22 protein-coding genes (1 of these 22 running past the window's edge) are annotated in these 57,671 nt (G+C 36.3%); all 22 read left to right on the top strand.

The genetic code is table 11. The features are described from left to right. Window positions 1–3,768 carry the 3' portion of a non-ribosomal peptide synthetase gene (locus tag C245_RS0110905; RefSeq protein WP_017496633.1) on the top strand. It extends 1,767 nt beyond the left edge of the window, so only the last 3,768 of its 5,535 coding nucleotides appear in the window; its start codon lies off the left edge, out of view; it ends in the stop codon at window positions 3,766–3,768. Window positions 3,769–3,775: 7 nt separating this feature from the next. After that, window positions 3,776–4,747: a non-ribosomal peptide synthetase gene (locus tag C245_RS24735; RefSeq protein ID WP_017496632.1), complete on the top strand. Its 972-nt coding sequence runs from the start codon at window positions 3,776–3,778 to the stop codon at window positions 4,745–4,747. Between the two features lie 37 nt (window positions 4,748–4,784). After that, entirely contained in the window at window positions 4,785–6,401 is a 1,617-nt protein-coding gene (locus tag C245_RS0110895) for an MBL fold metallo-hydrolase (RefSeq protein ID WP_017496631.1), read from the top strand. Between the two features lie 63 nt (window positions 6,402–6,464). Further along, window positions 6,465–11,201 carry a non-ribosomal peptide synthetase gene (locus C245_RS0110890; RefSeq protein ID WP_017496630.1) on the top strand — a complete coding sequence of 1,579 codons (4,737 nt, stop codon included), beginning with the start codon at window positions 6,465–6,467 and terminating at the stop codon, window positions 11,199–11,201. Window positions 11,202–11,219: 18 nt separating this feature from the next. Further along, window positions 11,220–17,471, top strand: a complete 6,252-nt coding sequence (locus C245_RS0110885) for a non-ribosomal peptide synthetase (protein WP_017496629.1) — start codon at window positions 11,220–11,222, stop codon at window positions 17,469–17,471. 62 nt (window positions 17,472–17,533) lie between these two features. Next, window positions 17,534–20,710 (top strand): non-ribosomal peptide synthetase, encoded by a 3,177-nt coding sequence (locus C245_RS0110880; protein WP_017496628.1) that lies wholly within the window; start codon window positions 17,534–17,536, stop codon window positions 20,708–20,710. Between the two features lie 25 nt (window positions 20,711–20,735). Next, a complete protein-coding gene (locus C245_RS22930) occupies window positions 20,736–23,447 on the top strand; it encodes a type I polyketide synthase (protein WP_017496627.1) in 2,712 nt (903 codons plus the stop codon). Between the two features lie 75 nt (window positions 23,448–23,522). Continuing rightward, complete coding sequence (locus C245_RS0110870; protein ID WP_017496626.1) at window positions 23,523–28,034, top strand: non-ribosomal peptide synthetase; 4,512 nt, start codon at window positions 23,523–23,525, stop codon at window positions 28,032–28,034. 55 nt (window positions 28,035–28,089) lie between these two features. After that, window positions 28,090–28,656: an aminotransferase class I/II-fold pyridoxal phosphate-dependent enzyme gene (locus C245_RS24730; protein WP_026110005.1), complete on the top strand. Its 567-nt coding sequence runs from the start codon at window positions 28,090–28,092 to the stop codon at window positions 28,654–28,656. A gap of 14 nt (window positions 28,657–28,670) precedes the next feature. Further along, on the top strand, window positions 28,671–29,408 hold the full coding sequence (locus tag C245_RS24725; protein WP_157495835.1) for an aminotransferase class I/II-fold pyridoxal phosphate-dependent enzyme: 738 nt from the start codon (window positions 28,671–28,673) through the stop codon (window positions 29,406–29,408). An 11-nt stretch (window positions 29,409–29,419) separates the two neighbouring features. Continuing rightward, the gene (locus C245_RS0110855; protein ID WP_017496625.1) at window positions 29,420–30,538 is read left to right on the top strand and encodes a VOC family protein; all 1,119 of its coding nucleotides are present in this window, start codon (window positions 29,420–29,422) and stop codon (window positions 30,536–30,538) included. 5 nt (window positions 30,539–30,543) lie between these two features. Further along, window positions 30,544–31,920: an FAD-binding oxidoreductase gene (locus C245_RS0110850; protein ID WP_017496624.1), complete on the top strand. Its 1,377-nt coding sequence runs from the start codon at window positions 30,544–30,546 to the stop codon at window positions 31,918–31,920. Window positions 31,921–31,986: 66 nt separating this feature from the next. Beyond that, on the top strand, window positions 31,987–40,923 hold the full coding sequence (locus C245_RS0110845) for a non-ribosomal peptide synthetase (protein ID WP_017496623.1): 8,937 nt from the start codon (window positions 31,987–31,989) through the stop codon (window positions 40,921–40,923). A 27-nt stretch (window positions 40,924–40,950) separates the two neighbouring features. Then, the gene (locus C245_RS0110840; protein ID WP_017496622.1) at window positions 40,951–42,579 is read left to right on the top strand and encodes an MBL fold metallo-hydrolase; all 1,629 of its coding nucleotides are present in this window, start codon (window positions 40,951–40,953) and stop codon (window positions 42,577–42,579) included. 91 nt (window positions 42,580–42,670) lie between these two features. Beyond that, window positions 42,671–43,387: a thioesterase II family protein gene (locus C245_RS0110835; protein ID WP_026110003.1), complete on the top strand. Its 717-nt coding sequence runs from the start codon at window positions 42,671–42,673 to the stop codon at window positions 43,385–43,387. A gap of 23 nt (window positions 43,388–43,410) precedes the next feature. Further along, complete coding sequence (locus C245_RS0110830; RefSeq protein WP_017496620.1) at window positions 43,411–43,776, top strand: hypothetical protein; 366 nt, start codon at window positions 43,411–43,413, stop codon at window positions 43,774–43,776. A gap of 181 nt (window positions 43,777–43,957) precedes the next feature. Then, window positions 43,958–46,444 (top strand): outer membrane beta-barrel family protein, encoded by a 2,487-nt coding sequence (locus C245_RS0110825; protein ID WP_081603532.1) that lies wholly within the window; start codon window positions 43,958–43,960, stop codon window positions 46,442–46,444. A 145-nt stretch (window positions 46,445–46,589) separates the two neighbouring features. Next, window positions 46,590–48,224 carry a cyclic peptide export ABC transporter gene (locus tag C245_RS0110820; RefSeq protein ID WP_017496618.1) on the top strand — a complete coding sequence of 545 codons (1,635 nt, stop codon included), beginning with the start codon at window positions 46,590–46,592 and terminating at the stop codon, window positions 48,222–48,224. Between the two features lie 517 nt (window positions 48,225–48,741). Next, on the top strand, window positions 48,742–53,172 hold the full coding sequence (locus tag C245_RS0110815) for a non-ribosomal peptide synthetase (RefSeq protein ID WP_017496617.1): 4,431 nt from the start codon (window positions 48,742–48,744) through the stop codon (window positions 53,170–53,172). Between the two features lie 30 nt (window positions 53,173–53,202). Further along, window positions 53,203–53,841, top strand: coding sequence for a 4'-phosphopantetheinyl transferase superfamily protein (locus C245_RS0110810; protein ID WP_017496616.1), 639 nt, complete (start codon window positions 53,203–53,205; stop codon window positions 53,839–53,841). A gap of 24 nt (window positions 53,842–53,865) precedes the next feature. After that, complete coding sequence (locus tag C245_RS0110805) at window positions 53,866–55,803, top strand: alpha/beta fold hydrolase (RefSeq protein WP_017496615.1); 1,938 nt, start codon at window positions 53,866–53,868, stop codon at window positions 55,801–55,803. A 314-nt stretch (window positions 55,804–56,117) separates the two neighbouring features. Continuing rightward, window positions 56,118–57,086, top strand: coding sequence for a YheT family hydrolase (locus tag C245_RS0110800; protein WP_017496614.1), 969 nt, complete (start codon window positions 56,118–56,120; stop codon window positions 57,084–57,086). Window positions 57,087–57,671: the final 585 nt, after the last annotated feature.

Genomic DNA, 57,671 nt, shown 5'->3' with positions numbered 1-57,671 from the left:
CTTCCAAGAAGCGAGCAAATGATTATCGCCCTTATGGCCATCATTAAAGCCGGAGGCGCTTATATTCCGGTAGAACCGCAATATCCCGAAGAAAGAATCAATTTCATTATAGCCGACAGTCAGTGTAAATTTTTAATTGATGAGGAAACTTTAGAAAGTATCTCAGAACAGTTGGCTTCTTTGCCTAAAAGCAATCCTGAAAATCACAATAAAGTTACCGATCTGGCTTATGTACTGTATACCTCCGGATCAACCGGAAATCCGAAAGGCTGTATGATTACCCATGAAGGAGTAACCAACAGAATTGACTGGATGTGGAACGAATACAACTATTCTTCGAAAGACGTTATTCTGCAAAAAACCACTTTTACCTTTGATGTTTCGGTATGGGAAATTTTCATGCCTTTGTGCTGGGGAACCAAAATGGTACTTTGCCAACAGGAAGACATTTCAGAACCGCATCGCATTCTGAATTTAATCCAAAACAATGACGTAACCAGTCTGCATTTTGTGCCAAGTATGCTTAATACTTTTATTGCTTCTGTAACTAACACAGAACAATTAGCGGGCAAATTGTCTAGTTTGCGTGCCGTAATAACCAGTGGCGAAGCTTTAACACCATTGACCGTTAAGGAATGGTACAATAAAGTATCGGCTGCACCCATTTACAATCTTTATGGCCCGACAGAAGCTTCTATAGACGTTACTTTCTTTAATACGAGTGTAGGCAATGAAATAATCCCGATTGGAAAACCAATTTGGAACACACAGCTTTATATTTTAAACGAGTCCGATGCCGTTCAGCCGATTGGTGTAGCGGGAGAAATCTGCATTGCCGGAAAAGGACTGGCCCTTGGTTACCTAAACAATCCGGAGTTGACTCATCAAAAGTTTGTACCGAATCCATTTCAACCCGGAGTGAAAATGTACCGAACCGGAGATCTGGGCATGTGGCTGCCTGATGGAAATGTAGCATATTTAGGTAGAAAAGATTTTCAGGTAAAAATCAGAGGATTCAGGATAGAGCTGGAAGAAATAGAAGCAGTATTAAACCAACATCCACAAATACAAACGGCTGTGGTTTTAGACCATACTAATGAAAACAGCGGAGATAAATATCTGACAGGCTATATTGTAGCAAATGGTGAATTGGTGAAGGAAGAACTCAACTTATGGCTGGGAACTAAACTTCCTGTTTATATGATCCCGTCAAATTTTGTGGTAGTAAATGAAATTCCTTTAACCAATAGCGGTAAAGCTGACCGAAATAAACTACGCCAAAGTAACGGACTAAGCCTAAAAACAACCATTGCCTACGTTCCTGCACAGAACGAGCTGGAGCAAAAACTGGTAGTAATTTGGGAAGGAATATTAAATCAGACCAAGATTGGGATACTCGAAGATTTTTTTACACTGGGCGGTCACAGTTTAAGTGCTACACATTTAGCGAATAGCATCAACAGAGAATTTAATGTGAAAATCAATCTGAGAGATATTTTCGAAAACAGAAACATTCAAAGTCTGGCCAAAAAAATAGCAGGGACAACTACGACTGTTTATCAGGAAATTAAAAAAGTACCGGAAAGCAGCAGTTACCTGCTTTCGTCAGGGCAAAGAAGATTATGGCTGTTGTCGCATCTGGACGATGCGAGTATAGCGCTCAACATGTACAAGACTTTTACGTTTACCGGTGTATTGGACATTTCGGTATTTGCAGCAGCTTTTTTGGCTATTCTGAAAAGACATGAAAGTCTGAGAACGGTTTTCAGACTGGATGAAAATGGTATCGTGAAGCAATATATTAAAGTCTTTAATGAAAATTTACTGAATTTAACGATTGAAGATTTCAGACCAAATCAATATTCTCAGGAGATAATTGATGCTAGAATCAACCAGGAAATCGATAAACCTTTTAATCTGGAAGAAGATTCTTTGCTGCGATTGAAATTGTATCAGATCAAAGACGATCAGTGGATGTTCTCTTTTGTAATGCATCATATCATCAGTGACGGATTGTCTATGAATATTTTGACGAAAGAATTTGTTTCGAATTATCAAAATCTATCCCAGGGAAAAGCAATTGCAGCTTCTGAATTAAAAATTCAGTATAAAGATTATGCGCAATGGCAAACCGAGCAGTTTCAGTCGGAGGAATATAAAAATCAGCTGCAGCATTGGTTAAAAAAGTTTGAGGGAGAAGTTCCGGTATTAGACTTTCCAACCGATAAATCAAGAGCAGCAATCAATGCATATGACGGAGATTCAGTTGATTTTACAATTGAGAAAGAGACTTTTTCAAAATTTAAAAACTTCTGTGAGAGCCACTCGATTACCGTTTTTACCGGACTTTTATCATTGGTTAAAACGTTATTATACAAATATACCCATCAACAGGATATTACCGTTGGTACGCCTATCGGAGGCAGAATACATACCGATTTAGAAGACCAGATCGGGCTTTACATCAACACTGTTCCTTTGCGAACAGTATTCAATGAAGATCACGATTTTATAAGTTTACTGCATCAGGTAGAACAAAGTGTTATCGATGCACAGGAAAATCAAATGGTCGCTTTTGACGAACTCGTTCTTAATTTAGATCTTCAATTGAGCCGTAACCGCCATCCGTTGTTTGACGTTTGGTTTGTACTGAGAGACAATTCGATAGAAGCCGATAAACAAGCACTCGAAATAGATGATTTGCATATCGCAGAATACGATGACGTAACCCTGAAAAAATGCCTGTTCGACTTAGTATTCAACTTCATAGAAAGCGAGGGACAGTTAGAAGGTAAAATTGAATATAAATCAGGATTGTACATTAGAGAAACCATTGTGAGGTTAATCTCTAACCTAAAAGTGCTGTTGCATCAGGTAGTAGCAAACGCGGATCAAAGTTTATCGGGATTATCATTCCTGAATACGGAGGAAGAAAATTTACTACTTCATGTCTTTAATGACACGGCAAGAGATTATAGCGCGCAGCCCGACACCTTAATTGGTCTGTTTCAAAAGCAGGTATTAGAAACACCAGAGCAGACCGCATTGGTTTTTGAAGATAAAAAAATAACATATCAGGAATTGGATGAGGTATCCAACAAACTTGGGAATTATTTAAAGAAAAAATACGGTATAAAGGCAAATGAATTTGTTGGTGTTAAATTAGACCGAAGCGAGTGGAATGTTATTTCATTGCTTGGGATTCTAAAAAGCGGAGGAGTTTATGTACCCATTGATATTGCTTATCCCGAAGAGCGAATCGATTACATCATTGAAAACAGCGATTGCAAGCTGGTTATCGATTCTGATGAAATTTATGATTTCAGATCGATGGAAAAGCTCTACAGCAGTGTTATGGAGCAATCGAATAGCAGTGCCGATGATTTGGCCTATCTGATTTATACTTCCGGTTCAACCGGTCTTCCTAAGGGAGTTTCGATAAAACAGGGTGCTATTTCAAATACAATTTTATCTCAGATGGAAATTTTTGGGAATGAAAACAAAGAAAAAGCCCTTCAGTTGGCCTCGTTTTCTTTTGATGCTTCGATTTCAGAAATCTTTACGGTTTTGGCTTCGGGCGGAGAGTTACACATCATAACCGATGAGGTAAAAAAAGACACCGAAGAGCTGGAAAATTATATCGAAGAACACGCAATTCATTTCGCAACCATTTCTCCGTCCTATTTAAAATTACTGCAGCTGGACAAAATTAAAAGTTTAAAAAAAGCTGGTAACTGCCGGAGAAGCAGCTCCTACCGAAGAAGTTAAAAAATATTTGACTTATGGTGGTACCTGTTTTAATGCTTACGGCCCTACAGAAACCAGTATTTGTGCTACGATTTATAAAGTGAATGAAAATCAGCTACAGAAACTTTCTAATGTTCCTATCGGATTTCCAATCGCCAACACTAAAATTTACATTCTCGGAACCAACGAAAAATTGCTTCCTCTTGGAGCCATTGGGGAAATTTATGTAAGCGGAGCCGGTTTAGCCGAAGGGTATTTGAACAAGCCGGAATTAACCAATCAGAAGTTTATCGATAATCCATTTGCTGAAGGCGAAAAACTATACAAAACCGGTGATTTAGGAAAATGGCTCCCTAACGGTACGATTGAATATGCCGGACGAAATGACGATCAGGTAAAAGTGAGAGGATTTAGAATCGAACTGGGCGAAATAGAAACTGTTATCAAAGAACACGAAGCAATCGAAGATGCTGTAGTAGTGGTGAAAGAAGACAGTTTAGGAATTAAAGAAACCGTTGCCTTTTTTGTGCTAAAAGCCGATTCGGTTTCAGACAGTGATGATATTAAAGAATTTTTAGAAGACAAACTGCCGGAATATATGATTCCGTCTCACTTTATAAGCTTGAAAGAATTTCCGCTGACTCTAAATGGAAAAACAGACAAAAAGAAATTGTTGCAGAACAAGTCTTTAACCGAAAATGTTTCCCGAAACTACCTGGCGCCCCGGGACGAAACAGAAAGTAAACTTGCCGCATTGTGGGAAGAAGTGCTGGAAATCGATAAAGTGGGAGTACTGGACGACTTTTTTAAAATAGGAGGTCACAGTTTAAAAGCCACTTATTTAATCACGAGAATAAAAGCGGAATTTAACGCAAAACTCGATCTGATTTCGATTTTCAATAATGCCACTTTAGGAGAAATGGCAGCTGAAATAAAAAAGGCGCAGCTCGTCAATGCGGAAGTCGTGATTACAGATGATTTTGAAAATATCTCCCTATAACCTAATCCCATTTTTTAAAACTATAAAATAAATTTAAATGGCTACTCCAAAAATATATCTGAAAAATAACGTACAAGTAGAACCGTTAATTTCAAACTGGTATGCATGGCATCACATTATCCCGCCAATTCTAACGGGGTTTAATGTGGTAAACCGATACATTCCGATTATGGAATCGTATATCAACGACCCAAGCATACATGAGACTGCCGTGAAGGATCCTGCTTTTAGAGGAGGTCCTTTTATCGATTTAGACAAAAAGCATGTTGATGAAGTAGCAGCTTTGTTGGAAAACACAAAGAAAATGGCAGCCCCGCTTTTTGAGTTTACAGATGCCGTAAAAGAACTGGACAAATTGCTTAAGAAAAAAGCAACTGGACATTTGATGCAGCCGCTGTACAAAGAAGTTCCATCGGCAATCAGAGGGTATGTCGAATTGTATTATGACAGGCATCACAGACCGGATTTCAGATTTTATGAGCCTCTTATTTATGCCAGTCCGTATTATGTAGAAGATTTTCAGACGGTGAAGCTGTCTTTAATTAATAAGGATGCCGACCGGCCTTTTATCTTCTCCACGCCAAGATTGTCTAATCTGGAAGCAGCATTGGAATTAAAATTACCTTTTAAATCGAAACAAATCGACGAGTTGTTCAAGATGAAACGTGAGCCTCAAACTTTCGAATACATCAAAGAACTTTTGAATATTGATCAAAACGATGAGGCACTGTTTAGAGATTTATTTACTACAGAAGAGCCAAAAAAGTATGAAAAATATACCGGAGACAGTATGCGCATCCGGTACTTCGGACATGCTTGTATTCTGATCGAAACCAAAGAACACTCGATCGTGCTCGATCCGGTTTTAAGCTATACTTACGAATCTGATGTGTCCCGATTTACCTATGATGATTTGCCGGACGAAATAGATTATGTACTGATCACTCACGGACATCACGACCACATATTGATGGAAACGATGCTGCAAATACGACACAAAGTCAAAAATATAGTTGTGGGTAAAAGCATAGGCGGTGCCATTCAGGACCCGTCATTGAATTTACTGTTACGAAATCTGGGATTTGAGAATATTATAGAATTAGAAGAATTGCAAACCATTTCGGCTATCGATGGTATCAAAATTACAGGAATTCCATTTATCGGCGAACATCATGACATTCACATCAACAGTAAACTTTCGTATCACGTTGAATTAGACGGTTATTCTTTATTGGCAGTAGCAGATTCCTGCAATCAGTCGCCGGAATTGTACGAACATGTTCATGAGATTATTGGTGATGTAGACGTGCTGTTCATGGGAATGGAATGCGACGGAGCACCGGCTTCGTGGGTGTATGGTCCCATTTTTACCACCAAACAGGAACGCGAAAAAGACTTCAGCCGAAGAGGAAGAGGCAGCAATTACGACGAAGGAATCAAAATGGTAAACTGTTTTAATGTTAAAGAAGTTTATGTGTATGCCATGGGAGAAGAACCATGGGTGCGACACATTTTGGATGTTGAATATACAGATGAATCCAACCCAATTGTGCAATCGAACATGTTAATCGAAGACTGTAGAAACAGAGGTATCGTAGCAGAAAGACTATTTGCCGAAAAAGAACTGTTTAAACAAGCGGTACTGCTGTACTAATTCCCTTTAATCCTCCCCAAAACAAAGACTACTATCCATTTATTTTCTTAAATAATTCATCTTATGGCATCAGATTTATATTTAAAATTAAAAGAACAAAACATTCACATTGACGTAAAAGACGAGAATCTTGACATTAAGGCTCCTGCAGGTGCATTGACTCCCGATATTATTGACGAGATTAAAAGAAACAAAGCCGATTTAATTCGTTTTATTAATCAATACAAATACGACAAAGCAGTTGCCATTCCGAAAGCCGCTATAAGTCCTGATGCAAAATATGCCCTGTCTTCCTCACAGTTACGACTTTGGATTTTAAGCCAGTCCGAAAAAGGAAATGTGGCGTATAATTCGGTTGGAGGATATATTTTTGAAGGAGTACTGGATCAAAATACGTTAAATGAATCTCTGAAGGAAATCGTATCAAGACATGAGAGTCTGAGAACTGTTTTTGAAGAAGACGGTAACGGAGGAGCAAATCAGATTGTTAAAGGAATAGAATCAATCGATTTTTCAATTGAACATGCGGATTTACAAAACGTTTCAAATGCCGATGAAGTTTTAAAAGAACAGGTTGCCAAAGAAGCTTTAATTCCTTTTCACTTATCAAAAGGACCGCTTTTTAAAACGAAGCTTTACCAGTTAGCACAGAACAAATGGGCTTTTATTTATACCATACATCACATTATTGTGGATGCTTTGTCAATGAATATTTTCATTGCCGAAATACTGGAACTCTACAATTCTAAAAAGCAAAACAGAGCTAATACACTAAATACGTTAAGAATACAGTATAAAGATTACGCCAGTTGGGAAAATGAACAGCTTACCGGTAAAAAATACGAAGAGTTAAAAAATTATTGGCTCGATCAGTTTCAGGGAGAGTTGCCGGTTCTTACGATGCCGGTGGATAAAAAAAGACCAATTCTGCAAACATTCAATGGCGGAACAGTAGAAAAAAGAATCGACGCCAAATTATCAGAAGACCTTGAAAAACTGATAAGAGAAAACGGTGCCACCATGTTTATGGGATTAACCGCTGTAATTAATACGTTATTATACAAATTCTCTACTCAGGAAGATATCATTATCGGAACCCCGGTTTCAGGGAGGGAAGACGAAGATCTGCAAAATCAGATAGGGTATTATGGTAACACGCTGGCCATTCGAATGCAGTTTAAAAAAGAAAATACTTTTTTAGAATTATTAGAATACACCAAGAAACAGGTAGTAGGTGCCTATGAGCATCAAATGTTTCCTTTTGCGACACTTGTGAAAGAGCTAAACTTAAAAAGAGACCCAAGCAGAAATCCGCTTTTTGACGTTCAGGTGATCTACGGAGAAAATGACAATTCTAAAAAAAGCGAAAGTTTGGAAGGCTTGCAGGTTTGGGAATATGAATTTGAAGAAAAACTAAAAACCAGCCGTTTTGATATGGTTTTCAGTTTCTACAAAGACGGAAACCATTTAGTGCAGAACATTCAGTACAATACGGATGTTTTTTCAGAAAAAATAGTACATCAGATTGCCGATCATGTTTCGGTTATCATGAATTCTATTGTAAAGAATCCAAAGGAACAAATTTATAAATTGGAACACATCGGAGAACAGCAAAAAGAAGCACTTCTGCAACTTTCTAAAGGTGATGTGCTGGCGTACGACCAAAGCAAAACAATACTCGATTTATTTAAAGAGCAAGTACAGGAAAAACCCGAAGCTATAGCAGTGGCTTTCAAAAATAAAAAAATCACCTATAAAGCGCTGGACGAAGAATCGAACAGATTAGCCAATTATTTGTTAGCCAATCACACCCTCAAAAAGAACGATTTTATTGGATTAATGATTGATAATTCTGAAAATGTACTGGTTTGCATTCTGGGAATTCTAAAAACAGGAAGTGCTTATGTGCCGATCGATCCGGAATATCCAAAACAAAGAATTCAGCATATTATTGAGGACAGTGGATTAAACGTTCTGCTCACGCAATCCGATTATCTTTTTGACCTTGACTTTTATACAGGAGAATTTTTTGCCACAGACATTCAAATGGATTCGATTACGGCCGAAAGTACTGTATTCGGGGCACAAGTGAATCCTGCTGATGCGGCTTACGTAATTTATACCTCGGGTTCTACAGGTAATGCCAAAGGAGTCGTGATCAATCACGAAAATTTAATGTTTTCTACTATCGCAAGACTGGAGACTTATCCTGATGCAGCGGCATTTTTATTACTGTCTTCGATTTCATTTGACAGTTCTGTTGCCGGAATTTTCGGGACAATTACGGGAGGAGCTAAATTGGTTTTTGCCCCTAAAATCAGAGTTTCGGATGTCGATACGATAATAGATATTCTGGTAGAAGAAGAGGTTTCTCACTTACTTACCGTTCCCTCTTACTATCAGCTATTGCTTAACCAGTTAGGAGAGCATCCAAATAAGTTAAAAACAGTAATCGTAGCAGGGGAAGAATGTACCAAACAGCTGGTTGATCTGCACCAGAAGGTGACTACACTAAAAGACTGTAAACTTTTTAATGAATACGGACCTACAGAATGTACCGTTTGGGCCAGTTATTATGTGTATGAACCGACTGTGGAATTTATCCCTTCTATCGGAAAACCAATAACCAACAGCTCGGTTTATATTCTGAATGATAACAATGAATTATCCATTGACGGTCTGATTGGAGAAATTCATATTGCCGGTAAAGGGCTTTCAGGCGGCTACTGGAATAATCCGGAGCTTTCCAAAGAAAAGTTTGTCGATAATCCGTTTGAAACCGGAACAAAAATGTACAAGACAGGAGATTTGGCCAAGAGATTTTCAGATGGTAATATTGAGTTTTTAGGTAGAAAAGACAATCAAATCAAGATAAGAGGAAATCGTCTGGAATTAGGCGAAATCGAAAATGCGCTTTTGAATTTTAAAGGTATTGACGGAGCAGTTGTTACCTACAGTGAAGGTACTTTGGTAGGGCATATACTAACCGATATTGTAATAAATATTGACAATCTGAAAAAGCACCTGAAAGAACAATTACCAATATACGCAGTACCAACAAGCTATACACAGTCCAATGAATTTCCGTTATTGCCGAATGGTAAAGTAGACAAAAAGGCCTTAGTCGTTTTAGCCAATAAACATACCTTAAAGGGAGACTCGTATGTACCGCCTTCTAATGAAACAGAAGCTGCTTTGGTACATGTATTTCAGCAAATTCTGCAAAAAGAAAGCATAGGTATAGAAGATGATTTTTTTGCATTGGGAGGAGATTCGATAAAAGCCATACAAATTATCTCCAAATTAAAACAGCTTGGTTTTGTAGTAACAGTACAGGATGTTATGCAATTTACTGCCATACAGGAATTAGCACTTCATGTAAAACTGGCAAAGCAGGAGATCGATCAAAATGCAGTAGAAGGAACGATTCCGCTTACGCCAATTCAGAAATATTTCTTTGAGGTGACTTCACAGTATAAAAATCATTTTAACCAATCGATCTTATTAAAATCATCGAAGTCTTTGTCTGAAGAAGGATTGACAAAGATCTTTCAAAAGCTTACCGTACAGCATGATGTTTTAAGAGCGGTATTTAAAGAGGAAGGTAACGAATGGATTCAGGAAATCAAAAATGATGGATTTGAATTCCAACTGCACGTTCACTCCAATGTTACTGCTTCTGAATTTGAGACCATTTGCGATGGGTATCAATCTTCTTTCGATTTAGAAAAAGGCCCTTTGTTTAAAGCAGTGTTGTTCAAAAGAGAAGATACTGATTATTTGTTGCTGCTTTCTCATCACCTGGTGATTGACGGTGTTTCCTGGAGAATTATTTTAGAAGATTTAATGACTTTATACGGGCAGTATGAAGGAGGAGCAGCATTAGAATTACCTCTAAAAACACATTCTTTAAAATACTGGCAGGAAAAACAACTGGAATACGCCAATTCAATGACCATGATGGAAGAAGAAGTGTATTGGTCTTCTATAAACGAAGCAACACAGTTCAGTACTTCCGAACTCCCAAAAGATTTTGATTATGAAGGCAATAATTTTTATAAAGATTTTGAGACAAAAGTATTTCAACTCGATCCAAGCGTTACCGAAAAACTATTGACAGAAGCACACAAAGCTTATAAAACCAATATTAACGATGTTTTAATAGCAGGTTTATCGCTTGCAATTGGTAAAAATTTTGATATCGATAAGGTAGCGATTCAACTCGAGGGTCACGGAAGAGAAGATATTAACTCAGAGATAGATATCACCAGAACGGTGGGGTGGTTTACCACGATATATCCCGTACTCATCACTCTTAAAAAGAAACAGGATAACATTGGTCAATTAATAGAAGTAAAAGAAACGCTGCATCGAATTCCAAACAAAGGCATTGGATTTGGGATTTTGAAATACTTAAAAGATTGCGAATTAAATGTAAAAGCAGATGTTTCCTTTAACTACCTGGGTGATTTTGATTTAGGACAATCAAACCAAGAAGATCAAATCTTTCAGTTTGCAGATATTCCAAAAGGAAGAGAAATCGCAGCGAATACCGAAAGAACGGGAACACTGGATGTATCGGGAATTTTAGTCAATGGCCAGTTGCAGATTATGCTTTCATTTAATACCAACTATTTCAGAAATGAAACCATAGAAAACTTAAAAGAAGCGTATAAATACGAATTGGAATCTTTGATTTCCAGTCTTTCCGAAGAAAAAGAAACCCATTTAACCCCTGTTGATTTTACCTATAAAGGTTTGGACCTGAGCAGTCTGGAAGAATTAAACAAAATGCTGTAACCGTACTACTAAAAAGCTATGAAAATTAAAGATATATACCCGTTAACACCATTGCAGGAAGGAATTTATTTCCATTGGAAACTTTCTAAATCCATGTATTTTGAGCAGTCATCTTATAAAATACAAGCTGAATTGGAGATCAATTATCTTAAAGAAAGTTACGATCAGCTGATTGCAAGACATGATGTGCTCAGAACTTGTTTTCGGGATAATGTAGGGGAAGATCTTTTGCAGATTGTTCAAAACGAAGTGCCATCCAACTTTACTTTTCTGGACATTACCGGAAATACAAGCGAGACCATAGCCTCAGTAAAAGAGCAGGATATTGCAAAAAGCTTTGATCTGACTGTAGGTTCACAGATGCGTCTTACCGTTGTAAAAACGAGTGAAAACCAGTATGAATTAATTTGGAGCCATCATCACATTATCATGGACGGCTGGTGTATCGGTATTTTGATTGGTGAATTTTTTACGCTTTATGAAGGTTTACTTCAAGGGAAAAGAAACATTTTACCTAAAGCAACTTCGTATTCAGACTATGTGAAATGGTTGATGAAAAATGACAAAGAAAAATCATTGCAATACTGGAACCATTATCTGGAAGATTTTCAGGGCTTAAGTACGTTACCTTTTCCAAAGCAGCATACAGAAACCTTTAGTCCGGGAGAAATTTTTTACACGATTAGTGGAAGTTTAAGAGAAAAACTGGCTGTTTTGTGTCAGGAGAATAGTAGTACCGAAAATGTCTTTTTTCAGACGATTTGGGGAATTTTACTAGCCAAATACAACAATACAAATGATGTGGTTTTTGGTGGAGTAGTATCAGGCAGGCCTGCAGAAATTCATGATGTTGCCAATATTATCGGACTTTTTATCAATACCATTCCGGTAAGGATCTCCTTTGACGATAAGACTACCGTAAAGCAAATCTTATTGCAGACACAGGAGCAGGCCATACAAAGTTTGCCTTATCATTATCAGGCCATTAGTGACATACAGCGTAGCGTAAACAACGGTCAGTCGTTGTTTGATCATATCATTGTTTTTGAAAACTATATGGCCACCGAAGGTATAGCCGAAAGTGAAAAAACAAATATAAAATTGTTAGAAGCGGCATCTTATGAGGGAGAAAACTATGATTTTTCACTGGCAATTGTACCAGGAAAAGACATCAGTATCCGTTTCACCTTTAACGCCAAAAAATATGATGAAAGGGATATTACAGCGCTTAAAAATCATTTTGAACAAGTCGTAAATACTATAGCAGAAAACTTTGATATTCCGGTTTCTGAAATAGAACTTTTGCAAGAATCAGAAAAAGAAGCCGTGTTGTCTTTGTCCGGTCATGACATGCTGAAAGAAGCTTCTGCGGAATACAGCTTGGTGGAGTTGTTTGAAAATGTAGTGCAGGAGAATCGGGATCAGATTGCTTTAGTTTATGGAGAAGAGCAATATAGCTTTACCGGGTTAAATGGAATTGCAGATCAGTTTGCAGACTTTCTTATTTCAGAATATAAAGTACAGCCCGGAGATTTTATTGCCATGCAGCTGGATCGAAATGACTGGCTGGTTATTGCGCTGTTGGGAATCTTAAAAGCCGGTGCTGTATACGTTCCGCTTCATATTAATTTACCACAGGACAGAGTAGATTATATATTGGAAGATAGTAACAGTTCGATTATTATTGATGAGGAATTTATCAATCGTTTCAAAGTACATCCTAAAGCAAATACGACGATCTCAAAGGTCAAAATTTCACCATCCGATTTAGCCTATCTTATTTATACTTCAGGGTCGACGGGAAAACCAAAAGGAGTGCTTGTCGAGCATAGAAATATTTGTGCTTTGCTGGTCAATACAAAAAACAGTTTTGTCATTTCTCAAAAGCCCTTACTGCCTTTGCTGGCCTCCAATTCGTTTGATATTTTTCTTTTTGAATTGTTTCATCCCCTGTTGGCAGGAGGAAAAGTAGTGATGGTATCCAATGATGAAATAAAAGACATGGAGGATCTTTCAAAAATTCTCAGACAAACCAATAGTTTTCATGCCGTACCAACGCTGATGCGAGCGGTTATTGATCATATAAAAACGAACAATACCCAGCAATCCTATCCTCATATAGAATCAATTTTTATAGGAGGAGATAAAGTACCTGTCGGGATTCTCGAAGAAATAAGAGAAGTATTTACCAATGCGGTCATAAACGTACTGTACGGTCCAACCGAAGGATCTATTTTTATTACCTCTGAAAGTTATTTGCCTAACGTTAAACAATTTCCAAATGCAGTAATAGGACAAAGTAACGCCTATAATGCAACTTATGTATTGGACGATCATTTAAAATTATGTCCGATTTACAGCATAGGAGAATTGTGTATTTCCGGAAATCAGGTAACAAGAGGTTATCTGAACCAAGAAGAAATAACAGCCGAAAAGTTTGTCGTAAACCCTTTTAAGACCGATGAAAAGCTCTACAGAACAGGCGATATGGTCAAAAGACTTCCAAACGGCAAAATAGAATTTGTCGGACGTAAAGACAATCAGGTTAAAGTAAGAGGATACAGAATTGAATTAGAGGAAATAGAAAATGCTCTATTGTCAAATGAATACGTAGATTTTACCATTGCCAAAACCATTACAGTCTCAGGCGGCGAGAAAGAAATTGTAGTCTATTTAAAGGCTACAAAACAAATTGATGCACAAGAGCTGGTACATTTTCTGAAAGGAATATTGCCTTCTTTTATGATTCCGGATTATTATGTACAACTAGAGGAGATTCCGTTAACGGTAAACGGAAAAGTAGATGCTAAAAAACTACCAAATCCTTTGAATATCAATGCCGTAAGGAAAGTAGATTACGTTAAGCCTGTAACGGAGACTGAAATAAAACTAACCGAAATATGGCAGCGCATTCTGGACCGAAAAGCGGTTGGAATTCAGGACAACTTTTTCCATTTAGGCGGACATAGTTTAAAAATGATCAAGCTGTCCAATCAGATTTTTGTGAATTTCGGCATGCACCTCAACATAAAAGAAATATATATTCATCCTACTATAGAAGAACAGGCTGCCTATATTGATCGTTCTTTAAACAGCTACACCCTAACAATTCCACAGGCAGCAATAGCACCAAGTTATCCTCTGTCCTCTTCTCAGTATCGAATGTATAATATATGTTCTATAGACGCTCAGGTAAATAAAGCTTACAATATTAGAATAATAGATATTAAAAATGAAGCCGTAAACCTGGAATTTTTTACCAGAGCAGTATACGATTTAATAGAGCGACATGAAATCTTAAGAACCGCTTTTGTTACCAATGAAAATGGTGAACCGGGACAAATCATCATTCCGATCGAAAAAACAGAACCTTTAAAAATTCAATATTTGGATTTGCGTAACAGCGAAACCTTAGAAAAGGATTTACAAAAAGCACTTATCGAAACAGCTGATGTCTCTTTTAATTTAGAAACGCCTCCTTTGATGAAAGCTGCATTGATAAGCGTTAAAGAAGATAAATGGATCATCAGTATTCTTTTTCATCATATCATTTTCGACGGATGGTCAACCGATGTTTTTGTAAAAGAACTGTACGCCTTATATGAAAAGTATAGCAAAAACAGAGAAATTACTTTACCGCCTTTAGCCATACAGTTCAAGGATTATGCAGCCTGGGAGCAAAGTACTATTAAAAGTGAAGCAATTGAAGCAGATAAAAAGTACTGGCTGAAACAATTTGAAGGCAATCTGCCAATAGTAAGTGAATTGGGAGATCAAAAAAGACCCAACATCAAAACACATAACGGCGCAGTACGATCAAAAGTTTTGGAAGGCAGTATTTTGAAAGACCTAAACAGCTTATGCGAGAACGAAGAAGTTTCGCGTTTCATGGTCTTTTTAGCGGTAACCAATATTTTAATCTATAAAAATACCGGAGATCAGGATATCATCACAGGAAGTCCAATTGTAAATCGCGACTATCCGGAACTGTTTGATCAGATTGGTTTTTATGCCAATACCATTCCGTTGCGAACCCATTTAAATGAAAGTGCTTCGTTTATAGCAACTTTAAAACAAGTAAAAGAGAATGTAATCAAAGCCAAAGAACATCAAAAATTTCCACTTGATGAGTTAATTAAACTTTTAGACATTAAATACGATGCCGGCAGAAATCCGTTGTTTGACATCATCGTTACCGCCAGAGAAGAAAACAATCAGACATCAGATTTAGAGTCTTATGATGCGATTATTGATGCTGTAGGAAATGGAATCTCTGCCAAATTTGATTTGACATTCGATTTTTTAGTGACCGATTCGACACTAACCCTGACATTAGAATACAACACTGATATATTCTCTTCAGAAAAAATCACGGCATTGCTTAACCATTTAGAGCAGATATTAGTACAGGTTACCCAAAACGGAGACCAAAAAATAAGTGCGATCGATTGTTTGACAGCAGCAGAGAAAAAACATTTACTGGAAGAATTAAACGGTCATCAAACCGAGTATCCGAAAGATTCATCGATTATCGAATTGTTTGAAAAGCAGGTCGCCCTGACACCCGAAAAAACAGCTCTGGTATACAAAAAACAAAAGTATACCTATCACGAACTCAATAATGTTGCCAATCAGCTGGCCAATTATTTAGAAGAAAATTACAAAGTAACAGGAGAATTGGCGGCCATTTATTTGCCAAAAAATGAATGGCAGATCATAAGCATTTTAGCCTTGTTAAAATCGGGTTGTGCATACGTACCCATTTCGGCCGATTATCCGCAGGAACGAATCAGTTACATCATTAAAGATGCGAATGCCGAATGCCTGATTGCGGTGGATCTAATTGAAGATTTTGTACAATCACAGGCCGATTATTCGTCTAAGTTTGAAAGCATTTATGCGAAAGCAAACGATCTGGCTTATGTCATGTACACCTCCGGTTCTACCGGAGAGCCAAAAGGCGTTTTAATAGAACAGCAAAGCGTTGTCAGGCTAGTTAAAAATAACAATTTCATACACCTTAGCGGAGAAGAAGTATTGCTGGCTACAGGAGCTTTTTCGTTTGATGCCAGTACTTTCGAGTATTGGGGAATGCTTTTAAACGGAGGAACTCTGGTCATTTGTGATGAAAATACACTATTGTCTGTAAGAGGGATGAACGAGGTGGTTGCAAACGAAAAAGTCACCATGATGTGGTTTACCGCAGGCTGGTTACATCAGTTAGTAGACGAAAACCTAATCTTATTCAAAAACTTAAAAACAGTACTATGCGGAGGAGATGTTTTATCTCCACACCATATTACGAAACTGAAAAGTACTTATCCTGAATTAGTAGTTGTCAATGGATATGGGCCTACCGAAAACACAACATTTTCGATAACCCATACCATTGACTTACCAATAAAAACATCCGTTTCGATAGGTGTTCCGATAAGTAATAGTACCGTTTATATCATGGATAAAAACCACCAGCTGGTACCTAAAGGAGTCATTGGTGAAATCTGTGTGGGAGGTGATGGTCTGGCAAGAGGTTATCTGAATAATGCTGAACTGACCCATTCAAAGTTTATAACAAACCCTTATAAAACAGAGGAAAGACTCTACAAAACGGGTGATTTAGGCAGGTGGACCCATAACAATACAATTGAGTTCGTAGGAAGAAAAGACAATCAGGTAAAATTACGAGGTTACCGAATCGAACTCGGAGAAATTGAAAACATCTTATGTACCCACAAATTAATATTTTCATCATTGGTGGTCATAACAGACGGTACAGCAGCAGAAAAAAAAATAATTGCCTATTTGGTTACCGATGAAGATCTTGAAAGTAACACTTTAAAAAACTGGCTCAGAACCCAATTGCCAAAATACATGATCCCCAATCATTTTGTCTTTTTGCGAGAGTTTCCGTTAAACATCAACGGAAAAGTGGACAGAGCTAAACTTCCTGAAATTACCGAGCTGGAAACAGAACGTGCAGCCTATACGGAACCCGTGACACCTACTGAAAAAACACTGGCTAAAATATGGGAGGCTGTTTTAGAAATAGAAAAAATAGGACTCGCAGATAACTTCTTTGATCTGGGCGGACACAGTTTAAAAGCTGTAAAAATGTTCCACCTTATCAACAATCAGTTAGAGGTGAAACTTACCATATCTGATTTGTTCAACAATCCAACCATAGAGAGTCTGGCGAACGAAATTGACAATGTCATTTGGGCCAATAACGAAGAACTGGAAGATGTCGAAAGCGAAAACATCACCATCTGATGCAATAAAAAACAAAAACAATAAAACCTAAAGCCCCCTTAAAATCGAACCGTATTTAATCTATGAAAATAAAAGAAATATATGCACTGAATCCTCTACAGGAAGGAATTTTTTTTCGCTGGCAAATATCAGAAAATGAATATTTTGAACAATCCTGTTACCACATCTATGGGAAAGTTGAGGTCGAGTTATTACAGAAAACATTTGATTTTTTGGTGTCAAGACACGATACACTAAGAACCTGTTTTAACAACACTACCGTAAATGATATTTTGCAAGTGGTACTGGACAGTGTTCCTTCCGGTTTTTATTATCGGGACGAGAGCGCCAATGAAAATTTTTCTTTGGAGAATTTTAAAAAATCAGACAGAGATAAAGGATTTAATCTTTATAAAGGCTCACAAATAAGATTAACTGTGCTTAAGCTTCGGGAAAATGTATTTGAGTTTATCTGGAGTTACCATCACATTATTTTAGATGGCTGGAGTATCGAACTCTTAATAAAAGATTTTTTTTACGCCTACAAATGTTTATTGGCAGGTCAGGAGATTAAGCTATCTGCACCGCCAAGTTATTCAGCCTACAGCAAGTGGCTGATGGAACTGGATAAAAAAAGTATAGCGGCTTATTGGGAGGAATATCTTTTAGGATTTGAAACTAATACCGGAATACCATTTTTTAACCCCGACAATCAGAATCGTCAGGAAACGGAAGTTAAAGTACTTTATACGCTATCCGAAAAAAATAAAGGGACTGTTACAGCACTCTGCCGGGAATTAGGAATTACCGAAAATATCTTTTTTCAAACCATTTGGGGAATACTGCTTGCCAAATATAATGATACCGATGATGTTGTTTTTGGGAGTGTAGTGTCAGGCAGACCTTCAGAAGTAGATCGAATAGAGGAAATGTTGGGGCTCTTTATTAATACGATTCCCGTAAGGATAAAATTTAATGCAGAAGAAACGATAAAGAATATCCTGATTGATACCCAAAAAGAAGCCATAAGAAGTATTCCAAATCATTATATTCAATTGGCAGAAATACAATCCAATAGTAATCTCGGACAGCAGTTGTTTGATACTTTGGTGGTTTATGAAAATTATCCTTCACAGGAATATGCAGAAGATGAGTTGATTAATTCGGCTCAGGACACTTTAGAAGTAGTGGCAGTAGAAGCATTTGAAAAAACAAATTATAATTTTTCTCTGGCCATAGTTCCGGGGATTAATACCGTGTTAAGGTTTACCTATAATGCTCAAAAATACAGTTCGGAATTTATAGAAAACTTAAAAAAATGTTTTGAGTACCTCTACCTTCAGGTTCTGGAAAATCCCGACAGTTTATTTTCTGAGATTGATTTAGTTGGGGGAGAAGAAAGAAACAAATTATTTTTTGATTTCAACAGAGAGACTTTTGATATTACAGCAAACCATACGATCATTGGTTGTTTTTCTAAACAAGTCTTAAAAAATCCAAATAAAACGGCTGTAAAGTATAAGGAAGAATCTCTTAGCTATCAGGAATTAGATGAAAAAAGTAATAAACTGGCACATTTTCTCATTCAGAATTATGATATAAAAGAGCACGATTTTGTTGCAGTCGCATTAGAAAGATCAGAAATGTTAATCGTAACGATTTTGGCCATTTTTAAATTGGGTGCCGTTTATGTTCCAATTGACATTCATTTTCCGGAAGAAAGAAAAAAAATCATAACAGAAAGCAGTCAATGTGTAGTAGTAGTCAATGAAGATACGATCAAAGAATTTGAAAACTCTACTCAGAATGACACTGCGATAAACAGAGAAATAGAACTTTCTCAAATTGCTTATGCGATTTATACCTCGGGGTCTACAGGAAAGCCTAAGGGAGTTATGGTAACACATCGCAATTTCAGTGTGCTTTTGACCAATTGCAGAAAAAAATTCGGAACAGACAGTAAGACACATTTTCCGGTTTTAGCTTCAAATTCTTTTGATATTTTTTTCTTCGAAGTTTTTTATCCTTTAACGATAGGGGGAACCATCACGATATTAAATTCTGAGACCATACACGATCTTGCACTTTTGAGCAAAGAAATTGAAAAGATCAATGGCTTCCACGCCGTACCGGTTTTAATGAGACAGTTATTGGATTATAGTATTGATTTTGGCATGGCAGATCGTTTCTCACAGGTCACAAAAATATTTATGGGAGGAGAAGTTTCTTCAAACGAAACTCTGGAAGATTTGTCAAAGATATTCCCTAATGCTTCTCTTCATGTACTGTACGGACCTACTGAGGGAACCATTTTTATAACAGGACAAACTTATGTGCAGAAACAAAAAAGTTACAATCCACAACTCATAGGCGTACCTAACAAAGGTTCGAAAATATACCTGCTGGATACCGCAAATAATCTGGTGCCAATAGGAGTTCCGGGAGAAATTTGTATTGCCGGGGAGCAAGTTGCAAACGGATATGTAAATGATGGAGGCATTGGAAGAGAGGTTTTTATGACTGATTTTTTTTCCAGAAAGAAACTCTATAAAACAGGCGATTTAGCCCGCTGGCATTTTAATGGAGTAATTGAATTCATTGGCCGAAAAGACAGTCAGATTAAATTAAACGGGTATCGCATCGAACTTGGTGAAATTGAAACGGCACTTCAGGAACAGGAAACCATCAAAAAGGCCATAGTTTTAGTGGACAACCAAAAAGTAGATCAGAAAAGAATCGTTGCTTTTTATACCGGAGCTGAAGAACTAGACGAGAAGTCATTAAAAAAACAGCTGCAGCAAAAATTGCCGTCGTATATGATTCCTTCAAAGATCGTTTGGGTGAAAACCTTTCCCGTTTTGATCAATGGAAAAACAAATGTGAAAGCCTTATTGACTTTAGGACAGCAAACCACCAAAAGCGAACAGTATACTTTGCCTAAGACTGAGTTGGAAGCAAAAATACTAAACATCTGGAAAGCGATCCTTTGTAATGAGAATATTGGTATACAGGACAACTTTTTCGAAATAGGAGGTAATTCCATTTCCCTTATGAAAATGGTACGACTCATCAACAAAGAATTGGATATAAATTTAAAAGTACTTAATGCATTTAAGTTTAGCAATATTGAGGCACTTACCCATCATATTACGCAAGATGTAGAGCCAGGTCTTGAGCTAGTAGACGAAAAAAATTCCAAATCGGTTGACATCGCCAATCAGACCCTGTCAATTTTAAAAAAGAAGCAGCAAACAAATTAAGAGTATCTCAATAAAGTAAAATCAAATGGCAGCAAACGATAATACGGGTTTAGAAATTGCGATAATAGGAATGTCCTGTCACGTGCCGGGAGCAAATGACTGGAGAACGTTTTGGAACAATATTTCAAAAGGAGAAGAGTCCGTTTATACCTTATCAGAAGAAGAACTTCTTAAAAGAGGCTTTGTTAAAAATGAAACCAGCAAAAATGTACACATTCCGGTCATAGCAGAAGTAGGGAATAAAGGAGGTTTTGATGCTGCCTTTTTCGGATTTACACCTTATGAGGCAGCACTTATGAGTCCGGTACATCGTATGTTTTTACAATCGGCCTGGGAAGCTCTGGAAGATGCCGGATGCCTGTCAGAATCAGCAATCAGTATTTATGCGGGTAGTGGAGGTGATTTGCCTTGGAAAGCACATGTTGCTCTAAATAGCGACAGCAGTAAATTAGATCCTCTTACACTTGATTTTATAACCAACAAAGATCATTTGCCCACTTTAACGTCGTATAAATTAAATCTGACAGGCCCTTCATTTTCAATCAATACGGCTTGTTCGACTTCACTTTCAGCCGTTCATCTGGCTTGTCGCGGGCTCTTATTTGGAGAAGCGAAAGTAGCTTTGGCCGGAGGTATTTCTTTAATGTTGGAGCCCAGATTCGGTTACGAATACAAAGAAGGATCTATTTATTCAAAAGACGGACATTGCAGAGCATTTGATGAAAAAGCAACAGGAACCATTGGCAGTGAAGGCGCTGGAATTGTAATACTTAAACGACTGGAAGAAGCCCTCAAAGACAAAGATCATATTTATGCCGTAATTAAAGGAAGTGCCGCCAATAATGACGGGAACAGAAAAGTAGGATATACAGCCCCAAGTATTGAAGGAGAAATGGAATGTATAAGATTAGCGCATAAAATGGCCGGAATAGCACCTGATAGCGTGAGCTATGTAGAAGCACACGGAACAGGTACAACCTTAGGAGACCCGATTGAAGTAGAAGCACTTAACATGGCTTTTGAAAATAATAAAGAACACAACTGTTTACTGGGTTCAGTAAAAAACAATATTGGGCATACCGATACGGCAGCAGGAGTTGTAGGCTTAATAAAAACAGCACTTAGTTTAAAATACCGTCAGATACCGGGAACGATTAATTACAGCGATCCAAATCCGAAAATCAATTTTAATGAAGGCCCTTTTTATGTCCAAAAAGAGCTTCACAAATGGGAATCGGTCAATAATAAGCCTCTGAGAGCCGGAGTAAGTTCTTTTGGAATAGGAGGAACAAACGTGCATCTGGTTTTAGAAGAAGCCCCGGGAAAAGATAAAAATGCGACAAAAGAAACATCCAATCTTTTCCTTTTTTCGGCCAAATCAAAGAGTTCACTTCAAAATTACCTTTTAAAATTTAAGGAGTTTCTAAAAAATGAAAGCGACATTGATTTGCACGAAGTTGCTTATACTCTTCAAACCGGAAAAAGACATTTTGATTACAGAGCCGCAATAAGCTGTACGAACAAAGAAGAGTTATTCTTGTATACCGATATTTTAAGCAATGAAGAAAATATAGGGAAGGTTGATGAAAAGAAAAAAGCGATACTCTTATTTTTTCCTCATACCAACCATACAGATATCCAATTCTACAGTAATCTATATGAAGAAAATGCAGGCTTTAGAAATAAAATAGACCAAAGTATTGCAACAGTGGAGCTAGGCAATTATGACCTGAAAAAATGGATGAATGAAATAGCGGTTAGTGGTAAATCAAAAGACAAGGTACTCGCCAAAGTGTTTACGGTACTATCCGGTTATACTTTAGCCAATTTGCTGAAAGAATATGGAATACGGATCAATTTTACTTCAGGTGTTGGAATAGGAGAATATACCGCAGCCTGTGTTTCCGGAATATTACAGTTAAACGAAGTACTCGGGATGATGCTGTACGATGAAAAGGAATTAAGCATACAACCTGCTCAGATTCCTTTTGTACAAACAGCCAAAGACATCACTATAAATGAAGGAATTTTAACTCCTCAAAAATATTGGGTGAATGGCAGAAGTCTGAAAATTAACGCGTCGAAATCCTTTAGTGATATTGTGCAAAACAATTCAGCTGTTCTTTTGGAAATGGGCGACAGCACAGGTCTGACACAGTTTTTAAATACCACTTTGGCTGAAAATTTTGAGGAAAATAGTCATGTCACTATTTCCTTATCGCAAACGGATAAAGCAATTCATGCAGATGATATCCTAAAAAATACTTTAAGAAAATTATGGCTCGCAGGAGAAAATATCGATTGGGAAGAAACGTATGATGACAATCACCCCGCAAAAACCACCCTGCCGGTTTATGAATTCGATAAAAACGAATATCCGCATGTGGTCAATCTTACCCCCGAAAATTTTACTTTTTTGGCTAAAAAAGAGGAAAAAATAGAGGTTGGAGAGAAGGTGAATGTTTTGCAGAAAAAAAAGGAAACTACATCAGAAATTATTCAGTCTGTGTTTGTTGAATTTCTTGGAGAGAAAAAATTTGATTTGGATAAAGACCTTTTCGAAATAGGTTGTGATTCCCTGAAAGGAATGTTAATCCTCAATAAAATTAAAAATGAATTGCAGGTCGAGTTGTCTCTGATGGATTTTATGGAGCATAGTTCCGTAAGAGAGGTAATCGAAACCGTTGAGGAAATTAAGAACAAAGCATACCAACAAGTAAAAACAATTACCATTTAGCCCCATTATTCTGAATCATAGAATCGTAAAATATTCTTAGGACAATTTACTCTACTTACTTAAATCGAATTGATTATGGATACACTACAGTTTTTGAATTATTTAACGGAAGAAAATATTACTATCCAGTTATCTGAAGATAATCTTAAAATTTCTTATACAAGTGAAGAAATTTCAGAGGCCGTTATGGAGGAGATAAAAGTGCGAAAATCTGAAATCGTAGAATTTTTAAAACAGCAGCAGGAAACCGGGATTGAAGCCAGCATACCATTGGCACCCGCAGATCTGATGTACTATCCGCTCACACCTTCTCAGACAAGATCATGGATTGTGAGCCATAATTGGGGCGATAATTATGCTTACAACATGTCAAAATGCTTTCAGTTTGAAGGAGAATTAGACATTGCAGCGCTTGAAAAAGCCAGCCAGAAATTGATTTCCAGACACGAAAGTCTTCGAACTGTTTTTGCTGAAAATGAAAGCGGTGAAATATGCCAGTGGATCAAAAGCCCTGAAGAACTAAATTTTAAGATCAATCACATCGATTTTAGAGGTCAGGATACCTCCGAAGAAAGATTAAGCAAGTTCATTAAAGAGGAGAGGGCAATACCTTTTGACCTGCAGACCGGTCCTTTATTGAAATTTTACTTAATTCGTTTAGAGGAAGATAAATGGTTGTTTTATAGTATCATTCATCATATCATTTGCGACAGCAGATCATTCAATATTCTGATACGCGATTTATTCTTTTTCTATAAAGCCGAAGTAATGCTGATGGATGCTTTACTACCGGAACTCAGAATACAATATAAAGATGTGGCGGTATGGAAAAGCAAACGTTTTGAGGATATAAATTTAAGTAAAGAAAAAGAGTATTGGATCAATCAGCTGGGGGGAGAATTGCCTTTGCTGCAGTTACCTGAAGATTATACCAGACCGGTGATTAGAAATTCTGAAGTGGGGATGCTAAGACGCACCATTAAAGCCGAATCGGTAAAAGAGTTTAAGACGTATTGCAGAAACGAAGGCGGAACCTTGTTTACAGGATTGATGACTTTGTTTAACTTATTGTTCTATAAGTTTAGTGAACAGAAAGATATTATTTTAGGATTTCCCGTGTATGGAAGAGATTTTTCTGAATTGGAAGATCAAATAGGTTTTTACGCAGATACAATTGCTTTGCGAACCCGTTTTGAAGCGCAGAATACCTTTAAGGAACTTTTTAATATTGTAAACACCAATGCTTTCAATGCCTATGAAAACAGAGAGTATCCATTTGAAGAAATCGTAAATCAGCTTCAGGTAGAAAGAAATCCGGGCAGAAATACCCTATTTGATGTATTTGTCGTATTGCAAAATTTTGACACTGATTCTCTAGAAGATGATTTTCTTCCGGGAGGATTAAAAGTGGTTGAATTTGCAGAATTGAAGGAAGGATATTCAGCTTATGATCTTACGTTTAATTTTGCAGAATCAAAAGATGGAAGCCTTTTTTACGAAATCGAATACAACTCAGCAATCTATCGTGAGGAAACGATAAAACGTCTGACCGATCATTTAGAATATTTAATGACGGAAACCATCGCAAACGATAAAATTGCTATAAGCGCTCTGGAGAGTATCGATTCCACTGAACGCAAAAGAATTTCAGAATGGAGCAGAAATCAATCTAATATTATTCTTTCTGATAAATCAATAGCTGATAGTCATAAAACGTTAGATTTTGGTCTTTATTATTTCGGAAATACCGGAACAGAAGAAAATCAGTATGAAATACTAATGATTGGAGCGGCTTATGCAGATCTTAATGGTTATAGTGCAGTCTGGACACCTGAACGACATTTTAATGAATTTGGCGGACCTTTTCCAAATCCAAGTGTCTTGGGAGCAGCCGTAGCAGCAAGAACCAAAAATATAGGCATAAGGTCAGGAAGCGTTGTAGCAGGACTTCATCATCCCGTCAGAATAGCCGAAGAATGGTCGGTAGTTGATAATATTTCGGGAGGAAGAGCAGGTATCTGCTTTGCTTCAGGATGGAATGCTAATGATTTTGTTTTTTATCCTGAGAATTTTAAAGACCGAAAGGATATCTTATTTCAGACCATAGAAGATGTTCGCTCGCTTTGGATCGGAAATTCGGTAAATTTTAAAGGAATTGATTCGATAGAGAAACCTTTTAAAATATTACCAAAGCCCGTTCAGAAAGAAGTTTCTGTTTGGATTGCCTGTACCGGAAATATAGAAACCTATAAAAGAGCAGGAGAAATAGGAGCAGGAATTTTGACAGGATTGTTAAATCTTAGTTTTGATGAACTGGAAGAAAAAATTGCGGTATACAGAAAGGCTTACAAAGAAAATAATCATAAAGAAGGCGGCGACAGAGTGGTACTTATGCTGCACACTTATCTGGATGAAACGGTAGAAAAAGCACAGGAAAAAGCAAGACCATCCATGAAGAAATACTTGCTAAAGTCTCTTGAAATGAATGGAAAAGAAGCTTTGGAACAGAGTAATGATCCATCACTTCAAAAAATAACAGAAAAGTCAGTTGACGAAATGCTGGATTTTTCGGTTAGCAAATATTTTAAAGAAGGCAGCCTTATCGGAAATTTAGAAAGCAGTTTACCGATTTTAAATAAAGTGGTAAAAGCAGGAGTAAATGAGATTGCCTGTTTAATCGATTTTGGTATTGACAAAACAAGTGTGCTGGAAGGATTACCCTATATCACAAAATTAAAAGATTCTTTTAACGCTGTACGAAAAGAGATTGGTGCAACTAAAAAGGAGGACAGCGGTAAGAGTATTGAGACTTCGGTACTAAAACTTTTTAAAGAACAATATCTTTTACATCCCCATAAGATTGCAGTTTCGGACGGTGCTGATTCGCTAACCTATGAAGCGCTTTACCAGAAATCAGAAAATCTGGCCCGATACTTACAATCAAAAGGAGCTAAAAAAGGAATGATCATCCCGTTGTGCATCAACCGTTCTGTTGATCAATTAGTGGGGATTCTGGGCATCCTGTTAACCGGAGCTGCTTTTTTACCCATTGATTCCGGTTTTCCAATTAATAGAATTGCGCAAATTATAGACGAAGTAAATCCTGAATTACTGGTAGCTCAAAAAGAAAACACGAGTCTTTTTTCTTCCGAAATAGTAAAAGTAGATATCGATGAAGTTCCCAATGTTAGGGACGGTATTTTCGAAGCGGTAGAAATAGATTCAAGTGATTTAGCTTATGTTATTTTTACTTCAGGATCAACAGGAAAACCAAAAGGAGTAATGATCAGTCATCATGCGCTGGAGAATGTAATCGTTTCATTGTCTGAGAAATTAGAATTGGATCAAACCATAAAATTTGTGGCAGTAACTCCTTTGATATTTGATATTTCGCTTTTAGAAATCTTCTTGCCTTTAATCACTGGAGGACAGGTTGTAATGACAAACGAAAAGGAAGGAAAAGACATTTATCATCTCAATAATTTTCTAAAAGAGAATACCGTAACTCACATGCTTACGACGCCAACAAGATGGAAAATGCTTTTGGACACAGGCTGGAAAAATACAGAAAATTTGGTGGTTATGGCTGCCGGAGAAGATTTGGATCAACAACTGAAAAATAATTTGGTGGCACTTACCGGTACCGGTATCTGGAATCTTTATGGTCCAACTGAAACCGCGATCATCTCCAGTTTGCAATTTTTGGAACAAGACGATATTGTAAACATCGGAAAACCAATTGATAAAACTGGATTATATGTTTTGTCTGAAGAAAAAATGCTAATGCCTCAAGGCGCTGTCGGAGAGCTTTACATTGCAGGGAGCGGACTTGCTTTAGGCTATTTTAACGATAAAGCACTTTCAGACGAGGCGTTTGTTCCCAATACTGTTGATCCTGAGATGGGCGATTTGTTATACAAAACGGGTGATTTAGTCAAATGGCTGCCGGACGGGACTTTGAAATATATGGGACGAAAAAAGAATCAGATAAAAATCAGAGGTTATCGTATTGATTTAAAAGAAATCGAAAATGTTCTGGAACAATACCAATCCGTAAAAAAAGCAATATTGTCCCTGAATGAAGATGAAAATGGTGAAAAAGAATTGACAGCCTATCTGCACAGCAATGAAAAAATAGACTATGTGTCACTAAGAACATTTCTGAAAAGCTATTTACCGGATTATATGATTCCCGAAAAATTTAAGACCGTAAAGGAAATCCCGGTAACGGTAAACGGAAAAGCAGATCTCAAAAAATTGCAGCTTCTTAAAAATAATTATACCATAAGCAATCAAAACACTTTTGTATTGGCGAGAAATGAGACGGAAAAACAGTTAACGGAGATTTGGAAGGACTTACTAAAACTGGAAGAAATAAGCGTAAACGATAATTTCTTTTTCCTGGGAGGAAGCAGTTTGAAACTTGCAAAAATGAAAAATGAAATCTATAAACGATTCGGTATACCGCCAGTTTCTTTAACCTTATTGCATCAGCTTACTATAGCCTCTTTCTCGGTTGAGGTAGAAAAATTACTCAGACAGACGGAGGAAGTTGACGAAGTGGAATACGAGAAATTCAATATTTAAGATACTCTTTTACTTTTCTAAAATTAAAACCAAATAACCCTTTAAAAATTCAGAAATGATTGAAAAAATAATTTCGCAACCGTCAATCGATGTTGTAAACCCATTATTATTTTCTATGGGCGAAGATGTGATGGGATTTCTAAACGAAGTTCAGTTGCAATATCCTGAGGCAATTTCATTTGCATCAGGCAGACCAGACGCTAAATATTTCAATATGGGGCAATTTTCTGAATGTCTGGACTATTTTGTACAGCATAATGTTCGTGAAAAAGGGATTGAAGAAAATATAGTTTTGGAAAATCTGGGGCAGTACAACAGAACCAAAGGAATCATAAATACAGAAGTTGCAAAATATCTGTTTATTGATGAGTTTATAAAAGTAAATCCGGAAGATATCCTTATCACAGTAGGCGCACAAGAAGCCATCGCCATTGGAATAACAACGCTTTGCGATCGGGAAAATGATGTTATTCTGGTAGAAGATCCCGCTTACATTGGGATAACACATTTTGCTAAAATCAATGACTACAAAATTGAAAGTATTCCGGTTATTGCTAATGAATCTTCCATAAAAGCAATTGAGGATAAAATTTTGGAACATCAGGAAAAGGGTAAAAAGTAAAAGTAGTTTACGTAATTCCCGATTTTCAAAACCCTACCGGAAACAGCATGTCTTTGTCCAACCGCCATAAACTTCTGGCATTAGCACGTTTGTATGATTTTGTGATATTTGAGGACAACGCCTATGGTGATTTTTATTACGAAAACGAAAAAATGCCTACTCTAAAATCGTTGGATGAAAATGATACTGTAATCTACTTGAGATCCCTTTCAAAAACGATATACCCTTCTTTACGTCTTTGTTTAATGGTTGTTACACAAAAAGTAAAAGTGCAGGATAAAATTTTTGCCCTAAGCGATTTAATGGCGAAAACGAAAGGATATGTCACTGTAAATACCCCATCAATAATGCAAGCCATGTTTGGCGGTTTATTACTAAAGAACAAATTTTCGCTTGAATCCTTAAATGCTGAGAAACGGACGGGTATGAAAGAAAAAAGAGATCAGCTTTTAGAAAGTCTGAATCACTTTTTTAATAAGGAAACACAGTACTGGGCAGAAAATATCAGTTGGAATTTACCTGCAGGAGGTTTTTTCTTAATTCTTAAAGTGCCATTTAAAGTGACCAGGGAAGATGTTATAAGATGTGCAGAAGTCAATAAAGTAATTTTTACCCCTATGTCTTTTTTTTACATGAATGAAGGAGGAGAAAATGAGTTGAGGCTGGCCTTTAGTAATGTCACCAAAGAAGAAATCATAAACGGAGTGCAAAGATTGTCTGTGTTTATAAAATCGAAAGTAAAAAACCAATAAAAACTATAAAAATGGAAAACAACAATGAAATAATCGTATCTGATTTTTTTAATATGGAGTACGATTTTGTCGAGTATTATGTGGGTATGGCTAAAATGGTAGTATTCTGGCACGTTAAAGCATTAGGTTTTGAAGTGATAGCTTACGCCGGACCGGAAACAGGTGTTTTAGATCGTTGTTCTTATTATATCGTAAAAAATGATATAAAACTGGTGATCACCTCAGCATCACAGCCTAGTTCATACAAAATAGTTTCTTTCGTAGATCTTCACGGGAATGGTATCAAGAGACTGGCCATAAACGTTGATAATGTTAAGGACTTCTTTGAAAGAGCTATGAAAAACGGGGCAATACCGGTAGAGCATCCGCATTTAACCTCAGATGAAAATGGATTTGTAGAACAGGCATCTTTAAAGATGTTTGACGATAATGAAATTGTACTCATCAATTACGATAATTATAATGGAGACTTTCTTCCGGGATATAAAAATGTACAGAGCGAATGGAACTTTGAAGGAGAAGATACCGGTCTGCAAAAAATTGACCACGTAGCTTGTGCCTTAAGACTCAACGAAATCAATTTATGGGAAAAGTATTTTAACAACATCTTCCTTTCTAAAACTGTGGTTGAATTTGATGAGAGAAAAGTAAAAGGCGAAAAGAAAATCGGGATGTTATTGAAAGTACTTCAATCCGGTAATAAAAGCATTAATAACGTTTTGGTTGAACCGGAACATGGCGTAAAAAATCAGGTACAATTGTTTATCGATCAAAACTACGGAACCGGAATACAGCATATCGCATTTGAATCAAACAACATTATTAAATCAGTAAAAGCATTGAGAGAGTCCGGTGTGAAATTTACCAGATACCCGGATTCTTACTATGAAAAATTAGCTTCGAAATATCCTGAACTGGATGTAGAGCCTTTAAAAAAGCACGGGATCTTGTGCGATGTTTTAGAGGGAGCCCTGCTCTTTCAAATCTTTACCACACCTATAGGAGACAGAGCTACATTTTTCTATGAAATAGTACAAAGAGTAAATGATTATCAAGGCTTTGGTTTGGATAATATCTACGCTCTGTTTGAAGCAATGGAAGAAGAACTGACACTTTCGAATAAAATTTAACAAGGATGACAGGCTGCAAGACCGATATTATAAATGCTATAATTGAAATAGTGGGACATGACTATGTAGTAACAAATGCAGAGTTATTGTACAATTATTCCAGAGACTGCACCTCTGATGAAGAGAGTATACCCTCGGCAGTAATCTTACCTAAAGATGAAAAAGAGATTTCAAAAATTCTTAAAATCTGTAATGAAACTAAGACCAGTATCACCGTGAGAGGTGGTGGTACCGGAGTCAGCAGAGGAGCATTATCTCATACAAATGGTCTGATACTTTCGCTGGAACGGTTGAATAAAATCATCGAGATTAATAAAATCGACAGGATTGTTACAGCAGAGTCGGGAGTGATCACCCAGGATTTGCGTAATGCGGTTTTAAAAGAAGGTTTAAATTTTCCGCAAAACATCAGCAGTGCCAACGCTTGTTTTATAGGTGGAAATATAGCAGTATCGAGTGGCAGTCCAAAATCATTGAAATATGGTACAACTAAAGATTATGTCATCAATTTAGAGATCGTTTTACCCGATGGAAGTATTATATGGACAGGAAAAAATGTAACTAAAAATGCAACCGGTTATAATCTTACCCAATTGTTTACCGGAAGCGAAGGAACACTGGGCATCATCACTAAAGTAGTATTAAAACTAGTTCCTCCCGTGAAAGAACTGCTTCTCATGATTCCCTTTACTAAAATAGAGAAGCTGTTTGAAGGTGTACAGCAGTTTTTTGTAGAGGGATACGACGCTTCAAGTATTGAATTTATTGATCAGAAAGGAGTAGAGCTGGCCTCGAAATTTCTGGATAAAAAACAATGGGATCCTAAACGTATTGAAGGGATTTTATGGATCGAACTTGAAGGCACAGATTCAGAAAAACTAATGCAGCAGGCTATTGAAATCAGTGAATTTATCAGTGCTTACACACCAAAAGAAATTAGCATAGCAGATACCCAAAACGAAGTGAAAGCATTATGGGAAATGCGTTCTAAAATTGGAGAAGCGGTTATTCATCATGTGTTTTTCAGAGACATCGACATTGTAGTACCCCGCTCTAAAATTGATGAGATGTATAAGTCAATCGCAGGGATAGCCCAAAAATATGATTTTGAATACACGGTTTTCGGACATGTTGGGAATGGAAATTTTCATGTCAATATTTTTCAGGACAAACAAAGCAGCAAAAAGCAGTGGGAAGACCATCTGGCAATTTGGGTGAAAGCCATTTTCCTAAAAGCACTAGAACTAGGTGGAACCATTTCAGGTGAACACGGGGTAGGTAAAATTAATCTTCCCTATTTAGAAGATGCCATGACCAACCATCAGATCCATATAATGAACGGCATCAGGGAGCTATTCGATAAAAACAGAATAATAAATTAGAATTTTTCACAGGACTATTTAACTAACATACACTATACCATTTAGTGTACACGAAAAAATATTATTATGGGTTACGATTTATTTACAAAGCTGAAAAAACTTAAAGTTACTGTCAAAGTAATAAACAATAATCTGGATGTTAAAGCTCCCAAAGGTGTTTTAAATGAAGAACTATTAAAGGAAATCAAATCAAAAAAGGAAGAATTAATTGATCTGGTGAATAAATATGCCAAAGATCAGGTTAATGAAAGCCATGCTATTCCCGTCGCACCAAAAAGCGAACATTACCCGTTATCTTCTTCCCAGCTTCGATTGTGGGTTTTAAGTCAGATTGATAAAGCAAACTTCTCTTATAATATTCCCGGAATTCAGGTTATCGATGAAGCATTGGATACTAATGCTTTTATGCTGGCCATTCGTGATTTGATTCATCGTCATGAAGTTTTAAGAACTGTTTTTAAAACCGTAGAAGAGGAAGAAGTAAGACAGTTTATTATAGCTCCGGAAGATTTTGAATTTCCTTTTCAGCAAATAGAAGTAAATGGTGATGAAGAAAAATTAAACGAAATCCTGACCGGTATAAGTAATACTGTTTTCGATCTTGAAAAAGGTCCTTTATTCAAGGGAGCTCTGGTAAAAGTTAACAATGACAGATTCGTTTTTGGGTATAATATGCATCATATTATCAGTGATGGCTGGTCTATTGGGATCATGATTAATGAATTGCTTAAAAACTACGATGCCAGACGAAAAGGAGAAACAGTACAGAGTCATCCTTTGCAGATACATTATAAAGATTATGCTGTATGGCAGCAAAAGCAATTAGCAGACGAAGTGTTCAATAAAGAGAGAAAGTATTGGCTGACTCATCTTGAAGGTGATTTACCGATACTATCGCATTTTGGAGATTTCCCCCGTCCGGCTATCATGAGTTACAATGGAAATGTAACAAGACAGGATATACCTGCTGCTTTGTATCAAAAGTTTAAATCCTTTTGCAGAGAAAATTCAGGTACTTTGTTTACAGGCTGTCTCAGTCTTATCAATGTACTATTGCACAAATACACCGAACAGGAAGATTTTATTGTTGGGAGTCCGGTTTCAGGCAGAACACATAAAGACATGGCCGACCAGATTGGATTTTATGTAAACACCCTGGCACTTCGAACACAATTCGGAACCACTAATTCTTTTGAAGAGGTTTTTCAGAAAAATAAAAAGGTAACCTTAAATGCAATTGAAAATCAGAATTACCCTTTTGATGAATTAGTGAATCACCTCAACCTAAAAAGAGACCTCAGTCGTAGTGCTTTATTTGATGTTATGATTGATATTCAGAACGAAAATCAGGGCAACGATCAAAAAGCAGGTACATCTTATAACGAATTATTAAACGGAGGGGTTAGTAAATATGATTTAACCTTTACGTTCATAGAAAAGTCTGATTCACTAACGGTTGAATTGGAATACAATACAGATATTTTTACCGAAGAAACAGCAGTCGGATTCTTAAAAGATTTAGAAAATATAGTAGAAGCAGTAGTTCAAAATCCGGTAGAGAAAATTGGCTCTCTTCCTTTGAATATAAATAGAAGAACAGCTCATTCTAAATTAGAATCCTCCGAAGAAATTGTGACAAACGAAGAGATAACCTATACGCTTCCGTCAACGCCGCTTGAAAAAGCATTGGCCGGGTTATGGGAGGAAGTTTTAGGAATTTCGCACATCAGTATGGAAGATAACTTTTTTGATTTGGGAGGGCATAGTTTAAAAGCTTCCAGGTTAATTAGTAAAATTCATAAAGAGTTTCGTGTAAAACTACAGCTAAAAGATTTGTTCATTCATACAAGTTTAGCTTCTCAATACGACTTAATAACCAAAGAACAAGAGGTTGATTATAGTGAAATTCCTGTATTGGAGAAACAAAATGGTTACCCGCTTTCAATAATGCAGCGTCGTTTGTGGATCCTGAGCCAGCATGAAGCAGCCAATATTGCCTACAATATGTCCGGGGCTTATGTATTTGAAGGCGAGCTGGATTTCGATGCGTTAGAGAATGCATTTGTACAGTTGATAGAACGTCATGAAATTTTAAGAACCAGCTTTAAAGAAAATGATCAAAAAGAAGTGTTACAGTACGTTACACCACCTGAAGACATTTTTTTTACAATAAAAAATACAGACCTGAGCCATACCAACGAAACAGTTCTCGAAAAACATTTGTTCGAAGATTTGTCTGCTCCTTTTGATTTGTCTTCAGGAACTTTGTTAAAAGCCAGTATCTACAAACAATCACAAAACCGTTGGGTATTTAGTACCGTAATTCATCATATTATTAGTGATGCCTGGTCTATAGAAATCATTGTAAAGGAGTTGTTGCAGCTCTACAACAGTCTGGTAACCGGAGTTCCGTCAGCATTAACTCAGCTGCCTATTCAGTACAAAGACTATTCGTCATGGCAGCTTACAGAGCTAAGCGGTTTCAGATTGGAGTTGCATAAAAATTATTGGCTGAATCAATTTAAAGGTGATTTGCCTACTTTAGATTTATCAGCAGGAAAGCAGCGTCCTCTTATAAAAACATACAATGGAGGGTTGTATACTAAGTTGATTCCCCGTTCTTTAAGTAACAAATTCGATGAGCTTCTTAAAACTCAGGAAACTACGTTGTTCATGGGATTACTTAGTGTAGTCAATGTATTGTTTTATCACTATACACAACAGGAAGACATTGTGATCGGAAGCCCTGTTGCAGGAAGAGACCACGCTGATTTAGAAAATCAGATTGGTTTTTATGTAAATACATTGGCACTTAGAACTCAATTTTCGAAAAGGGACAGTTTCAATACGATCTTGTCTCATGTGAAAAAAGTGGTTTTGGGAGCACATGAACATCAGTTATATCCCTTCGACGATCTAGTTTCTTCCTTGGATATTCCAAGAGATATGAGTCGTAATCCTTTGTTTGATGTACAGGTTATTGTTCAAAACCAACAAGTATCAAACTCCAAAGGAATGGAGAATTTATCGGTTAACGAATATCAGGGAAAATTACCGGATTCCAGTGTGTTTGATTTGGTTTTTAATTTTGCTGATTTTGAAAATGGCCTAGCGACCAGTATCATTTACAATAGTGATGTTTTCGACTCAGAAAGGATAGAACAATTTGGAAATCACCTCGAGCAGCTATTAACAGCTTTAGTACAAAATGTAGAACTGCCGGTACAGGAATTGAAATGGTTACTAAAAGAAGAAGAACAGTATTTACTTGATTTTAATTCAGAAACATTGGACTATGATACATCTAAGAACGTCTTAGATAGGATCAGAGAGCAGGTCGAAAAAAATCCGGAAGCCATAGCGGTATCTTTTGAAGGAAATCAATTGAGTTATTCCGAATTGGATAAACGTTCCAATCAACTGGCTCATTATTTATTGGAAGAGTATCAGATACAACCTAATGATTTTGTTGGAATGATGCTTGATCGTTCAGAATCGATCTTCATTGGTATTTTAGGAATATTAAAGACAGGAGCAGCTTATGTTCCTATAGATCCCGATTACCCGGTTTCCCGAAAAGAATATATCCTGAAAGATACCAACGTAAAGGCCCTGCTTACACAATCCGATTATATGTTTGATCTATCGTATTATGAGGGCGGAATATTCGCCATGGATGTACAGCTGGACAGTCTGGCAAATCCAACAACTGCTCCTGAAATACCAGTTTTACCGGATCATTTGGTTTATATCATTTATACTTCGGGATCTACAGGAAATCCAAAGGGAGTTATGGTAACCCATGGCAACCTCCAGCATTCTTTGGCACCACGAGGCAATACCTATTCGCCAATAAAATGCTTTTTGTTATTGTCTTCAGTTGCTTTTGACAGTTCAGTAGCAGGAATATTCAGTACATTAACTACAGGAGGAACATTGTGTATCACCAGCAGCTCAGACATTGCTAATGTTAATTTCATCGCAGCTCTTATTGTTTCTCAAAAAGTAAGTCATTTATTAACAGTGCCTTCGTACTATAAACTGCTTTTGAATGCCTTATCAGATAAAGAATCTTCTATTGAACAAGTTACGGTAGCCGGAGAAACTTGTCCGATAAGTTTAATCGAAGATCATTTTAAAAGCAAAATAGGCCAATCAGGCTGTGATTTGTTTAATGAGTATGGTCCAACAGAATGTTCGGTTTGGAGCAGCGTTCACCAATATGAAGAAGGAAAACCGGTGACAGCAACTATAGGGAAACCTATTGCCAACACCCGTATTTACATCTTAAACGAAAAAGAAGATTTAGTTCCGCTTGGTGTGATTGGTGAATTGCATATTGGAGGCAACGGCGTAACCAAAGGATATTTAAACAATCCCGATTTAACGGCCCAAAAGTTTGTAAAAGATCCTTTTAGTGAAGCAGGCTTAATGTATAAAACAGGTGATTTAGGGAGATGGAATTCAGATGGGGAAATCGAATTTTTAGGCAGAAAAGACAATCAGGTAAAAGTGAGAGGATATCGTATCGAACTGGGCGAAATACAATATGCTGTTGAACAGTACAGCCTTGTAGAAGCTGCGGTTGTTTTAGTGAAAGAAAATAAAACGGGTGATAACGAATTGTATGCTTATTTGTTAGAAAAGGAAGCCATAAATACTTCAGATTTAAAAAATCATTTAAAAGATTTGCTGCCTTCTTATGCCGTACCCGCTCACTTTATTACTCTGGATGCATTTCCGTTAACACCAAACGGAAAAATAGATACCAAGGCATTATTAGAAATTGGAGGCTCAGAAACAGGAAGAGGAGCAGAGTATGCAGCTCCGCAAACAGCAGAGGAAATAGCCTTAGTAAACATATGGGAAACCGTTCTGGACAAGAAAAAAATTGGTATAAACGATCGATTTTTTGATTTAGGAGGAGACTCTATTAAAGTGTTGAAAATTGTAAATGGTATTTATAACGAAATGCAGTTGGAAATTACGATTTCAGATATCTATACCAATGATTGTATCTCGCAATTATCAGATTTTATAAGCAACAACAGAGCGTCACTGGACGTTAAAAAAACAGCTGTTACAGGAAACGGGAATCAGGGATTACAAGCTATTGATTTCATAAAGAACAGCGTTTTAGCATCTTTAAATGGAAACGATGCTGATGCCGTTGAAGACGTTTACCCAATGAGCGACATTCAAAAAGGAATGATCTACGAGTCATTGAAATATGAAGGAGCAAGTATATATCACGATCAGATGATCAATCACCGCGAATTTAAAGATTTTGATGTTTCGGTTTTCAGAAAAGCCATGCAATTAATGACTGAAAAGCATGAAATTCTGAGAACAGGATTTAATTTACAGGATTACGATCAGGAAGTTCAAATCTTATACAAACAAGTTGAAATACCGGTTGTGTATGAAGATTTGTCTCAGTTGCAGTCTTTAAAAGAACAGGAAAATGTTATCGCAGCCTTTCTGCAGTCAGAATTGCTCCATCCGTTTGATGTGACTCAGGCACCATTATTTCGTATGGCTGCTTTCAATCTGGGCAATGATACAATTGTTTTTGTTTCGCAATGTCACCATGCCATTATAGACGGCTGGAGTGATTCATTATTACTTACGGAAATCAATAATGTATACCTTAAATTACTTGAAACTCCTTCGTTTAAACCTGCTAAATTACAATCGAGTCATAAGGATTATATGCTGCATCAGTTGCAGGACAAGCGAAAGGAAGAGACTGCAGCATTTTGGACTAATGAATTAAACGATTACAACAGACTGGATCTGTTTACTGAAAAAGAAGCAGACGATTTTAAATTGTTCAGCTTTGAGAAAAAGGATTTAGCAAAAATTGAGAGTCTGAAAAAGGCTTACGGTATCAGATTAAAAGAACTGGCTCTGAGTGCCTTTGTGTATACTTTAAAATTATACTCGTACAGCAATGACATTACAATTGGTCTGGTTGTAAATACAAGACCTGCCTTACCGGATGCTGATGAAATGTTAGGCTGTTTTCTAAATACAATACCTTTCAGACTTGAAGTGAATCGGGATTTAAGCGGTGAAGATTTACTGTTGTTAGTAAAGCAAAAACTGATCGAAATAAGTAATTTTTCGGATATGAGTTTGGCCAGTATCGCTTCTGTTACGAATGAGATTAAAGGATTAAACAATCCTTTCTTTGATATCATTTTCAATTATGTTGATTTTTATTCTTACGATGCATTAGAAGAACAATCTAAGGAAAAAGAAGCCTCATATCTCGAGAATCGGGAATTAACCTTAAACGGAAAAGGAGTTACCAATACGTATTTCGATTTTACCGTTAACAATACCGATAACGCGGCATTGTTTGACTTTGCACAAACGAGAGCGCTCGTTAACAAAATTGAATTGTCTGAAATAGAGTCCGTTTACAAAAAAGTTTTCAGATACATTGTTGAGCATCCGGAATCTTCATTAAAAGAACTGGATCATTTATCCGATGAGGAAAAGGAAATTTATGAGAATAAAAAGCAGCATGATTCTGTAACCGAAAACGAAGATCAGACCGTATTGGATTTATTTAAGAGACAGGTTCTTCTAAACCCTGACTATCCGGCGCTGCACCACAATGGTATAAATATCAGTTATGCCGAATTAGATCAGAAATCGAATCAGTTAGGAAACTATCTTAAAAAACAAGGTATAGGGAAGGAAGATTTTGTGGCAATACTACTGGATCGTTCTATAGAAATGCTCGTTTCAATTTTTGGAATTATAAAAGCTGGAGCAGCCTATGTTCCTTTAGACGAGGGGTATCCGCAGCAAAGAATTGATTTTATTCTAAAAGATACAGCCGCAAAAGCTATAATTTCTAAGCCGTCTCTTTTAGAAAATTTTTCAGTAGAATCCTTTCCAAAAACGATATTAATTGACACAAACTGGGATACCATCTCGCAGGAAAGTGTAGCAGAAACAGATCATAATCTTACTTCAAACGCTCTAATATACAGTATATACACCTCTGGAACAACCGGAAATCCAAAAGGAGTTTTTATTGAACATAAAGGAGTAGTAAATCTGGCAAACTCGTTAATAAAAAGATATAAAATACAGAGAGAAGAGAAAATTTTAGCCTTTTCTAATTATGTATTTGATGCTTCAGTAGAACAAATTTTTATTGCACTAAGCAGTGGAGCAACTTTAGTGTTATGTGATAAAGAAGATTTACTGGATAATGAAAAATTTGCGGACCTTTTGATGGAAAAAGAGATCACACATATAGATGTAACGCCAACCTACCTCGAAAATGTGATCCCAAATAAATACCATCTGAACAGAGTTGTGGTTGGAGGTGAAGAGTGCTCAATAAGTCTAGCCAGGAAATGGGCAGCTCACACTGACTTCTACAACTCTTATGGTCCTACCGAAACCACCGTATCTTCGACGATATATGCTTACGACAAAGAAAATGATAAAGATCTAAATCGCCTGCCAATCGGAAAACCAATTGATAATACGACTATTTATATTTTAGACAATGCTTTGCAAATTGCCAAAACCGGAGTCGTTGGTGAAATGTATATTGGAGGTATCGGAGTTTCCAGAGGATACATCAATCAGGAAGCCCTTACCAAAGAGCGTTTTGTGACCAATCCTTTTGGCAAAGAAGAAACTTTATATCGAACGGGCGATTTGTGCTGCAGGCTATCGGATGGGAACATTCAGTTTTTTGGCAGAGCCGATGATCAGGTAAAAATCAGAGGTTACAGAATTGAATTGGGTGAAATCGAAAATGCATTTCTTCAACAAAAAATAACAACTTCTGTTGCGGTACTGGCCAAAGCAAACAAGTTAGGAGAAAAAGAAATTGTAGCTTATCTGGTGCCTGATGAACATTATGATGTAAAAGATATCCGAACCAGGTTAAAAAGCATTTTACCTTATTTCATGATTCCTTCTTATTTTGTTCCGGTAGAAGAAATTCCATTCACAAAAAGTAGAAAAGTAGACCGAAATAAATTATTAGCCATAGAAATACATAAAACAGATAGTCACAGATCGCTTGTTCCGCCGGAAAATGAAACCGAAAATACGATCCTTCAAATATGGCAGGACATTCTGGAAAAAAGAGACATCAGTGTCATAGACAATTTTTTTGAAATTGGCGGATATAGTCTGAAGGCGATTAAGCTAAAGGCAATGCTAAGAAGAAAATTAGGCTTAGACATTTCGATAAAAGACCTTTATAATGCACCAACGATCAGAGAATTAGCTCAGGGTAAAAAAACATCCAATACTGCAGTGATCCATTTACATGCGGGAGACCCTCAAAATACAATTTACTTCATACCGCCAATTCTGGGTAATTCTATAATATATCATCCTTTGGCAAAAGTATTAGGGAATGAGTTTAATTCGATTGGTTTGCAGTACAAAGGATTAGAGCCTGAGGAAGAGCTTACTCAGTCTATTGAACAAATGGCCAGTTATTTCAGCGCAGAAATTAAAAAACGTCAGAGCAATCAGCCGTTTGTGGTTTTGGGATATTCAATGGGCGCTTCAATTGCCTTTGAAGTAGTCAAAGAACTGGAAAAACAATATGATGCCATTGAATTGGTTTTGGTGGACAGACCAACGTTTCTAAATGAAAGCAACGATACGGAGCATATTGACCAACAGGCCAATTGGCTGCTTGACGAATATCAGAAGGTGATTGATTTAAGCAAAGACCAAAAAACAAGTGTTTTGTCTTTTCTGAAAAACAATCTACAGCTGGACAATCAATATACACTTCAAGGTAAAATCTCCAGCACTATATATGTTCTTGAATCCGCTGAGAATGAACTAAAAAGTAATATGAAGGACTGGCAGGATTATACCAATGGAACGTTAGTGCACCATTATCTGCCAGGAACACACTGGGAGGCCTTCAATGGGAATAATTTTGACAAGTACGTTGAAATTTTTAAAAGTATCATTCAAAAAACAAGTATAGAAACCAACTAAAACTGTAAAACTAAATAATCAAACAGAATGGAAAACACAGAAAAGTATTATTTTAAACCAAATGTAATTATTGGACCATTAGTAGATAAATGGTATGCATGGACACACTTAATTTCTCCTGCCACAGCAGCAATGAACATTGTCGAAAGGCATTTAAAAATAATGAACTCCTATATTCAGGCTCCCGCAATTCATGAGGCTGCCGTAAAAAATCCTAAAATGTTAGGAGGACCTTTTATGGATTATGAAACCCGAAGAGTAGAGGAAGTCAAAGAACTAAAAGCTGAAATTCTTGAAAAGCAGGCAAACGCAATACAATTATCAGACGCTATAAAAGAATTGGATCAGTTGCTAAAAACCAAAGCAAAAGGAGCATCTTTAGAACCTTTGTACAAAGAAGTTCCGGAAATATTAAAAGGATATGTAGAATTGGTTTACGATTTAAACAACCATCCGTCGTATCGTTTCTTTGAGTCCTTATTGTATAACAGCCCTTTTTATTCCAAACATTCTCAATCTATTTCTTTATGGGAAACACTAAATGATGAGCGTCCATTTTGTTTGAGTACCCCACAATTAGAAGATCCTAAGGTATTACAGTTGGATATTCCGTTTGATCATAAAGGAATTGATACGTTAAGCAGAATGAAGAGAAATCCGGGATCTATTGAGGCCGTTGCCCAAGAATTGGGTGTTCGCGAAGATCAAATGGAACTGTTTAAAACTTTCTTCACCAAAAAAGAACATCCCGCTTATCAAAAATACACAGGAGACAAAGCCAGAATGCGCTATTTGGGGCATGCCTGTATTTTAATTGAAACCAAAGACGTGAGTATCCTTGTAGATCCTTTAATCAGTTATTACGGCTATGAATCTACAGTAGAACATTTTTCAGATATTGACCTGCCGGATGTTATTGATTATGTATTGATTACACACAATCATCAGGACCATATTGTGTTAGAAACTTTATTGCCGTTAAGACATAAAATCAAAAATCTAATAGTTCCCGTAACCACCAGTGGAGCACTTCAGGATCCAAGTATCAAATTAGCGTTTCAAAGTATCGGATTTAAAAATGTCATCGAAATTGATGAACTGGAAGAAATAAAATTTGAAAATTGTACCATTACCGGACTTCCGTTTACAGGAGAACACAGTGATCTTAATATCAGAGCAAAATCATGTTTCCATGTTGCGATCAATGAGCTAAGCTTCTTGTTTGTTGCCGATTCCAGAGTAATGGAACCTAGATTGTACGAACATATTCATAGAGTTAAAGGCGATGTAGATGTATTATTTTTAGGAATGGAATGTGCCGGAGCACCGTTAAGTTGGCTATACGGCTGTTTAATGACAGAGGCGATTAACAGAGAAGACGATCAGTCCAGACGACTGGCGGGCTGCGACAGCGAAAGAGGTTTGTCGTTAGTTGATATTTTTAATCCCAAAGAAGCCTATGTCTACGCAATGGGAATGGAGCCTTGGTTAGAATTCATCAGCAGTATCAAATACACAGAAGAATCTCTTGCTATTATTGAATCAAACCGATTGATAAACCACTGTGCAGATAAAGGAATCATCGCTGAAAGATTATTTGGAGAGAAAGAATTGTTATACGATTATGAATTAAAAAATGAATTAGTGACAAGTTAATTTCAAATTGAAGTATAACAGCATAACCCATGTGAGACCTTCTTTTGATTTTTTTAAAGAAGGCTCTCACTAACCAAATTAAAAAAAGCAGATGAATAAAAAGCAACTATTCTTATTACACTTCGCCGGTGGCAGTATATATTCCTTTGAGTTTCTGAGATCATTATGCACCGATTTTGAAATGATACCGCTGGAACTTCCCGGAAGAGGAAAAAGAATCAAAGAAAAACTATTGACTTCCTATCCGGACGCTATTAAGGACCTGTTCTCACAGATAACCGATAAGCTTAACGGGAGCCCGTTTATCGTTTACGGGCACAGTTTAGGTTCGTCTCTGGGTTTGGGAGTAACCGATTTATTAGAGAAAAACAACACTCCGCCCCAATGTCTGATCGTAAGCGGTAATGCCGGACCCGGAATTGCAACCGAAAACAACAGATCTGATCTGGAGCGTGACGATTTCATCAGCATGCTTACCGAATTGGGAGGGATACCGGATGAGTTATTAAAAAGTAAAGAACTGCTCGATTTTGTATTACCCATACTTAAGGCCGATTTTAAAATAGTTGAAGAAGATTTTTTCATTGAAAATACCATTGTAAAAGCTCCGATTGTGGCCATAATGGGGAATTCAGAGAAATATGTAGATCGGATAAACAATTGGAGAAAGCACACGTTTTCCGGTTTTAACTCCTATGTACTAAAAGGAAACCATTTTTTTATACTCGATCATGGTGATAAATTGAAAGAAATTTTTGATATTAGTTTTAAGGAATGTACAAGTCTTAATTATAATAATGTACAATAGCCTTGCTAAAAAACAAACCAATTATGAAAACAACCAAAACCCTTATGACCGCTGTTATGATACTATTAATTTCAATTGGCAGTATGGCACAAAACAAGAAAAAAGAACAGGCCGAAAATCAATTGACGATTACCGGAATTACCGGACAATCTATCAAAGAATCGGCTGATGTAAATAATGTTGGAAAGCTAATTGCAGCAATCAGCGATCAAATCGTAAAAGAAAAGCTGGCACCGGCTAATACAACCAGTTTATCTTATATGCTCAACAGTAAAGAGTTTATAATAAACGGAGAGAAGCAGAAGCCGGAAGTGCAATTGAGATATAAAAATAAATATATCGGAAACCATACGAAATGGAATATTTGTAAAAACTTCAAGACAAAATAAAATTTATCATGAGCTGAGTTTTCTTCTTTAGTATACATTCTGCTTTTACAATTCAGAGTGATTATCCTATTCTTGAAAAATTGCGATCCTTTAAATTTCTTAAATTTTATCAATTCAAAAGAGCTTGAGTTTACATATTGTATCCCTCACAGGCAATCTTATTAAATACATTAAAAAAATAATGAAGTATAATTATATGCATTTAAAATATATCGCTTTACTATGCATGTTTGTTTTTCTGGGTAATTCAGTATACGGACAAAGTTCAAAAGCAGCAGGTAACGAAATATACAAACAAGTGTCAGCAGCATCCATTTCAGGAACCATTATTGATGCTGAAAATAAAGAGCCTGTTATTTTTGCAACCATTCTTTTGTTGAACGAGGAGCAGGAAACATTAGTCAAAAGCGAATTGTCTGAAACCAAAGGAGAATTTAATTTTAAAAACCTGAAAAACGGAAACTATAAAATTAAAATTACCCATGACGACTATAAAACGTTTAGTACAGGAATTATAAGCATTAAAACAGACAATCAAAAAGAAGTACTGCCTATAGAATTGTTCAAAATCACAAAAAAGGAGAGCTTAAAAGAAGTCGTAATACTTAAAAAGAAAAAGTTTGTTGAGACTAAAATCGATCGTACCATTTTAAATGTTGACGCTTTAGAATCTAACTCAGGAATTACCGCTTTAGAATTGTTAAAGAAAGCTCCCGGAACCAGTATAAGCGATCAGGGAGTGGTAAGTCTGAATGGAAAAGCGAATGCGACCATTTTTATCGATGACCGTCCAACCTATCTGTCAGGCGCCCAACTTGAAAGTTATTTAAGCGGATTAGCTTCAGATAATATTGATAAAATTGAAATTATGACCAATCCGCCTGCGAAATATGAAGCAGCAGGAAATGGCGGAGTGATAAACATCAAACTAAAAAAGAGCAAAAAAGAAGGAGAAAACGGAAGTGTTATTTTGGGGCTAAGACAGCATAAATTTACAGAATACAATGCCACGTTTGCTTTGAACAAAAAAAAGGAGAATTACAACATCTTTCTGAATGGAAATGCGGGTTACAAAAAACGCTTTCAGGATCTTTATATCAGCAGAAACTATACCGATACAGGCAGTTACAGCAAACAGGAAAACAATAATGTAGGAGATGCTATAGCAACGAATCTAAGGTTTGGTGCAGACTATAATCTGTCAAAAAATACGGTGATCGGAGTCTCTGCAGATGCTTCAATCTGGAATGGAAATGATCTTGATAATAGTTTGAATTACCTTTATAACAGAAAACAAACTACAGATTCCATTGTAAAAACATTAGGCAGCTCAGATGCTAAATCTGTAAACAGCGGTATAAATCTGAACATTAATCACAAGCTTAACGAAAAAAGCGATGTGAGTGCCAATTTAGATTACTTACTATACGATTCTTTTCCCTATCAAGAATTTAAAAATTCGATTATTTTTTCGGATGCAAATAAAAATTATTCCGATATGCTGGTGGGAGGAGCAGCTTCTAAGGTTTATATTTATTCAGGAAAAGCAGATTACTCCAATCAGCTGACCAAAAAAACAAACCTGCAGACCGGATTCAAATACAGTAATATCAAGACCAACAATAAGAGTGAGTATTTCGATATCGTAAATGATATTTCGACGCCAAATTTAAATCAGAATAATAAATTTCTATACAACGAGAAAATAACAGCTTTATATGTGAGTTCCAACACAACTTTAGACAGACTTTCGGTACAGTTAGGACTCCGCTATGAAAGTGTAAAAATTGTCGGAGATCAGTTAGGAAACGAAATAAAACAGAGAACAAAAAATACAACCAAGTACGACAATTTATTCCCAACCTTATACCTGTCCTATAAGCTCGATTCTTTGGCTAATAACACAGTAGGAATCAATTACGGAAAAAGAATCGACAGACCATTTTATCAGGATCTTAACCCTATGGTTATTCAGGTTGATAAATTGACATTTTACAAAGGAAATCCCTATCTGCAACCTTCAATTACAAATTCCGTTGAAGCTTCTTACGCACACAAAAGCTTATTGAATTTTACTCTTGCCTACAGTAAAATTGACAATCAGATCATGGAAACTATAGAAATTATAAACAATGTCTATTACAGTATGCCCGGAAACATAGGAAATACACAGGTAACCAATCTTAGTCTTAGTTCTACATTTAATATCGCTCCATGGCTAACTTTTACCGGAAATGCACAAGTATCGTATACTGATACCAAAAGTGATTTCTTTGGAGGTAAACTCCATACGTACGGTTATAATTTTAGAATCGATCCCGTGTTGCAAGTAAAACTGAAAAAAGATTACAGCATCGAACTTTTTGGGCGCTATGTTGGGAAAGCTTATGTAGCTCAATTTGCGCTGGATCCTTACTGGTTTCTTGATGTGACAATCAGCAAAAAACTTTCAAACAGAAGTTCACTTAAAGTAATCGGGATGGATATTTTCAGAACCTATATCACCAAAGGACAAATTAATAATCTGGTCAATGCCAATGCTGACTTCAGGACATTATCGAATACAAGACAGGTCAGACTATCGTTTACCTATAATTTTGGAGATAAGATGACTACTCAGGAGAGAGAAAATAACAGTATCGATACCGAAAAGAACAGAATCAAGTAAATCATAATCGTCTGTTTTTTCTAGTTGTTGATGTTGACTTAGCATCTAAAAACAGAATTTAATTTTCAATTTAATTTCAGAATCCGAATTTAAAAAGGGATACAATCTCTTTAAGACTTTATCAACCACAACAAAAACTTTTAAGATGTTTAAAATATCACTAAAAAATTCAATTCTTCTGGCAGCCTATGCTTTGCCAAATACAATTCTTAGTTTCGGAATAGTGTACATTATAAACAATACTTTGTCAGGCAACAAGTCGTTTATGACGGATTATAGCGGAATGGTTTTTTTTGCAATTGTAGTATATACCTATCTGCTGAACATCATTTTTCAGAAAGGACTTAATGAGTTTTCCTTTAAAATGTTATACGACAACGAAAAAACAATATTCTCAAAAATACTTCAAACCTCACTGATAAAATTAGAGAACTTAGGTTCCCAGCGTTTTTTTACCGTTGTTGAAGATTTGAGGGTATTTGGGCTTTTACCTTATACCGTTACCCATACCGTAAATTCGGTTTTAATGTTAGTGCTTTGTTTGATCTATATGTTTACCATCTCAGTAAGTTCTGCTCTTATTGTGGTAGTATTAATTATTGCCGTTGCCGCTTCCTATTTTGTAGTAATCAACTCTATGTCTAAAAAAGTAACCAGTCTCAGAGAATACAATGACGATTATTACAAGTACGTGGACGATGTTATGAAAGGATTTAAAAAACTAAAACTGAGTTTTTTCAGAGCTGAAAATCTAATGAATAGATTTTTAATTCCGAATAGGGATCAGGCCGGTGAATTAGACTTTAAAATTAGTTATATCTTTTTGTCCATTAATCTGATTAGTCAATATGGTTTATATGCCATTATCGCAACTATTTTGTTTGTATTACCGTCATGGGGATTATTGAGTCAGTCTGATGTGATAGCATATGTAGTAATTGTTTTATTCATCTCAGGACCTATAAATAACCTGATCAATCTGCAGCAGACCTATACACGTTTTATCGTGGCTAATAAAAGAATCAAGGATTTCTTAAAAGACTTTGAAGTAGATGAAGATGTAAAAAAACAATTGCCAATAGACAACACTTCTTTTGAAAGTATCGAATTTAAAGACATACATTTTTCATACAATAGTGATTCCAACGACAGTGCTTTTGCATTAGGACCAATAAACTTAGAAGTTAAGGAAGGAGAGACCATCTTTATTGTTGGTGGAAACGGTTCCGGAAAAAGTACCTTCATCAATACCTTCACCGGATTATACACGCCTTCTAAAGGAGAGATTCTTTTAAATGGAAAAGAAACAGAGTCCGGTCAGGAAAATCAAAATTTAATTGCAGCCGTGTTCACAGACGATCATATATTTTCTCATAATTATGAAGAATATACCGTTGAAAACAATCCGGAATACAAACAATTATTAGAAATGATGAAACTGGACAAAGTCATCTTAGATGATAAAGAAAGTTCTGCCAGAAGAAAATTTTCTAAAGGACAAAGTAAAAGAATGTCCTTGATTTTTGCCCTAATGGAGAAAAAACCAATCCTTGTTTTAGACGAATGGGCCGCCGATCAGGATCCTTATTTCAGAAAATTTTTCTACGAAGAACTTATCCCAAAGTTAAAAGCAGAAGGCAAAACAATCATTGCTGTGACACATGATGACGCTTATTTCCATCTGGCAGACCGAATTATAAAATTTAATTACGGAAAAATTGATGCTGAGGTAAAAGTAGATAAATCAAAAGAATACAGTAAAGAGCTTTTCTGGGCATAATAAGGTGTGCAAAGATAGCGCACGGATTAAACAGATTCGCTAAAGCGAAAACGCGGATTGACTCGGATTTTTTATTTGTTTGATAATGTGTAACATGGTATAATACAGTGTAAAATAGAGCTCCGGAGGAGCAAGATTGGTATAGCTCCGCAGGAGCAAGATATATATAGCAAAATTATCCATTACCATAAACAAGCTCCGCAGGAGCGATATATCTATAGCATCCAGATGAGCAAGGCAGGTATAGCTCCGGAGGAGCGAAATATCTGTAGCTCCCAGAGGAGCGAAATATTTATAGCATTCGAAGGAGCGAAATATTTGTTGCGTTATATTTCATTCAGAAACATTGATTTATAAAATTCTGAATAAAAATGTACAATGTATTTCCTAACACCACCCCCCGTTAAATAATTCCTCTTTTTTTAAGTTCCAGATTGGAAAAATCAATTTGTTTAATTCCTAAAAATTAAACGAAACAAGATATCATTTAGTTCTAATTGCGTAAAAATATTTTAAAATGAAACTCACCCTTCCTCAGCAAGATGTTTATTTCGAGCAGTTATTATATCCCAATGAACCCATCTATAACATTGGGGCTAAGATTAAAATTAAAGGCCAAATAAACCATGATGCATTTCAAAAAGCATACATTGCCTTAATTGATCAGCATGATTCGTATAGAAGTATACTTACCAGCAAGCACGAAAATGTTCGGATTAAAATTGTAGAAGATCATAATTCAGCTCTGGGATTTGTTGATTTTTCTCCCTCTGCAGAACCTTTCGAGGCAGCAAATGTGTACATGCAGGAAGAGTTTGCAAAGCCGTTTGATTTATTTGGAGAGCATCTTTTGCATGTTTTTACCCTCGTTAAAGTTCAGGAAAATTTCCATTATTTATTTTCCGTTTACCATCATATTATAACTGATGGTTGGGGTACGTCGTTAATGTTCCAGAGATTGGTGCAAAATTACAATGAGATTCTCGAACATGGGAAAATTCAAACCGTATATCCGTTTAGCTACAAAGACTTTGCAGTTGATGATGCCGCTTATCAGCAATCAGAATCGTACCATCAGGACAAAATTTACTGGACCAAAAAGTTTGAATCCTTACCTCAGAATCTGTTTGATAAATTAGAAGATAACATTCAGATCAATGAAAGTGATCGCAAGAAGCTAATTATCAAAAGAGAGGTATACAATCAGTTAAATTCGTTAGCAGTACGTTATAAATGTTCGACTTTTAATGTCATTCTGGCTATCTTGTACGCCTATTTTGGCAGAAAACATCAGAACAATGATTTTGCCATCGGACTACCGGTTTTAAACAGAAGTAAAGCCAGTTACAAAAAAACAGTTGGTCTTTTTATGGGCGTTTCTCCTTTAAGAATTTCGATCGATTTTAACGCCACTTTCGAGAATTTAATTGCAGAAATAAAAACCACCCTAAGACATGATTATCGCCATCAGCGATTTCCGTTAGGAAAGTTAATTCAGGAACTTCAGGTTTTTAGTGAAAAAGAGAGACTGTTCAATATTACACTTTCTTATGAAAAACAAAATTATTCTAATGATTTTCTTCATACCCACACACAGGTAATTCCGCTCACACATAAATCCGAGCGGGTAGCTTTAGCCATTTACATCAGAGAATTTGATGAAGATGAGGATGTGAAAATTGACTTCGACTACAACTTAAACTATTTTACAGAAGCACAAATCACACAGGTCGTCCATCATTTCGAAAACTTAGTTCACGCCATTTTAGATACTCCTGATCAGGTTCTAAAAGAATTAAACTATCTGGGAGAAGATGAAAAACGTCACATTCTCGAAACATTCAATACCACAAAAGTTGACTATCAGAAAGAGAACACCATTTTGGATGTATTTCAGGATCAGGTGATAAAGTTTAGTACAAAAGAAGCCCTAAAAGACAATTACAAAAGTTATACCTATGCCGAACTGGATCAATTATCAGGTCAGATAGCCGAATACTTAATAATCAATTATGGACAAGAGGACAAATCACCAATAGCCGTTTTATTAGGACGTTCGGCAAATATTGTCATTGTATTACTGGGAATACTCAAAGCAGGCAGAGCTTATATTCCGTTAGATCCGTCGTTCCCCGGGGACCGATTGAATTACATTATAGAAAACAGCCAGATTAAACTGCTTATCAATGAAAAAGGCTATGTGTTGCATACAGACGATGAGGTACAGGTACTATCTTTAGAGACAATCTTAGAAAAGGCTGCGGGATTAGAAGGGAAACCATCCCTGACAGTTTCTCCTCATGACACCGCTTACATCCTTTACACGTCAGGCTCAACAGGCAATCCTAAAGGAGTTGAAATAGGGCATCAGTCCCTGTTGAATTTCCTCAGCAGTATGCAGCAGGAGCCGGGAGTGAAGCCGAGCGATGTGTTTTTTTCGGTTACAACTTACTCTTTTGATATTTCAATTTTAGAATTCTTTGTACCACTGTTGTCGGGAGCTGCTTTATATATTGCCAATCAGGAAATTTTAGGGGATCCGGTGGTTATTATCCAAAAAATAGAAGAAATCCAACCCACAATAATCCAGGCAACACCAAGTTTTTACCAAATGCTCTTCAATGCCGATTGGAACGGAGACAAACGCTTAAAAGTACTTTGTGGAGGTGATTTGTTAAGTGAAGCATTAGCCGAAAAGTTAATCAGTCATAGTTTAGAAGTCTGGAACATGTACGGTCCGACAGAAACCACTATTTGGTCGAGTTTAAAAAAACTGGAACATGCGAAAGAGGCATCAAATATTGGAAAACCAATACACAACACACAAATTTACATACTGGATTCATTCTTAAGTCCAAAACCAATCGGAACTCCCGGAGCTATTTATATTGCCGGTGATGGACTGGCAAAAGGATATTATAAAAATACCACACTGACTCAGGAAAAATTTATAAAAAATCCGTTTCAGGTGAATGGTTTATTATACGAAACCGGAGATGTGGGCCGATGGAATGATAAAGGAGAAATCGAATTTTTAGGACGAAACGATAATCAGGTTAAAATTAGAGGATATCGAATTGAACTGGGAGATATCGAATCGCATTTGAATCAGATTTCCGGAATAAAAGAATCGGTTGTAATTGCAAAAAAAGGGAATCAGCAGGAAGCTTTTTTAGTAGCTTATGTAGTAAAAATGGAAGAAATGACAGATACAGGAGAAATTGTAGCCACATTAAAAAGGAATCTTCCGTACTATATGATTCCAGGCACAATTGTTCTTCTAAAGGAGTTTCCGCTAACACCGAATCAAAAAATTGACCGTAAGAACTTAGCGCAAAGAGCCATCGAACATCATACAATAAACGATGATTTTAAAGCACCTGAATCTGATCTGGAAAAAAAGTTAGCCGGATACTGGAAAGAAATTTTAAACAGTAAAAAAGAAATCAGTACCAATGACAATTTCTTTGCTCTTGGCGGACATTCTCTAAACGCAGTTAAACTTGCGGGATCAATAGCAAAAAATCTTGGGTACGATGTTAACCTGAAAACGGTTTTCGATTATCCCACGATCAGATTAATGGCAGATTATTTAGTGACTTTAAAAACCAATGACAAACAGGGCATACCATTTACAACTTTAAAAACTGATTTTGCAATAACACCTTCACAGCAAGAATTATGGGTAGCTTGTCAGGATCGGCAAAAATCGATTGCTTATAACATGGTAGCCGTTTTTGAAATTAATGGGACCGTATTTCCGGATAAAATCAACAATGCAATGTCTCAGTTAATTTTTGAAAATGAAATTCTCCGCACCAATTTTGTGGAAAGCAAAGGAGCCGTTTTTCAAAAAATAGGGAAACAAGAGGATATCGATTTTAAGATCACGCAGCTGCAGATTGATAACGAACAAAAAGAGCAGACTATTCAGCGATACATAGAAACACCGTTTGATTTAGAACAGGATGTATTGGTGAGAATGCTGCTCGTACAAACGGGTGAGACAACATCATCATTGGTTTTTTGTACCCATCATATTATTATGGATGGAGTTTCATTAGAGTTTTTTACCAAAGAATTTATTCAAAAATACAAGCATCTTGATTCCGTAATTAAAAACTCAGGTATTCAGTTTAAAGACTATACGGCATGGTTAGCTTCTGAAAATGACGACAAAACCACTTTCGATTTTTGGCAAAAATATTTGGATGGGTACAGTATCAAAGAAACGATCAATAGAGATTTTAATCTAAACGGTCCATTGCAAAATGGAGCGTATTATGATGATGAGTTTACTATTGAGGACACTAAAGCGTTAAAAAAATTCGCTCAAGAACAAAAGAGTACACTTTTTAATACGATTATTTCGCTTTTAAATGTACTCATTCATAAAATTAACGACCACAAGGACATTGTAATTGGAACCGTTAATGCGGGAAGAAACAATGCTGATATCGCAACAATGATAGGAATGTTTGTAAAAACACTGCCGCTTCGTGTTCGGTTAAATGAAGATATAAGTTTTTTAGAGCTCTTAAAACAAGTTCAGGAAGACGTTCTCTTACTAAATACGCATCAGGATTTTCCATCACAGCTCAAAAAAGAAACGCTGTTTGATGTTTTAGTAAGCTATCAGAATCCCGATTTTTCTTTTCAGGAAACGATTAAAATGGATCATGCCGAATTAAAATACGTGATTTCCGATACCAACTACAGCAGATTTCCTTTATTGTTTAATTTTTTTGAAAGCGGCAATACTCTAAAAGTCAGCGTTTCATACGATAAGAATAAATATGAAGAAATCAGTATACAATTTCTTCTGTCCACTTTTAAAAATTTGTGGTCTCAGATAATAGAGAACCCTTCCATTAAAGTATCAGAAATTGAATACCCTTTAGTGAATACAGCGAAACTTCAGGAAACCGATTTTGACTTTAATTTTTAAGCGCTTTTAACGATTAAAAACCAAATACTTTTGATACATATTTATTACTCCTATCTGTCTGAAGAAAAACATCAGAGTTTGCTGCAGAATGATTTACCGAAATTTCCAGCCGATTATCAGGATAAAATTAAGCGTTATCGAAGATGGCAAGATGCACAATTATCGCTTTTAGGACGGATACTCTTGTTTAAAGGAATCGAGGAAACGTATAAGCAGAAGCCTGATGCGAAAGAGATCATGCAAACACTTTATAACAAGCCCTATTTTGAAGATAATCCAGTTCTTTTTAATATCTCACATTCAGGAGATATTGTAGTTTGCGCCTTAAGCGATCGGCATGAAGTTGGGATCGATGTGGAGATTATAACCGATATTGAAACAGCTGATTTTAAATCGCAAATGACAGAAATAGAATGGAATAAGATCGTCCTGTCTGACAATAAAAAAGAAGCTTTTTTTGAGTATTGGACACAGAAAGAAGCCGTTCTAAAAGCCCAGGGACATGGTTTGATCGTTCCGTTGAAATCATTTGAAGTTTTAGATAATACAACCGAAATCAACGGAGAAAAATATTATTTAAGCGAAGTAAAAATTGATAAAAACTACAAATGCCACATCTCTTTAAAAACAGATGGCACAAAAATTTACCTGAAAAGAATCATACTATAAACCTAACAATTTAATTCAACCAAAATGAAAAAAATAATAAGCCTGTTTTTATTACTATTGATTGTACCAAACTTTGCATTTGCTCAAACAAAAGCTTTTACGTTAGAGAAAGTAAAAACCTTTTTTCCCGAAGATCAAAATCTCTCCAAAGAAAATATAGAATGGGCATTTTTAACTGTTCCTGAAAACTGGGATAAACCAACAGGAAAAACGGTTAAAATTGCAGTGGCTGTTTTAAAAAGCATCTCAAAAAGTAAAGACTCAAACCCGGTAGTATACATCGATGGAGGACCAGGATCAGGTGGTATTGAAGGAATATGGGCTTGGTTAGACCATCCGTTAAGGAAAAACAGCGACATTGTCTTGTTTGATGTGAGAGGAACTGGACGCTCCCTGCCAAAATTCTGTCCGGACCTGGGGAAAAAATTCTTAGAAATATTAGCAAAAAATCAAAACAGTACACAGGACGAACAGCAAAAAACGATTGCATCATTAGAATGTAAACAAGATTTACTCAACAGAAATATCGATATAAGCGCTTATAACAGCAGCTCCATCGTAAAAGATTTAAATGCCTTAAAAAATGCTCTGAAATATGACAAATGGAATGTTTACGGGGTTTCGTACGGTACTTATACCGCACAGGTTTATGCAAATGATTTCCCTGATGACATTAAATCATTAACACTGGATTCTTCCATTTCAGATATTTCTCAATATTACAATCGCAATACAGAGAATTATATGAGCAGCCTTAAAAAGGTTTTTAGTGCCTGTGAGGAAGACCCAAATTGTAATCAACAATATCCTAATCTTCAAGCTGCTTACTATGAAACCATCGAAAAACTGGAAAAAAGACCTATCACCGTTAAGGTCGATCAAAGAATAATTTCGAGTGGGACGTTTACTTATAATGCAGAAGATTTTAAAATTGCAATTCAACAGTCACTTTATCAAAAAAGACTGATAGAAGTAATTCCATTATTAATTACCGAATTTAATAAAGGAAACAAAAGTACTTTAAGCTCATTAGTAGCAGCTTTTTCAGGAGCTTTAGGCTTAGATTATGGGCAATATTATTGTGTGAGCTGTAATGAAGCTGTGCCAAACAACTCGATTTCAGAATTTAATAAAAATGCACGTAATTATAAAGAACTAAAAGGAGGACTATCCTTTTACAAATCAGATTTCGTAGTTTGTGATAAATGGAATCTGGGAGTAAATAAACAGCCTGCCTTGGTTAATTTATCCAACCTGTCCAAATTAACCATCCCCGTATTAGTATTTGCAGGAGCATTTGATCCGATAACACCTGCCTTAAATGGTAAAATTACAGTTGACAGGTTTAAAAAAGCATTTTTGGTGAACGCCCCAATTTCTGGTCATACCCCGGGCTTTTCATTAGTGGGAGTTCAAATCGCCGAAGAATTTATAAAAAATCCGCTTCAAAGACCTAATACCAGAGAATTTGATACCGATAATAAAGTTCATTTTGTGACCAATATAAAAATCAGTGCAGGAATTTCGAATTTTGCCAATAGTCTAAACGAGTTTAATTTACTCTTTTTTGCGCCTTTTTTCACCGCTTTGATTATCGCCTTACTTTCCATTTTTATTTTTGCATATGTACTAATTAGAAAAAGAGAAGAGAAAACGGCCGATAAAATTTTAAAATCCCTAATTATAATTACCTCTTTATTAGGTTTGTTTACTCTTATTGGATTTGTTTTAGCGATAAACCACACAGCCGAAAATAATTTCTATATACTAGCGTTCGGAATACCAGATCAGTTTAATTACCTATTTATAATACAATGGATCTTTATAGTGTTTACCCTGATTTCGATACTTTATTTTATTCTTAAACTTAAGTTTATTTCGAATACGGGAGTTATGGCGACAATTTTGTTTTCGTTGCTGCTAGTAGGCATCTACTTCCAGTATTGGGGATTCCTGCTTTAATAAAAGAGCTTAAAGTTTCACGCAGATTGAGTAGAAAATAGAGTAGAAAAAATCTGCTCAATCCGCAAAATCTGCGTAAAAATAAACAGAAGAGGTTGTCAGATACAATTTGACAACCTCATTTTTTAATAATACAGTTAAAAAGATTTTTTATAATTTCGTTTGCTCGACAATTGTATTCTTGGAGTATAGATGCCGATCGAAGGCAGTGATACAATCAATTATTATTTTTAAGAACAAAATAAAAGAGAGAGGATTAAGTTTGATATAGATTGATTTCTTAGATTTGTATAGCACCATAAAACTATTTGATCATGCCATTAATTGAACAATCAGAATATAATCTGCCTTCTATTATGCATCGCAACAGGCATATTTCTACCATTTATGCTGCTTTGTTTAAAAAGTATGAAGTTCCCGAATATACAAGAGAAAAGCATGAATTAAGTGACGGAGATTTTATAAACATCGATTTCCTTATAAACGACCCTAAAAAAGCAGTCATTTTATGTCATGGTTTAGAAGGTGATTCGCGCAGAACCTATAATAATAGTTGTGCTGCTTATTTTCGAGAGAAAGGGTTTTCTGTTTTTGCATGGAACAATCGCACGTGCGGAGGCGAGATGAATCGTCTTCCACGACTTTATCATCATGGTGCCATAGATGATCTTGACGAAGTGGTTCGGTTTGTTTTTCAAAAAGAATTTGAAGACGTCTATTTGATCGGATATTCAATGGGAGGAGTGCAGCTTCTGAATTATTTAGGCTGGACTAAAATTGATAAACGCATAAAAGCAGCAGTTTCAATTTCGGTGCCTACACATATCGCGACAAGTGCGGCTGTACTCAAACAAGGTTTTAACAGAGTTTACTTAAAGAACTTTACCATTGATATCAAAAGAAAGCTGAAATACAAGGCAGCTCAGTTTCCTGATTTTATAAACCGCGATCAGATAGATAAAATTTCGTCGTTTGATGAAGTTGATCAGTACTTTACAGCACCGTTGCATGGTTTTGCAAGTCGTGATGATTATTATCAGCGTGTTTCTCCCGAATTCTCCCTTCAGAATATTACCACCCCCGTTTTAATTATTAATTCATTAGACGATCCTTTTCTGGGAGAAAGATGTTATCCCAGAGCCATAGCACAGGACAGCGCCTATGTGTATCTGGAAACACCAAGATATGGCGGGCATTGTGCTTTTCCATTACGTGACTCAGAGTATTCTTATGCAGAGAAAAGAGCTTACGAGTTTTTTGAGTCGTGCAGAGCGTTTACATAGTATTTTTATGAATCTTAATTGAGTTTCGATAATTCATTTAGTGTATCACTTAAGAAAGATTAAGTATATAGTAGTAGATTCGTTTACGATTCAGATAATATACAACCCGACAGGTTTTCAAAACCTGTCGGGTTTGTTTTTACGACCTATATATAAGGAGTGCTTCTGTCCAGCTGAGCGAAAATGCAAGAGAAGTAGTTTCTGTCCGGCTGAGCGAAGTCGAAGCTTGGTATTTGAGATTCTATACTATATATAAGAGTAGTTTTTTTGTCCAGCTGAGCGAAGTCGAAGCTTTATCCCGCTATCCGCTGCAATCTTTTGCTTTTTAAAGGAAAAATCAAAAGGATTTCCACTACTATCGGGGCTAGGGGATGGGTTTTCAAAAGAAATAAGACAAGAAAAACAAAAACTTCGCGCCTTTGCGTCTTTGCGAGATTAGTAAAAAACCAGTAAAAACGGGGCTTTGTATCTAATAGTTTCATTTGAACGAAGAAAAACCTTTCAAGCCTGAAAAAAGTTTAATTTGTAAAAGAGGTGTTATCAGAGTGTTAGGTAGAAGTTTCGAAAAAGATTAAAAATAAGTTT

Source organism: Flavobacterium sp. WG21 (genome assembly GCF_000335775.1).
Taxonomy (GTDB): Bacteria; Bacteroidota; Bacteroidia; order Flavobacteriales; family Flavobacteriaceae; genus Flavobacterium; species Flavobacterium tructae.
Note: the sequence above shows the minus strand (reverse complement) of the source record. Positions and strands in the feature narration are given on the sequence as shown.

Excerpts from the sequence above, each read along its gene's own strand:
- C245_RS0110895 (WP_017496631.1), top strand. The coding sequence starts at position 4,785 with ATGGCTACTCCAAAAATATATCTGAAAAATAACGTACAAGTAGAACCG.
- C245_RS0110890 (WP_017496630.1), top strand. The coding sequence starts at position 6,465 with ATGGCATCAGATTTATATTTAAAATTAAAAGAACAAAACATTCACATT.
- C245_RS0110885 (WP_017496629.1), top strand. The coding sequence starts at position 11,220 with ATGAAAATTAAAGATATATACCCGTTAACACCATTGCAGGAAGGAATT.
- C245_RS0110880 (WP_017496628.1), top strand. The coding sequence starts at position 17,534 with ATGAAAATAAAAGAAATATATGCACTGAATCCTCTACAGGAAGGAATT.
- C245_RS22930 (WP_017496627.1), top strand. The coding sequence starts at position 20,736 with ATGGCAGCAAACGATAATACGGGTTTAGAAATTGCGATAATAGGAATG.
- C245_RS0110870 (WP_017496626.1), top strand. The coding sequence starts at position 23,523 with ATGGATACACTACAGTTTTTGAATTATTTAACGGAAGAAAATATTACT.
- C245_RS24730 (WP_026110005.1), top strand. The coding sequence starts at position 28,090 with ATGATTGAAAAAATAATTTCGCAACCGTCAATCGATGTTGTAAACCCA.
- C245_RS0110855 (WP_017496625.1), top strand. The coding sequence starts at position 29,420 with ATGGAAAACAACAATGAAATAATCGTATCTGATTTTTTTAATATGGAG.
- C245_RS0110850 (WP_017496624.1), top strand. The coding sequence starts at position 30,544 with ATGACAGGCTGCAAGACCGATATTATAAATGCTATAATTGAAATAGTG.
- C245_RS0110845 (WP_017496623.1), top strand. The coding sequence starts at position 31,987 with ATGGGTTACGATTTATTTACAAAGCTGAAAAAACTTAAAGTTACTGTC.
- C245_RS0110840 (WP_017496622.1), top strand. The coding sequence starts at position 40,951 with ATGGAAAACACAGAAAAGTATTATTTTAAACCAAATGTAATTATTGGA.
- C245_RS0110835 (WP_026110003.1), top strand. The coding sequence starts at position 42,671 with ATGAATAAAAAGCAACTATTCTTATTACACTTCGCCGGTGGCAGTATA.
- C245_RS0110830 (WP_017496620.1), top strand. The coding sequence starts at position 43,411 with ATGAAAACAACCAAAACCCTTATGACCGCTGTTATGATACTATTAATT.
- C245_RS0110825 (WP_081603532.1), top strand. The coding sequence starts at position 43,958 with ATGAAGTATAATTATATGCATTTAAAATATATCGCTTTACTATGCATG.
- C245_RS0110820 (WP_017496618.1), top strand. The coding sequence starts at position 46,590 with ATGTTTAAAATATCACTAAAAAATTCAATTCTTCTGGCAGCCTATGCT.
- C245_RS0110815 (WP_017496617.1), top strand. The coding sequence starts at position 48,742 with ATGAAACTCACCCTTCCTCAGCAAGATGTTTATTTCGAGCAGTTATTA.
- C245_RS0110805 (WP_017496615.1), top strand. The coding sequence starts at position 53,866 with ATGAAAAAAATAATAAGCCTGTTTTTATTACTATTGATTGTACCAAAC.
- C245_RS0110800 (WP_017496614.1), top strand. The coding sequence starts at position 56,118 with ATGCCATTAATTGAACAATCAGAATATAATCTGCCTTCTATTATGCAT.